Source organism: Streptomyces sp. NPDC090106 (assembly GCF_044747265.1).
In the GTDB taxonomy this organism is placed as follows: domain Bacteria; phylum Actinomycetota; class Actinomycetes; order Streptomycetales; family Streptomycetaceae; genus Streptomyces.
In genome coordinates, this window is the sequence record NZ_JBIVDS010000002.1 from 168,629 (window position 1) to 224,602 (window position 55,974).

Below are 55,974 nucleotides of genomic sequence, written 5' to 3' on the forward strand. Positions count from 1 at the left end.
TTCGCGTCGTTCTTCGACTGGGGGATGGTGTCGTCGCCCGAGTCGACCTCGTAGCCGGTCAGGTCGCTCTTGGTGAGCAGCAGCTTCTCCAGCTCGGCCGAGGTCAGCGCCTTGGCGTCGGAGGAGGACGCCGCGGAGGACTCCTTGGAACCGCCCTCGGAGTCCGTGGAGCCCTTGTCCGAACAGCCGGTGACGAGGGCGAGTGACAGTGCGCTCACGGAGAGCGTGGCGGCTATACGGGCCCCCGATGATCTCTTCATGAGCGGACTATGAGGTTTTGGTCAAAGAGCCGTCAAGTCAATTCAAAAATCGAGGCGTTCCCGGCGAACCGAGTACACGACGAAGCCGGCGCCCAGCGCCAGACAGGCGGTGCCGCCGATGACGTACGGCGTCGAGTCGAAGCTGCCTGTGTCCGCGAGGCGGACCCCGTCGGCGGCGTCCGAGGCGTCCGCGGCCTCCTCGGTCGTCGCCCTGGCCTGCTGCGTGACCTGCTCTCTCGCCGGTTCGTCCTGGGACGCGTTGGCGGAGGGCACGAACCAGAGGGCACCCAGCAGGGTGCCTGCCGCGGTGGCGGTCAGCAACGGACGTCGAGCGGATGACACGGAATATCGATCCCCTTGTGGCGCTGGCGAATTGGCCGTGTGAGGCGATGTTAGTGAAAGGCGCGGGTCACGGGAAAGTCACGGGAGGAAAGGGCCGTACTCTCCGGTGCATGAGCACTGAAGAGACTTCACGGTTTGTGCGGCTTCGAGTGGAATTGGTGGTGGAGGTCGACGACGAGGGCGCCGTCACCGGTGCCGCCCTGGAGCGCATCGCGGACGACGAGGAGATGCCGGCCGAGGAGCGCGCGCACGCCGAGGCCGCTGTGACGGAAGACACCGCCGAGGCGCTCGCCTACCTCGTCGACCCCTTTGACCTGGTCGGGGAGGTCCCCGGGGTGGAGCTCGTGCAGGCCTCCTGGTCCAGCGAGGAGATCGAGTACGACCCGGATTCGGCGGAGTGGGACCTCGACGGGGATGATGGGGACGAGGACGAGGAAGAAGTGGCGGCAGGCTGAGCTCTCTTGGGGAAATCGTGACCCCGGGTGGCAACCGCCGTCCGGGGTTTCGTCGTCTCAGGGTGCGCACGGACCGACAGACGTATCACCCGGCGCGACCGGAGTGGTGTGCCCCACACCTTCTCGCGAGGTGGAACGGGACGAACCGGTCGTAGCGTTTAGGTTTCATTGACGGGGAACTCTCGTGGTTTTTGGGCAATCGGCGACGATGGAGAAGCGAGTGATGACGGTCGGTAAGCGGCGCAGGGGCCTGACGGTCGCGTCCGCACTGCTCGGTGGTGTGCTGGTCCTCTCGGCGTGCTCGGGAGGTGACGACGACTCCGCCGCGGGCGGCGGTGACACCTCACAGGCCAAGGCGGACGAGGCGGCGGCGAAGAAGACGTCCGAGGCCGACATCAAGATCACACCCAAGGACGGGTCGGACAACGCCTCCATCAACAACTCCGCCGCCGTCACCGTGAGCAAGGGAACGCTCACCGAGGTGGAGATGACCACCGCCGACGGCACCGCGGTCGAGGGCGCGATATCCGCCGACAAGACCAGCTGGAAGCCCAGCGTCCAGCTGGAGCGGTCCACGACCTACAAGGTCGCCGCCGAGGCCAAGGACTCCGAGGGCCGCGTCGCCCACGAGAACGGCTCCTTCACCACGGTCTCCCCGGCCAACAGCTTCATCGGCAACTTCACGCCCGAGGACGGCTCCACCGTCGGCGTCGGCATGCCGGTCTCGATCAACTTCGACAAGGCCATCACCAACAAGGCCGACGTCCAGAAGGGCATCACCGTCTCCTCCAGCAGCGGTCAGGAGGTCGTCGGCCACTGGTTCAACGCCAACCGCATCGACTTCCGCCCGGACGACTACTGGCAGGAGAACTCGACCGTCACGCTGAAGCTCGCGCTCGACGGCGTCGAGGGCGCGGACGGCGTGTACGGCGTCCAGCAGAAGACGGTCACTTTCAAGATCGGCCGCAACCAGGTCACCTACGTCGACGCGAAGACCAAGCAGATGAAGGTCACGCAGGACGGCAAGACCGTCAAGACCATCCCGATCTCCGCGGGCTCCCCGGACAACAAGACCTACGAAGGCATCATGGTCATGTCCGAGAAGTTCAAGGAGACGCGCATGAACGGCGCGACGGTCGGCTTCACGGACGACGACGGCAAGGGCGAGTACGACATCAAGGACGTCCCCCACGCCATCCGGCTCACCAACTCCGGCACCTTCGTGCACGGCAACTACTGGGGCGCCAAGTCCATCTTCGGCAGCGTCAACACCAGCCACGGCTGCGTGGGCCTGTCCGACACCAAGGGCGCCAACGACACCGGTACGGCCGGCTACTGGTTCTACAACAACTCGATCGTCGGTGACGTGGTCGTCGTCCAGAACACCGGCGACAAGACGGTCGCCCCGGACAACGGCCTCAACGGCTGGAACCTGAACTGGGCCGACTGGAAGGCCGGTTCGGCGGTCTGAGAGCCGTAGCACCACCGCCGCGCAACGACTGAGGGCGGCCACCCCGACGGGGTGGCCGCCCTCAGCTTTCGGCTACTTGCCGTAGTAGGCGTTGTAGAGCGAGACCGTGGACTTGTTGCCCTTCTTGTCCGTGATCTTCGCGTGGAAGGAGATCCCCTTGCCCTTCTCCGGGTTCTTGACGGTGATCTTGCCGCCGGAGACGGTGACCTTCTTCCAGGTCTGGCCGTAGTCGTAGGAGACGTACACCGTCAGGGACTTGAGGTTCGAGCCCTTGGCGGCGCCCTCGACGGTGACCGGGATCTTCACCGTCTCACCGGCCTTCACCCGGCTGTCGAGACCCGTCACGGCACCGAAGTGGGCCGTGGAGACCGGCAGCTTGACCTGGTCGGCCGAGGACTTCTTGGACCGGAACGTGAAGCTCACGTCGATCCGCGTGGAGGCCGCGGCCACCTTCACACTGCGCTTGACCGACGACGTCAGCTTGTACTCGGCGTCGGCGGACGGCAGGGTGAAGACGCCCTCACCGAAGAACGGGTCCTGGTTGGAGCCGATCTTCGTGCCGTTGCGGTACAGCTCCGTCTTCACCGAGGTGAAGTCGGAGGAGCCCGCGTGGTGCTTGCCGTCGGCGAACAGCGGGATGATCCCGTAGAGCTGGTTGCCCTCGCGGAACACACCGAAGTCGGCGTTGAGATGGGGACCGAAGACCGCGGTGTTGAAGGTCTTCGTGTACTTCTGGCCCGCCTTGAAGGTCTGCGGGGCGCCCAGCGTGTAGTAGGCGTCCGCGACCGGGAAGCCGTCGGCGTCCGTCCCGCTGAACTGGAGGAAGTCGAAGGTCCACTGGACCTTGTCGGACGTCGACAGATACAGCGTCCGGGTGCCCGGCACCTTCTGCTCCACCGTCGTGCCGAAGACGAAGTCCTCGGGGAAGATGCCGTACGCGGTGAGCCCGCCGGTCTTGCCGGCCGCAGCCGCGCCCAACTCGTTCTTCACCGTGGCGAGTTCGGACGCCTTGAAGTGGCGGACCTTGTCACCCTGGATCTTCTTCACCTTCGCGGTGGTGGCGACGTCGTACTCGGCGTTCGCCCCCTTGGTCCACTGACCGCTCCAGGTCTGGCTCAGACCGCTCGCGGCCTCTCCGCCCCGGTGCGCCATCCGCAGATCGGCGAACGAACCGAGCCCGAGACCCACCCCGAGACCCGCCGGCTCGTACAGGTAGCCGATCATCGCCGACAGCGGCTCGGCCGAGGCGTCCGGCACCGTGATGTCGGCCGCCCTGGTGGTGCGGGCGTCGACGGTCAGCGAGATGTCCTTGGTGACCGACAGCTTCGGCTGGACCACCCAGTCGACGCCGCCCTCGAAGGTCGTCCAGTCCTTGGCGATCCACGCGTCCAGCAGGTAGTTCCCCTTGGGCAGCCGCATGGTGGTGGTGCCGGACTCGTCGACCGTCACCTGGTAGCCGCGGCCCTCGGCGAGACCCGAGTAGCCGAAGAAGACGGTGTTGTAGTCCGCCGTCGGCCTGCCGTCCTTGCCGAGATGCCTGATCTTGACGTCGTACGACTCCACCTCACGCTGCACGGCAGCCGCCGTACGGACCGTCTGGCCGCCGCCGGTCGCCGTCACGTACGCCGAGTACGCGCCGTCGAGCGTGCCGCCCAGCTTGGTGTTCACCGTCACCGGCACCGAGGCCGTACCGCCCGCCGGGACGGTCACCGTGGTGGCGCCCAGCTTGAAGAAGCCGGTCGGAGCCGCCGCCCCCTTGGGGTTCGTGGCCGTCGCCGACAGCTTCAGTGTGACGGCCGTCGTGCCGAGGTTGCGGTACGTCAGGTCCTTCGTCACCGGCTTGTCGTCGGTGTGCGGCCACTGCTGCGTACCGAAGCTCACCGACACCGGGTCGGCGATCACGGTCTGCTTGATGGCCTTGTCCACCTGGATGCGGCCCGAACCCTGCTCGAACGGGGAGTACGTGCCGCCCTTCGTGGACCCCGTCAGGGCGCCCTTGAGCTCGGTGTACGTCCAGTCCGGGTGCTCCTGCTTGAGGATCGCCGCGGCGCCCGCGACATGCGGGGTCGCCATCGACGTACCGGAGATGGTGAGGTAGCCGGCCGGCTTCTCGCCGACCTCCTGCTCGATGACGCTGCCCTTGGCCGAGGCGGCCGTGATGTCCACGCCCGGCGCGGTCACGTCCGGCTTGATCGCACCGTCGCCGGTGCGCGGGCCGGTGGAGGAGAACGGGGCGAGGACGTCCTGGTCGTCGACGGCGCCGACGGTCAGCGCGGCGTCCGCGCTGCCCGGCGAACCGACCGACTCCGGGCCGGAGTTGCCCGCCGCGATCGCGAACAGGATGCCCTTCTCGGCGGACAGCTTGTTGACCGCCGCCTCCAGCGGGTCGATCTCCGGGGTGTCCATGCCGCCGAGGCTGAGGTTGACGACGTCGGCGCCCTGCGCGGCGGCCCACTCCATGCCGGCGAGGATGCCGGAGTCGTCGCCCGAGCCGCTGTCGTCGAGGACCTTGCCGTTGAGGATCTTCGCCCCGGGCGCGACACCCTTGTACTTGCCGCCCGACTTGGCGCCGGTGCCCGCCGCGATGGACGCGACGTGCGTGCCGTGGCCGAAGTGGTCGGTGGCGTCGGCGGCTGTGGAGAAGTTCCTGGCCTCGATCACCTGGTCCTTGAGGTCCGGGTGGGTCGCGTCCACGCCCGTGTCGAGCACCGCGATCTTCACGCCCTTGCCGTCGTAGCCGGCGGCCCACGCCTTCGGGGCGCCGATCTGCGGCACGGACTTGTCGAGACTGGCCGTGCGGACGCCGTCGAGCCACACGTGCGCGATGCCGGAGGCCGCGCGGTCGCCGTCGGTGACCGCCTCCCACAGCGCGGGCGCCTTGGCCGTCGGGGCCTGCACCGCGTCGGCGTTGAGTGTTTTCAGGGTGCGGCGCAGGGTGCCCGCGTCGCGGACGTCCTCCTTCGCCGCCGCTGCGGCGCCCCGGTAGCCGACGATCACCTTCAGGCCCTTGGCCTGCGAGGTGCGCACCGCCGCCCGGTTGAGCTCGGTGACGTCGAACAGCCGCTGGTCCAGCTTGCCGGTGGCTATCAGCCGGGCCGCGTCGCCGGGTATGACCAGCGTGTGTCCGTCCGCCTTGCGGATCTGGACGGGGACGCTCTCCCGGCCCGGCGCCCGCTCCAGCGCCACCACCTGGCCCTTGGCGTCGACGGCCACCCGGTCACCCGTGATCAGGGTGATGTGGTGGCGGGCGGTGAGCTGCGGGGCGGCGGCCGAGGCGCCCGCCGCCCGCTGCTCGGGCTTCGCCGCTGCCGGGCTGGTCATGCCCGCGGCGAGAGCGACGGCTGCCGCCGTGGCGACGGTGGCAGCGCACGCGCGATTCAGTTGTCTGCGCAAACTTCCCCCTAGCTGAGGTACCGGGCGAATTCCCCTTCACCCGGGCGGGGGTGGTCCCGCACGCCTGCGCGTGCACCCCCCGGTACGCGCAGTATGCCGGGGGGTGATCAGCCGCCTCAAGACACAGGAGGCCCACAGCGGACGACTGTTACGAGACGTTCGTACAGTCGCCCGCCGCGGGCCCGACTCCCCTGAACAGAAAAGGAGTTGACGTTCAGGAGTTGACGTTCAGGAGTTGGCGTTCAGAAGTCGGCGTTCAGGAGGTGGCGTTCTCCTTGACGGTGATCCTGCCCTTGCGGATGGTCGCCAGACGCGGGGCCTTCTTCGCGATCGCGGAGTCGTGGGTGACCATGATGAAGGTCAGCCCCAGCTCCTTCCACATGCGCTCCAGCACCTCCATGATCTCGTCGCGCATCGACTCGTCGAGGTTGCCGGTCGGCTCGTCGGCGAGCAGCACCTTGGGGTTCTTGACGAGCGCGCGGGCGATCGCGACGCGCTGCTGCTGGCCGCCGGACATCTCCGAGGGCAGATGCCCCAGCCGCTCGCCGAGGCCGACCGACCGCAGCGCCTCCGCCGCCCGCTCGCGCCGCTCCTTGGTCTTCACGCCCAGTGGCACCAGCGCCGTCTCGACGTTCTCCTGCGCGGTGAGCGTCGGGATCAGGTTGAAGGACTGGAAGACGAAGCCGATGTTCTCGCTGCGCACCCGGGTGAGCTTGGCCTCGGACAGCTTGGCGAGGTCGGTGCCGTCGAGGACGACCTCGCCGCCGGTGGGCCGGTCCAGCCCGCCGAGCATCTGGAGCAGCGTGGACTTGCCGCCGCCGGTGGGGCCCTGGATGACCAGACGGTCCCCGTCGGCGATGGTCAGGTCGATGCCGGCGAGGGCGTCGACGGTGTCCTTGCCCCTGCTGTAGCGCTTGGTGACGCCCTTGAGTTCGTACATGGTGGTGAGGCTCCTGAGGGTTCGGTGGTGGCTCCTGGGGGTTGGTGGTGCCGGTTACTCGACGCGCCGCAGAGCGTCCGCCGGCCGCAGCCTGGACGCCCGCCAGCCGCCGAACGCGCCCGCGATGAGACCGCCGGCCACCGCGAGGCCCACCGCGATCACCACCGTCGTCACGCTCACCGGCGCGGTCAGGGCGACCTCCAGGGTGTTGGACGAGGTCTGGCCCCCGCCGGGACCGCCCATGCCGCCGGGGCCGCCCATACCGCCGCCGCCCATGCCGCCACCGCCACCGCCGCCGCCCGAGCCGCCGCCCAGGGAGGCTTCGAGGGTGGGGCTGATGGCCGTCACGATGTACGCGCCCGCGAGGCCGAGCCCGATGCCGAGGGCACCGCCGAGCAGACCGTTGACCATGGCCTCGCCGACGACCTGCCGGGTCACCCGGCCCGAACGCCAGCCCAGCGCCTTCAGGGTGCCGAACTCACGGACCCGGCGGGAGACCGCCGAGGAGGTCAGCAGACCGGCGACCAGGAACGCGGCCACGAGCACCGCGATCGACAGCCACTTGCCGACGTTGGTGGCCAGCGAGGACGCCGTGGACAGCGAACCGGAGACGGTGTCCGCGAGATCGGCGGAGGTCGTCACCGTCGTACCCGAGATGTTCTTCTGGATCGTCGACTTGACCGAGTCGATCTTCTGCGAGTCGGTCGCCTTGACGTAGATCGTGGTGACCTTGTTCTTCGAGTCGCTGAGCGTCTGGGCCTGCGTCAGCGGGATGTACAGGTTGGCCGCCGAGTCGCCGCTGCTGGCGGTGGCGATGCCGATCACCTTGAACTTGACGCTCTTGACGGTGACGGTCGAACCGACCTTGTACTTCTTCTCCTTGGCGTACGCCGAGTCGACGACGGCGACCTTCGCGTCGGTCTCCGAGGTCTTGAACGTACGGCCGCTGGTGATCTCCGACGAGGTCAGCGGGCCGAGCGCCGGCTTGGTGACGTCGGTGCCGTAGACGGAGTAGTTGTTGACGTCGAAGTTGGCGCCGCCGCCCCGGACCTCGCCCTGCGGCTGGCCGGTGCCGCCGCCGTTCTGGCCGCCGCCCTGACCGCCGCCGCCGTTCTGGCCGCCGCCCTGGTTCTGCTGGAACTCACCGCGGGTGAACTCGCCGCTCACCTTGATGACCTGGAGGCTCAGACCGCCCACGGCGTCGGAGACACCCGCCTGGTCGCCGACCTTGGTGACCGTCGAGGTCGCCAGGGTCTGGAAGCCCTGGACCATCACCCGGTCGCTGCTCTGCTCCTCGCCCGAGTCGCTGTCCTGCGCGTCGAAGTTGAACCGCGGACGCTCGGAGCTGTTGGCGGTGGGCGCCGCGGCGGCCTTGGTGACCGTCATGTCGGTGCCGAGGCCGTACAGCGACTGCAGGACCTTGTCCTGGGCCTTGCTCATGCCCGACGACACGGAGCTGACCACGATGACCAGCGCGATACCGAGCGCCAGCCCGGAGGCGACGACGAGGGCCGCCTTTCTGCGGCGGCGCAGTTCGCGCCTCAGGTAGGTGAAGAACATGCGCCGAAACGTAGGGACACCGCGTGATGGCTGGATAAGGCTGAAATAAGAGAACGATGAGAAGGCTGTCCGCAGGCCAGGAAAATACCCGGACGACGCTGTCAGGGCCGGCGCAGCGCCCCGCCGGACCGGGTCGCGTCCGTGCCCCAGCTCGCCAGCAGCCGCAGCGACTCCCACGACGGGGAGCCCGGCTCGGCGTGGTACGTGGTCAGGAACTGCTCCGTGCCGTCGGAGATCCCGAACGACTCCCAGTGCAGGGAGAGTTCACCCACCAGCGGGTGGTGCAGCCGCTTGACGCCGAAGTTCTTCTCCTTGACGTCGTGGGTGGCCCACAGCCGGCGGAACTCCTCGCACTTCACCGACAACTCGCCCACCAGCGCCGACAGCCGCGGGTCGTCCGGGTGCAGCCCCGCGTCCATCCGCAGATAGCTGACCATGTCGGTGGCCTTGCGGTCCCAGTCGACGAACAGGGTGCGGTACTCCGGCTTCAGGAACACCAGCCGGGCCCAGTTGCGCTCCTGCGGCGGCAGCTCGCCCCAGTCGCCGAAGACGGCCGCCGCCATCGGGTTCCACGCGAGGATGTCGGAGCGGCGCCCGGAGACGTACGCCGGGACCGTCTCGATCGAGTCCAGCAGATGCCGCAGCGCGCCCCGCACCTGGTCCGTCCCGGTCCGCGCGACCGGCTTCTTCTTCAGCTGCTTCGGCTTGGCCAGATGGGTCAGATGCGCGTGCTCGGCGTCCGTCAGCCGCAGCGCGCGGGCGATGGAGTCCAGGACCTCCGCCGAGACGTTGCGGCCGTTGCCCTGTTCGAGGCGGGTGTAGTAGGCCACCGACACCCCGGCGAGCTGCGCCAGCTCCTCGCGCCGCAGCCCCGGCACCCTGCGGTGCCGCCCGAAGTCCGGCAGGCCCACGTCCTCCGGCTTCAGGCGCGCCCGCCGGGTCCGCAGGAACTCGCTCAGCTCGGCCCGCCGGTCCAGCGGGCCCGACGGTGCCTCCCGCGCCTGTTCGTCCATACGTCAAGTATTCATCGTCGTACGACCAGCATCCTGTCCCCGCCAGTGGTAGGCACAGCGGTCGTACGCAAAGCCGTGACCTGGGCGGACACCCACGGCTCACGGCATGCTGGTGAGCGTGCCCGACCGGACGGCGGCCGGGCGCGCCACCACTGCTAGGAGAACCCCGGCATGACCACCGTTGCTGCGTACGCCGCCCCCGCCGCGAAGGCTCCGCTGGAGCGGACCACCATCGAGCGCCGTCCGGTCGGCGAGTCCGACGTCCTGATCGACATCAAGTTCGCCGGCATCTGCCACTCCGACATCCACCAGGCCCGCGAGGGCTGGGGCACCGCGAACTTCCCCATGGTCCCCGGCCACGAGATCGCGGGCATCGTCTCCGAGGTCGGCCCCGGTGTCACCCGGTACGCCGTCGGCGACCGCGTGGGCGTCGGCTGCATGGTCGACTCCTGCCGCGAGTGCGACAACTGCCGGGCCGGCCTGGAGCAGTACTGCTCGAACGGCGGCCCCACCTGGACGTACAACAGCGTGGGCGCCGACGGCGAGGTCACCCACGGCGGCTACTCCCAGAAGGTCGTCGTCGACGAGAACTACGTCGTCCGCATCCCCGAGGGCCTCCAGCTCGACGAGGCCGCGCCCCTGCTGTGCGCCGGCATCACCACGTACTCGCCCCTCAAGCACTGGAACGCGGGCCCCGGCAAGAAGGTCGCCGTCGTCGGCCTCGGCGGGCTCGGCCACATGGGCGTGAAGATCGCCGCCGCGCTCGGCGCCGAGGTCACCGTCCTGTCGCAGACCCTGCGCAAGAAGGACGACGGTCTGAAGCTGGGCGCCACGCACTACCACGCCACCGGTGACGAGCGGACCTTCGAGGACCTCAAGGGCACCTTCGACGTCATCCTCAACACCGTCTCCGCGCCCCTGGACTTCGGCGCCTACCTGTCGCTGCTGCGCACCGACGGCGCCATGGTCAACGTCGGGCTGCCCGAGGAGCCGGTGAACATCCAGCTCTCCTCGGTCTTCGGCAACCGCCGTGTGCTGACCAGCTCCAACATCGGCGGCATCCCCGAGACGCAGGAGATGCTCGACTTCTGCGCCACGCACGGCCTCGGCGCCGAGATCGAGCTGATCCGCGCCGACCAGATCAACGAAGCCTACGAGCGGGTCGTCGCCAGCGACGTCCGCTACCGGTTCGTGATCGACGCGGCGACGATCTGACGCCGGACGGGAGCGGCGCCCCGTGGACCCGGTCCTCAGGGCCGGGTCCACAGGGTGACGTCGCTGCTGGTCGCCACGGCGAGGGTGCGGCCGGACGGCGAGAAGCCCGCGGCACGGAACTCCGAGTAGTACGCGTGCAGGACGTGCCACCACTTCTCGCCGTGCGGCCCCCTGTGCGGCATGCCGTCGTGGTGGGAGAGCAGGACACGGTCCAGCGGCCAGTCCGGCGAGATGACCTCGACACCCCAGCCGTCGTCGGTGCCGGAGTGGAGCCCGCCGCCGTACAGCCCGGCGATGCGGACCCGGGTGCCGGTGACCGGCCCGAGGCCCGGGCAGGTCAGGTCGTCGGTCCCGTCGGGCGTGGCGCCCTCGTCGTCCGGATCGCGGTCCCGGGCGATCTTCTCGCCGGTCGTGGCGTCGAGCAGGCCGTGACCGGCGCTGGAGACGACCATCACCAGGTCGCGCCCGTCCTCGGGATGCGCCGCGAACCCGATGCCGAGCAGCCCGCCGACGGCGACACACGTCCCGGCCACCTTCCGCCAGGGCTCCGGCGCGGGCACCTCGGGCGCGTCGAGCATCCGGTCCCGGAGCGCGGACTGGTAGGCGGAGAGGCGGAGTTCACGTGTCATGGGGCGAGCTTTCCTTCCCTGCGGGTTCCCGTTCGGCGCGCGGTGGTGGACGCGATGTCCGCGCCACCGACGTAAGGATGGTGGACACGACGCGTCTCCGTGTCCATGACGAGAACTTCGGCCACGTTCTGTCAGGGGGCGGCGACGGAGCGGCCAGGGCGCCCGGGAGGCCGCCGACGGGACGCGCTCAGCCGCGCGGACGGCCGACGGCCTCGTCCCCGGCGGGGTACGGGCGCTCCTCGGGGAGCAGCCGGGAGGCGGCGTCCGGATCGCCGCCCCGCACCAGCGCGTGGATCTCGTGCGCGAGCGGGGTCACGTCCCGGATGCCGACCGTCCACTCGTCCGCGTAGCGGCGCACCGCCTCACCGCGCAGCCCGAGCTGGAGGGACCGGTGCGGCAGCCGCTCCAGTCGTAGGTCCCGCTCGGGATCCCACTGCACCCGCGCCGGAGCGCGCCTCAGCTCCCGCTGCCAGGTCGCCCGGTCGGCGTTCACCCCGGGGGTGTGGCTCGACGGACAGGCCTCACGCAGCGCCCAGTCGAAGCCGTGCCGCTCGATCTCGATCGCGAGGACGACCTCCTGTCCCTCCTTCGTGCCCCAGCCGCACCGGTACATCATCCACAGGAAGCTCGGCTTCACCCAGGTCATCCGCTCCCGCTTCCAGGCCGCGGGGAAACGGCCGTCGCGGGCGGCGGGCAGACCGAGGTGCGGGGGGTACGCCTGGTAGACGGTGATCGTGGACGCGGAGTAGGCGGCGCGGATCTCGTGCCGCGGCCGAGGCAGGGGGAGGGGGAGAGGGACCGAACTGGACATGGCCTACAGCCTGGGGGTGCGGAGGGTCCGGCGGCCACCGGATTTCGTTCGCGGCCACCGCTCGCCCCGCGCCCGGGACCCGCAGGTCAGGGCGCGGAATCCTCCGGGGGTCCGGTGTGTTGACGTCGGTGGGCCCGGAACGCCGGTGGGGTGTGCGTCCTCCGGGCCCGGTGACCCAGCCGAACGAACGACAGTGGAGGAGCCGTCATGGCCGCGCAGACTCAGAGGGCCGTACTGGCCGGCGGATGCTTCTGGGGGATGGAGGAGCTGATCCGCCACCTTCCGGGCGTGACGGCGACCCGGGTCGGCTACACCGGGGGTGACGTGCCGAACGCGACGTACCGCAACCACGGCACGCACGCGGAGGCCATCGAGATCCTCTACGACCCCGAGCGGACCGACTACCGCGCGCTGCTGGAGTTCTTCTTCCAGATCCACGACCCGAGCACCAAGAACCGCCAGGGCAACGACATCGGCCTCAGCTACCGCTCGGCGATCTACTACGTGGACGACGAGCAGAAGCGGATCGCCGAGGACACCATCGCGGACGTCGACGCCTCCGGCCTGTGGCCCGGCAAGGCCGTCACCGAGGTGGAGCCCGTCGGCCCCTTCTGGCAGGCCGAGCCCGAGCACCAGGACTACCTCCAGCGGTACCCGGACGGCTACACCTGCCACTTCCCCCGCCCGGGCTGGCGCCTGCCCGCCCGCACCGAGGGCTGACCGACCCGTACACGCACGGGGCGCCGCCCACCGGATCCCCTCCGGTGGGCGGCGCCCCGTGCCGTGTCCCGCCCCGGCGTCAGTGCGACAGCGTCGCCGGGCTGCCGCCGTTCGCCTCGTAGCCCGCGACCGCCAGGGCCCGGTACACCGCGAACTCGGCCGCCGGGTCCGGCGAGAGGGTCCACGGCAGGGCGCCGACATGACCGTCGATGTGGATGAGCTGCTGCATGGCCTCGGACCAGCGCTCACCGCGGACCAGGAAGAAGACCAGCAGATGGCGCACGTGCGCCAGCATCGGGTCGTCCGCGCGCGCCGAGTGCACCGCGTGCAGCGCCCCGTGCATCGCCTTGGTGACGACCTCGCTCTGGTAGAAGCCGCTGACCAGGTTCACCTCGGGCAGATGCTCGAAGACCCCGAACAGCGGCATCGCCGAGAGCAGCGAGCCCCGGGGCGCCCGGGCCGCGGCGGCCTCCGCGAAGGACATCGCCTGCTCACGCGTGCCGTGCCACTTCTCGCACCAGTAGTGCAGCGCCGCCAGATGCGCGCCCATGTGCGCGGGCGCACGGTCCAGGATCTTCGCCCACAGCTGGTCGAACTCGGCCTGCGAGTACGCGAGCCCACGCGCCACCGACAGCTCGACGATGTAAGGGACCGGGTCGCCCGGGGCGAGCAGCGCCGCTTCCGCGCACGCCGACCGCGCCTCCTCCATGATGATCCGGAACTCGTCCGTGCCCGGTGCCGACGTCCGCCACGCCTGCTGCACCAGGAACTCCGCGTGCACGGCCGCGCCGCCCGCGTCCTTGGGCGCCTCGGCCCGCCACACCCGCAGCCACTGGCCGCCCGGCGACTCGCTCACGCCGCCCGGCCGCTGCTTCAGCTCCAGGGAGGCCGCCCCGGCGAAGGCCTGCACCCGCTGCCAGCGTCGCTCGCCCTCCTTCTCGGTGCCCGCGAGGAGCTGCGACGCCGCCCGGTGGTCCTGGGTGCGCTGCACCAGGTCCAGCACGTCCAGCAGGTCCTGGTCGGGTCCGGGCATCCGGACGTCCAGTTCCTCCTGCCGTACGAAGCCGTAGTTCGCGGGGTCCGCGGCGTCGGGGTGCCCCGGCGCGACCTGCTCGATCATGCCCCTCCTGCGTCGCAGGACCGGAAGCAGCACGAAGCCGAACAGGACCACCGCCATCAGGACCCAGAGAATCTCCATGCCTCAAGCGTTCCAGACACCGCCGACAATTGGCCAACCAGGTCCCGGGGCTGTGGAAAACTCCGCGGCCACACCGGTCCGAAATGCGGACTACGCTCGGGACCCATGAGCGACAGGCACATCAGTCAGCACTTCGAGACGCTCGCGATCCACGCGGGCAACACGGCGGACCCCCTCACCGGCGCGGTCGTCCCGCCCATCTACCAGGTCTCGACCTACAAGCAGGACGGCGTCGGCGGTCTGCGCGGCGGCTACGAGTACAGCCGCAGCGCCAACCCGACCCGTACCGCCCTGGAGGAGAACCTCGCCGCCCTCGAGGGCGGCCGACGGGGCCTCGCGTTCGCGTCCGGACTGGCGGCCGAGGACTGCCTGCTGCGTACGCTGCTCAGCCCCGGCGACCACGTGGTCATCCCCAACGACGCGTACGGCGGCACCTTCCGCCTCTTCGCGAAGGTCGTCTCCCGGTGGGGCGTGGAATGGTCGGTCGCCGACACCAGCGACCCCGCCTCCGTTCGGGCCGCCCTCACCCCGCGGACCAAGGTCGTGTGGGTGGAGACCCCCTCCAACCCGCTGCTCGGCATCACCGACATCGCGGTGGTCGCCCAGATCGCCCGGGACGCCGGCGCCCGGCTCGTCGTCGACAACACCTTCGCGACGCCCTACCTCCAGCAGCCCCTCGCCCTCGGCGCCGACGTCGTCGTGCACTCCCTGACCAAGTACATGGGCGGCCACTCCGACGTCGTCGGCGGTGCGCTGATCACCGCCGACGAGGCGCTCGGCGAGGAACTGGCGTACCACCAGAACGCGATGGGCGCCGTCGCCGGCCCCTTCGACTCCTGGCTGGTGCTGCGCGGCACGAAGACGCTGTCGGTGCGCATGGACCGGCACAGCGAGAACGCCACGAAGATCGCCGACATGCTGACCCGGCACGCGCGCGTGACGAAGGTCCTCTACCCGGGCCTGGAGGACCACCCCGGTCACGAGATCGCCGCCAAGCAGATGCGGTCGTTCGGCGGCATGATCTCCTTCCAGGTCCAGGGCGGCGAGGAAGCGGCCGTCGAGGTCTGCAACCGCGCCAAGGTCTTCACCCTGGGCGAGTCCCTCGGCGGCGTCGAGTCGCTGATCGAGCACCCGGGCCGGATGACGCACGCGTCCGCCGCGGGCTCGGCCCTGGAGGTCCCGGCCGACCTGGTCCGCCTCTCCGTCGGCATCGAGAACGTCGACGACCTCCTGGAGGACCTCCAGCAGGCCCTCGGCTAGCCCTCGGCCGGCAGCCATGCAGGCCGGCTCACCAGCCGGTCACGGGTGGGGTCGTCTCCGACGGCGGCTCCACCCACGGCTGCACCGTCAGCGCCCACACGAGGAACGCCACACCCGCCGCCACCAGCAGGAACCACAGCACGCGGCGCGCCGCCCGCTCCCGCCGCAGCATCCTCCCGCCCCGGCGCACGGCCTCCTCGTACAGCTGCGGCGGCACGGGCGGCGGCGTCCGGTCCATGATCCGGCGCACGGCCGCCTCACGCTCGGGACGGTTCACGACGGTGCCACCTTCGCTCCCCGTACGGTCGGCGCGGGCCCGCGCGGCGGGTGCAGCAGGGTCGCGGTGGCCCGGTCGCAGATCGTCCGGACCCGCTCCACCGGCAGGCCCAGGAGCGCCGCCGTCTGCTCCTCGGCGACCCCCTCGTACAGCCGCAGGACCAGCACCAGACGCTCCTGCGGACCCAGGGCCGCGAGCGGGCCGACAGCACGGGAACGGCCGCCGAGCAGGCCGCCGCGCTGATGCCAGGCACCGCGCGCGAAGCGGGACGCCAGATACTGGCGGGCATGGTCGTAGGGGTCCTCGCCGCGCATCCGGTCCCAGCCCGCGTACGTGTGCGCGAGGGACAGCGTCAGCAGCCTGAGCGCGCGCGGGTTGTCCTCCGGGGCCTCCGCCGTCAGCAGCGTCGCGGAGTGCAGCAGCCGTCCGGCCGCGCCCGCGACGAACGCCTTGAACTCCCGGGCCCGGCGGGCTTGACGTTCCGCCTGCCGTTGTCGCACCGCGCCCGCCTCCCCGTCTACGGCGACTCGAAGTCTCGAAGGAACGGGACCCGGTCTCATATGAGGCCAGGCGGGGCCTTTCGGTCAAGGGCCGCGCATCAGCGGACCGCGCGGCAGGAGCTCGGGCGCGGGGACGTCCCGCGTGCGGTCCGTGCTCAGGAGGCCGCGGGGGGCTCCGCGCCGGTCAGACCCTGGGCCGCCATCCGGGAGGAGAGCGCGGTGTTGAAGCGCGTCAGGAGCGTGCAGAACGCGACACGCTCCTCCGGCGCCCAGTCCTGGGTCAGTTCCGCCATCAACTGGCGCCGGGAGGAACGGACTTCCTCCAGCCGGGACAGCCCGCGCGGGGACAGCTGAAGCACCACGGCCCGGCCGTCCTCCGGGTGGGAGGTGCGCTTGACGAGCCCGGTGTCCACCAGGGGAGCCACCTGCCGGGTGACCGTCGACGAGTCGATGCCCATGCTCGCGGCGAGGGCCTTGACCCCCATCGGGCCTTCCTTGTCGAGGCGGTTGAGCAGCAGATACGCGGCACGGTCCATGGAGTTGCGCACCTGCCCGACGCCGCCGAGCCGGGTCTGTTCGGCACGGCGGGCGAACACCGCCACCTCGTGCTGCAGCGTGTCGAGAAGACCGCTGTCACCGACGGTCGTCATGTCCATCGACATTTCAGGTGTTGTGGGCATGGCCGGGGGCTCACTTCAGATAATGGGTGCTGGGTTGGGGGACAGGGTACGCGGCCGGAAGGCGGGCCGTACCGGGGCTGCGCAAACCGGTCTCGCACGTTGGTCACAGCGGTCGCGCGCGCCTGTGAACTGCGATGCTTGTGTCATGAGCTACAGCACGGCTGACTCCTTTCGCTCCCTGCGGCCCGTGACTCTCGACGATGTGCGGGGCGCCCAGAAGATGCTCTCGGGCGTGGCGCGGATGACCGCGATGGAGGGCAGCCGGCACCTGTCGCAGCTGGTGGGCGCTCCGGTGCACTTCAAGTGCGAGAACCTCCAGCGCACCGGCTCGTTCAAGCTGCGCGGCGCCTACGTCAGGATCGCCGGGCTGCTGCCCGAGGAACGGGCCGCTGGGGTCGTCGCGGCGAGCGCCGGCAACCACGCGCAGGGCGTCGCGCTGGCGTCGGCCCTGCTGGGCGTGCGCTCCACGGTGTTCATGCCGAAGGGCGCCCCGCTGCCGAAGATCAGCGCGACCCGCGACTACGGCGCCGACGTGCACCTGTACGGACAGGTGGTGGACGAGACCCTGGCCGCCGCGCAGGAGTACGCGGAGCGCACGGGGGCGGTGTTCATCCACCCCTTCGACCACCCCGACATCATCGCGGGCCAGGGCACCGTCGGCCTGGAGATCCTGGAGCAGTGCCCCGAGGTGCGCACCATCGTCGTCGGGATCGGCGGCGGCGGTCTGGCGGCCGGGGTCGCCGTCGCGGTGAAGTCGCTGCGGCCCGACGTGCGGATCGTGGGCGTGCAGGCGGCGGGCGCGGCGGCGTACCCGCCCTCGCTGGCGGCCGGGCGCCCGGTGTCGATCCGGAACCCGGCGACGATGGCCGACGGCATGAAGGTCGGACGGCCCGGCGACGTACCGTTCGGGATCATCGGCGAGCTGGTCGACGAGGTGCGCACGGTCAGCGAGGACGAGCTGTCCGCGGCGCTGCTGCTGAGCCTGGAGCGGGCCAAGCTGGTCGTCGAACCGGCCGGAGCCAGCCCCGTCGCGGCGCTGCTGAGCGACCCCGGCGCCTTCGAGGGACCGGTTGTCGCGGTGCTGTCCGGCGGCAACGTCGATCCGGTGCTGCTCGAACGCGTCCTGCGGCACGGCATGGCGGCGCAGGGCCGCTACCTGGCCGTACGCCTGCGGCTGACGGACCGGCCGGGCGCCCTCGCCACGCTTCTGGGGGCGTTGTCAGTGGTGGACGTTAACGTCCTGGACGTGAGCCATGTGCGGACCGATCCACGGCTCGGGCTCACGGAGGCGGAGGTCGAACTGCACCTGGAGACGAAGGGGCCGGAGCACTGCGTCGAGGTCGGCCAGGCCCTCCGTGAGGCGGGGTACACGGTCATCGGCTGAGGTCGGCGGCTGAGGCCATCGGCCGAGGTTGGCGGGGCTTGGTTCACTCGTTCGGGCAACTCCATTGAGAGACGCGATACATCGCGTTATGGTGTGTCCGTGGTCGTCGTGCACGCCGCCGCCGGAAAAACAACGGGCGGGCCGACCCGCTCCTACCTAGGCTTCTCGAAGAATCCCCAACGACGTGGAGACTGATATGCCAGGCGCCATCTATGCCGAAGGCCTGGTCAAGACCTTCGGCGACGTAAAGGCTCTGGACGGCGTCGACCTCGATGTCCCCGAGGGCACCGTCCTGGGCCTCCTCGGCCCCAACGGCGCAGGCAAGACGACGACCGTCCGCTGCCTGACGACCCTGCTGCGGCCCGACAGCGGCAAGGCCGTCGTCGCCGGCCTCGACGTGCTCAAGCAGCCCAACGAGGTGCGGCGCTCGATCGGCCTGTCCGGCCAGTTCGCCGCCGTCGACGAGTACCTGACCGGCCGCGAGAACCTCCAGATGGTCGGCCAGCTCTACCAGATGAGGGCCAAGGCGGCGAAGGCCCGGGCGGTGGAACTGCTGGAGCAGTTCAACCTCGCGGACGCCGCCGACCGGCCCGCGAAGACGTACTCCGGAGGCATGCGCCGCCGCCTCGACCTCGCCGCGGCTCTCGTCCTCTCGCCGCCCGTGATGTTCATGGACGAACCGACGACCGGCCTCGATCCGCGCAACCGCCAGCAGTTGTGGGAGGTCATCAAGCAACTCGTCTCCGGCGGCACGACGTTGCTGCTGACGACGCAGTACCTCGAAGAGGCCGACCATCTCGCCCATGACATCGCGGTCGTCGACCACGGCCGGGTCATCGCCCGCGGCACCTCCGACCAGCTCAAGGCCCGCACCGGCGGCGAGCGCGTCGAGGTCGTCGTCCACGAGCGCGACGACATCCCGGTCGCCTCCGAGGTCCTGCGCGGCTTCGGCAAGGGCGACACCACCGTCGAGGAGCACATGCGCAAGCTCACGGTGCCCGTCACCGGCGGCGCCAAGCTCCTCGCCGAGGTCATCCGGGAACTCGACACCCGAGGCATCGAGATCGACGACATCGGCCTGCGCCGCCCGACCCTCGACGACGTCTTCCTCTCCCTGACCGGCCACCACGCCGAGAACGAGGCGGAGGAGAACGGCACGAAGGCCACCGGCGACGCCAAGGACGCCAAGGACCGCCGACAGAAGAAGGAGGCGGCCCAGTGACCACCACCACCGACGCCGTACGCATCACACCCGCCACGAACCCGGTGACCCAGTCGATCCGTGACTCACTGGTGGTCGCGAAGCGCAATTTGATTCGCATGTCCAGAATTCCCGAAATGGTAATTTTCGGGCTCATCCAGCCCATCATGTTCGTGGTGCTGTTCAGCTATGTCTTCGGCGGCTCCATGAACATCGGCGGCACCACGGACTCCTCCGTGTACCGCGAGTTCCTGATGGCCGGCATCTTCGCCCAGACCGTCACCTTCGCCACGGCCGGCGCGGGCGCGGGCATCGCGGACGACATGCACAAGGGGCTCATCGACCGGTTCCGTTCGCTGCCCATGGCGCGGGGCGCGGTGCTGACCGGGCGCACCCTCGCCGACTCCGTGCAGACGGCGCTCACGCTGTTCGTGCTGGCGATGGTCGCGCTGCTGGTCGGCTGGCGCACCCACACCAGCTTCGGCGAGGTGCTCGGCGCGTTCGGTCTGCTGCTCCTGCTCGGCTACGCCTTCACCTGGATCGGCGCGCTGATCGGCCTGTCCGTGCGCACCCCGGAGGCGGCCACCTCGGGCGGGCTGATCTGGCTGTTCCCGGTGACGTTCATCTCGAACGCGTTCGTCGACACCGGCCAGATGACGCCCTGGCTGCGCCATGTCGCCGACTGGAACCCGTTCAGTGCCACGGTGCAGGCCTGCCGCGTGCTGTTCGGCAACCCCGGGGTCTCGCAGTCCGACGCCTGGCCCATGCAGCACCCGGTGTGGGCGTCGCTGATCTACTCCGTGCTGATCGTCGTCGTCTTCCGGACGCTCGCGGTGCGCAAGTACCGCTCGGCGACCGCCTGACCATCCGACCGCGCCCGGCCGTCGGCGTTCTCGACGGCGGCGGTACGAAGAAACCCCCGGTGCCGTCGGGCGCCGGGGGTTTCGTGGGGAGCTGGGGTCAGGCGCTGTAGGGCTCGGCCTTGAGGATCTTCACGGACGCCTTCCTGCCGTTGGGCAGCTCGTACTCCGCGTCCTCGCCGACCTTGTGACCGATCACGCCGGAGCCCAGCGGGGACTGCGGCGAGTAGGTCTCGATGTCGGTGCTCGCGTACTCGCGGGAGGCGAGGAGGAAGGTCGTGGTGTCGTCCTCGTCGCCGTCGAAGGCGATCGTCACCACCATGCCGGGCGCCACCGCGCCGTCGGCGGAGGCCGGGGCCTCACCGACCTTGGCCCTCTCCAGGAGCTGGGTGAGCTGGCGGATGCGGAGCTCCTGCTTGCCCTGCTCTTCCTTCGCCGCGTGGTACCCGCCGTTCTCGCGCAGGTCGCCCTCCTCGCGCGCGGCCGCGATCTTCGCGGTGACTTCCTCGCGCGCGGGACCAGACAGGTACGCCAGCTCTTCCTTGAGCTTGGAGTACGCCTCCTGCGTAAGCCAGGTGACGTCTTCGCTGGTCTGGGTCACAGGTGCTCCTCGTAGGTACTGGGAATACAAAGCATCGCCCTACCCAGAAGAATGTTCCTTCACGGAAGGGCGAAACCACGAGCCTAACAATTCGAGGCGCAAAGGGGGAGGACATAACGCACGAGAATCACGTCAACGCAGGTCAGTCCGTACGTCAAGGGGATGAACTCAGTCGGCGTGGCAGCCCATCAGCTCCGCGGTGGTGCCCGGTGACGTCGTCCGCAGGGTGACCGCCCGGTCGATCCGGGTCGCGTCCCCGGAGAAGCGGAAGTCGGCCCGGCCGACCTCGGCGCCGTCCTCCGCCTGGGAGCGCACGGTGCAGTAGCCGCTCACCCCGGCGTCCTTGCGGACCTCCAGATGGACCCGCACCGAGTCCTTCTGCTGCTCGAAGGTGATCACCTCGGCGCTGATCTTGTTCTGGCCGACGTAGTGGTAGGCGAAGTACCCGATGAGGGCGATGAGCAGAGCGCCGAGGATCCCGCCGACGATCTTGAGCTTGTGGTCGGCCCGCTCGTCCGAGGAACGGCCGTAGCGCCCTTCGGGCAGTCGCGTACTCGCCGTGCTCATGATCGTCCTCTCGGCCGGTGTCCGGTCCGCGAAACCTGCCTGTCACGGCCCCCGGAATTATTCGCCTCCCGATTCGGTCACTATAGAAGCCGCCGATCGCTCCCTCAGACCCGGGGGCGCCGACATACCGAGGATTGAGTCTTGACTGACCAGCTGCGACTGATGGCCGTCCACGCCCACCCCGACGACGAGTCGAGCAAGGGCGCGGCCACCATGGCGAAGTACGTGTCCGAGGGGGTGGACGTGCTGGTCGTGACCTGCACGGGCGGGGAGCGCGGCTCCATCCTCAACCCGAAGCTCCAGGGCGACACGTACATCGAGGAGCACATCCACGAGGTACGCAAGAAGGAGATGGACGAGGCCCGCGAGATCCTCGGCGTGAAGCAGGAGTGGCTCGGCTTCGTCGACTCCGGCCTGCCCGAGGGCGACCCGCTGCCGCCGCTGCCCGAGGGCTGCTTCGCCCTGGAGGACGTCGACAAGGCGGCCGGGGAGCTGGTCCGCAAGATCCGCGCGTTCCGCCCGCAGGTGATCACCACCTACGACGAGAACGGCGGCTACCCGCACCCCGACCACATCATGACCCACAAGATCTCGATGGTGGCGTTCGAGGGCGCGGCGGACACCGAGAAGTTCCCCGAGGCCGAGTTCGGCCCCGCCTTCCAGTCGCAGAAGCTCTACTACAACCAGGGCTTCAACCGTCCGCGCACCGAGGCGCTGCACAACGCGCTGCTGGACCGGGGCCTGGAGTCGCCCTACGGGGACTGGCTCAAGCGCTGGAGCGAGTTCGAGCGCACCGAGCGGACGCTGACCACGCACATCCCGTGCGCCGAGTTCTTCGAGATCCGTGACAAGGCGCTGATCGCGCACGCCACGCAGATCGACCCCGACGGCGGCTGGTTCAAGGTCCCGATGGAGATCCAGAAGGAGGTCTGGCCGACGGAGGAGTACGAGCTCGCGAAGTCCCTCGTCGACACCTCCCTCCCCGAGGACGACCTCTTCGCGGGCATCCGGGACAATGCCTGACATGAGCGCAAGCGTGAGCCTGGCAATGACGCACCTCGTCCCCCTCGCCAAGGAGGTGGACGAGAACAAGGTCACCCCCGGCGTCCTCGGTTTCATCGTCTTCGCCGTCATGGCGCTGGCGGTGTGGGGCCTGATGAAGTCGATGAGCCGGCAGCTGGGCCGGGTCGACTTCAAGGAGGCCCCGGACCCGAAGGCGACGGCGGAGTCCGAGGCCTCCCCGGGGACGCCGAAGACCGGCCAGAGCTGACACCCCGGTCGTGGGGATGCCCGACGGTGCTCAGTCCGCGGCCGTCACCGGCACCCCCATGACCTCGCGGGCATGCCGGTTCGGCACCATGCCGAGCCGCCAGGCCTGCCAGCCGTCCTCCAGGCTGACGCCCCGTTCCAGCACGAGGAGATACGCCTCGACGTAGTCGTCGAGCTTCTCGTCGCGCAGGGGATGGCCGGTGCGGCGCAGCGCCGCGAGTTCCTCCTGGGCGACGGCGACGCCGATCTCCATGCCGCCGGGGGCCGCGTAGGGCAGCAGGGTGCAGCGCAGGAAGCGCGCCCAGTCCTCGCCGCGGCGGTCGCCGTAGGACGTGAACAGGCCGAGCGCCTCGTCGCACAGGGCGAGCGCCTGCTGGGTGCGGGCGTTCCCGGCGTCCACGACGGCCAGTTCCAGGCAGGTCCACGCCTCGCCGTGGGCGACCCCGATGCGCTGGAAGTCGGCGCGGGAGTCGACCAGCAGCTGCCGGGCGAAGCCGGAGTTGCGCAGGGAACCCGTCTGCGCGGCGCGCTGGTCCCGGGTGGCGCGAGCCGAATGGTGCCGGGCGCAGGCCAGGCCGTAGACGTCCCGCATCCGGGAGAACATCGTCCGCGAGCGTTCCAGCTCCCGGACCGCGAGATCCAGGTTGCCGGTCTCCTCCAGGGCCTGGCCCAGGTAGTACACCGACCAGGCCTCGCCGCGGGCGTCCTCGTTGTCGCGGTGGCGGGAGGCCGCCTGGCGCAGCCCGTCGACGGCGGGGGAGGGGTCGCCCGCGACCAGGCGGGCACGGGCCAGCTGGGTCAGCGCCCAGGCCTCGCCGCGGGAGTCACGGGTACGGCCGTACAGGTCCAGGGCGGTGCGCAGCTCGCGTTCCGCTCGCGGCACGTCGCCCATGCGCAGGCCGAGCTGGCCGAGCTGGAAGTGCGCCCAGGCCTCCCCGTGCACGGACTCGCCCGCCCGGTGCAGGACCAGGGAGTCGGTGAGCAGCTCCAGCGCCGCCGACAGATGGGCCCGGTCGCGTTCCACCGCGGCGAGCGCGTGCATCGTCCAGGCCCGGTCCGTCGCCAGTTCCGGGGCCGCCTGGAGGTCGAGGGCCTCGTGGAGCTTGGCCGCCGCCTCCGTCAGATTGCCCTGGTGGTGCAGGGTGATGCCGAGCGAGCACAGGGCGCGTGCGGCACCCGCGTCGTGGTGGGCCTCCATGTACAGGTCGACCACGGACGTCAGCGTCGTACGTGCCTTGTCGAGCTCGCCGAGCTGGCGGGCCGCGATGCCCGTGCGCCACTGGACCGAGCGCACGAGCAGGCCCTGGTCGACGGCCTGGGCGAGTTCGCTGATCTCCCCGAGGCGGTACAGGTCGCCGCGGAGCAGGCAGTAGTCGCACAGCGCGCCCAGCAGGTTGAGGACCGCGCCCTGGTCGACGCCCTCCGCCTGCCGCAGGGTGGAGGTGATGAAGCTCGACTCGTCGTCCAGCCAGCGCAGCGCCTCGTCCAGGGACGTGAAGCCGTGCGGGCTGAAGCGGTCGGAGCGGGTCGACATGTTGCCGTCGACCAGGCGCAGCACCGAGTCGGCGAGCTCCGCGTAGTTCACGATGAGACGTTCCTGCGCGGCGGTGCGCTCGGCCGGTTCCTCCTCGTCCAGGAGCCGTGCGTGGGCGAAGGCGCGGACCAGGTCGTGCAGGCGGTAGCGGTCGCCGCGGACGTGGTCGAGCAGACCGGCCCGGGACAGCGCGACCAGTTGCCGGGTCGCCTCCGCCCGGTTCCCGCCGATCAGCGCCGCCGCCGCAGCCGCGCCCAGGGACGCCCGGCCGGCCAGGGCGAGCCGGCGCAGCAGCCGGCGGGCCGTGTCCGACTGGTCGGTGTAGCGCAGCCACAGGGCCCGCTCGACGGGCTCGACAGGGCCGTACGCGCCGAGGTCCGCGGCCAGGGCGCGCGGGGAACGAGGGCCGAGCGAGGAGCCCGCGATGCGCAGCGCCAGCGGCAGGCCGCCGCACAACTCCCGGATGCGCTCCGCGGATTCGGCGTCGTAGGGACCGGAGCGGTCCTGGGCGGCCGTGCCCAGCAGGTCCTCCGCGCCCGCCGCGTCCAGGACGTCGACGGGGAGGTGGTGCACCCAGGCCGGCAGGTCCGGCGGAAGGGCGAGCGGGGTGCGCGCGGTGACCAGGACCAGGCTGTCGGAGCGTTCGGGGACCAGGACGCGCACCTGCTCGGGGTCCGCGGCGTCGTCCAGGACGATCGTCACCGGCAGGCCCGTCAGATGCTGGTGGTACAGCTCGCTCAGCCGTTTGACCTGCTGGTCCGGTGAGGAGCGCTCGCGGAAAAGGAGTTGCTCGCGGGGGGCGCCGAGCCGGTTGAGCAGATGCAGCAGCGCGTCCCGCGTCGACAGCGCGGCCTCCTCCGCGCCGCCGCCGCGCAGGTCGACCACGCACGCGCCGCGGAAGTGGTCGCGCAGATCGTGCGCGGCGTGCAGGGCGAGCGTGGAGCGCCCGCTGCCGGGCTCGCCGTGCAGGACGACGACCGTGGGCCGGGTCTCGGTGCTCGCGCGGGCCGACTGCACCCACTGCCGGATACGGGCCGACTCCGTCCGCCGCCCCGCGAAGTCCCCGACCGGCTCCGGGAGTTGGCCGAAGGACTGTTCCAGTACGTTCCGGCCGCGGGCCGCCGCGCTCTTGTCGGCGCCCTTGAGCCGCGGTCCCGTCCGTTTCGGCCCGGTCGAGGCGCTGCGCACCCGCTGCTGGTCGAGGAAGGGCCGGATACCCCGCACCTCCAGGGCCGTCAGCCAGGTCAGCCGCAGCGCCTCCGGCCCGCCCGGCTGGCCGAGCGCGCCCGCCTGGTGGTGCGCGGCGGGCAGATGCGAGCCGGCGACCTTCACCACCGTCGCCGCCGCGCCGATCACTCCCACCGCGACGCCCGCGCCGAGCGCCGTCCCGGTGCCCGTGCCGAGCACGAGGTCGGCGACCGCGGTCGCCACGGCGGCCACCGCGGCGACCATCAGCGGGGTCCCGCCGCCCTCCTTCGCGTAGCGCTGCCCGAACGACAACTGGCCCGCGGAGGCCTCGTCCAGCGCTCTCGTGTACGCCTCGTACTCCTCGGTGGCCGTCGCGGCCATGGAGTCCAGCGCCCCACGCGCCCGCGTCAGCAGCACGGTCCCGTCGGTGCGCCCGCCGGAGCGCCGCACCTCCTCCTCGACGGCCCGGGCCACCAGCCGCTCGGCCTCCACCCGATGGCTGTCCCGCATGTCTCGTCCCCCTCCGACGACAACGGCTTTCTTGGTCAAGTGTGCTGCGGACGGGACGCTGTGGGGAGAGGGCCGGAGGATCACCTTCTACGGGGGGCGGTCCCGGAGGGCTGCGAGGGGGCGGTTCGGGACGTGGGCGCGGCCGTGCCCCGGGCGCCGTCCGGGGCCTGCCTGCCGGGTACGGGGCCGGGTACCACGCCAGGACGGACCCGGACAAACCCCTGCCGCTGAGCGTGGGTTGCTCCAGCTGTCACTGGTGCCAGTCGACCCGAGACTTCGGCCGCCCTTTGGACGGTTGCCCGGTTGGTGCGACAGCTCGCCAAGGTGCCCTACAAGACCCCGAGATCGACCGTGATGGAGAAAGGCGCGGTGGCCTTCACCGTGCCGGTGAACATCTCGCCGTCCCTGTAAGCCGTGGTGGCGGGGTCGAGGACGTAGGTGTACACGATCGGGACACCGGTGGCGGCCTGTTCGACGCGCCAGTAGAAGGGGATGCCCGCCCTGGCGTACTGGTCCGCCTTCACGATCCGGTCCGTGGTTTCCGAGCCGGGCGACACCACCTCGACGACCAGCAGCACGTGCTCGGGGCGGGTGGGCGTGAGGTCGATGGCCTCCGCCCGGTAGACGATGACGTCAGGACGGCGGTTGGTGAGCGGAACGTCCTGCAGGCGGACGTCGAAGTCCGTGTCTGCGTTCCAGTCCGGGCCCGCTGCGGCGTCCAAGGCGTTGGCCAGGATCCGGGCCAGCCGGTTGTGGCGCTTGGAGGCGCTCGGGCTCACGACGACCATCCCGTCCACGATCTCGATGCCGGCGCACTGCTCTTCGGACCAGGAGTCGTACTGCTCCGCGCTGATCTGCGAATGCATCCACGCGGGCGCCACCATCTCGGCGGTCATCGTGTACCTCCTTCGAGAAGCCTCGGCAGGTCCGGCGCTGCTGCGCCCAGCCTACTGTTCCGAGGCGCCGGGCTGCCCGGCTCGGAAGGGAAGGGGCCGCCCGTCACGTGGTGGCGCATGGGTGCGGTTCGGCCGGGTGCGGCGGGCTCGTCGGTGTTTCGCCGGTCGTGGCGGACGCTGTGAGAGGCTGAGCCGTATGAACCGGTTGGCTGGTGTGACCTCGCCTTATCTCCTTCAGCATGCCGACAACCCGGTCGACTGGTGGCCATGGGGGCCTGAGGCGTTCGAAGAAGCGGAACGGCGTGATGTGCCCGTCCTGCTGTCGGTCGGCTACTCCGCGTGCCACTGGTGCCATGTCATGGCGCACGAGTCCTTCGAGGACCAGGAGACCGCCGACTACCTCAACGAGCACTTCGTCAGCGTCAAGGTGGACCGTGAGGAACGCCCCGACGTGGACGCCGTGTACATGGAGGCCGTGCAGGCGGCCACCGGGCAGGGCGGCTGGCCGATGACCGTCTTCCTCACCCCGGACGCCGAACCCTTCTACTTCGGCACGTACTTCCCGCCCGAGCCGCGCCAGGGCATGCCCTCCTTCCGGCAGGTCCTCCAGGGCGTCCGGCAGGCCTGGACCGAACGGCGCGAGGAGGTCGCCGAGGTCGCCGGGAAGATCGTCCGCGATCTCGCCGGACGGGAGATCTCCTACGGCGACAGCGAGCCACCCGGCGAGGAGCAGCTGGCCGCAGCCCTCCTCGGCCTGACCCGCGAGTACGACCCGCAGCGCGGCGGATTCGGCGGGGCGCCCAAGTTCCCGCCGTCCATGGTCATCGAGTTCCTGCTCCGCCACCACGCCCGCACCGGCGCCGAGGGCGCCCTGCAGATGGCCCGCGACACCTGCGAGCGCATGGCCCGCGGCGGTATCTACGACCAGCTCGGCGGCGGCTTCGCCCGCTACTCCGTGGACCGCGACTGGGTGGTGCCCCACTTCGAGAAGATGCTCTACGACAACGCCCTGCTGTGCCGTGTCTACGCGCACCTGTGGCGGGCCACCGGGTCCGAACCGGCGCGCCGGGTCGCGCTGGAGACCGCGGACTTCATGGTTCGTGAACTGCGCACGAACGAGGGCGGGTTCGCCTCCGCGCTGGACGCCGACAGCGACGACGGCAGTGGCCGGCACGTCGAGGGCGCGTACTACGTGTGGACGCCGGAGCAGCTCGCCGAGGTGCTCGGGGAGGACGCCGGACTCGCCGCCCAGTACTTCGGGGTGACCCAGGAGGGCACCTTCGAGGAGGGCGCGTCCGTGCTGCAACTCCCGCAACAGGAGGGCGTGTTCGACGCGGAGCGGATCGCGTCGGTCAGGGCGCGGCTGCTCGCGGCGCGCGGTGAGCGGTCCGCGCCGGGCCGGGACGACAAGGTCGTCGCCGCCTGGAACGGGCTCGCGATCGCCGCGCTCGCCGAGACCGGCGCCTACTTCGACCGGCCCGACCTGGTCGAGGCCGCCGTCGGCGCCGCCGACCTCCTCGTACGGCTGCACATGGACGAGCAGGCGCGGCTCGCGCGGACCAGCAAGGACGGGAGGGCCGGGGCCCATTCCGGGGTGCTGGAGGACTACGCCGATGTCGCCGAGGGGTTCCTCGCGCTGGCGTCCGTGACCGGGGAGGGGGTCTGGCTGGAGTTCGCCGGGTTCCTGCTCGACCATGTGCTCGCCCGGTTCGTGGACGCGGAGTCCGGGGCGCTCTTCGACACGGCGGCCGACGCCGAGCGGCTCATCCGGCGTCCCCAGGACCCCACCGACAACGCCGTCCCGTCCGGCTGGACCGCGGCGGCCGGCGCGCTGCTCGGCTACGCCGCCCAGACCGGCGCCGCACCCCATCGGGCCGCCGCCGAGCGGGCGTTGGGCGTCGTCAAGTCGCTCGGGCCGCGCGTGCCCCGGTTCATCGGCTGGGGTCTCGCCGTCGCGGAGGCGTTCCAGGACGGGCCGCGTGAGGTCGCGGTCGTCGGCCCCGCGCTCGACGACCCGGACACGCGGAGCCTGCACCGTACGGCGCTGCTGGGCACCGCGCCGGGCACGGTCGTCGCCGTGGGCGTGCCCGGCGGTGACGAACTCCCCCTGCTCGCCGACCGCCCGCTCGTCGACGGCAGCCCCACGGCCTACGTCTGCCGCAACTTCACCTGCGACGCCCCCACCACGGACCCGGACCGGCTGCGCGCCGCGCTGGGGGTCGAGGTGGTCTAGGGCCCCGCTCTCGGCTCGGCTCGGGTCGGGTCGGGTCGGGTCGGCTCGGGTCGCGTTGGGTCGAACGGATCGGATCGGATCGGGCCGGGGTGCGGGTCCGGTCCGTGCATCTGTGGTGCTGTCGTCGGTGGCCGACACCCCCGGGCAGCCGCGCGCACCGGACCTTGCCCGACCGGGACGGGCAGGCGTCGCCCCCGGCCCGTGCGTCCGGCGCGTCGCCGTTCCGGACGCTGCCGTCGGGTCTTCTGCCGCGAGGCGCCCTGACGCGTCGCCCGGTGCCGCAGCGGCTGGTCGGTCACGGTCTCTCCGGCGTCGTGCACCCGGCACGGCACGGCACGGATCGGACCCGCCCGCCCGGCACGGACCCGCCCGCCCGGATCGGGGCGCACCGTGTCCCGATCCAGGCGGGCGGTCCGGTGGGGCAGGCCGTGACCGTCGCGTTCAGAGGGTCTTCGCCGGGAGGCCCTCGTCCATGACCGTGAGGGCCCGGTCCAGGAGGCCGGCGAGGTCCTCGCACATGCCGTTCTCCGCCCAGTACTGGTAGATCTCCGCGAGGCCGCCGATCAGGGACATCGTGTAGACCCGGACCTCCAGGCCCTCCGGGTCCAGGCCGGTGCGCTCGGCGACGGCCTGGGAGAGGAGCCTGCCGGTGACGGACATGCTCTCCAGCATGCGGGCGCGCACCGCCGGGACCTGGACCATGAGGTGCGCGCGCAGGCGGGTGACCTCCTCCATCTCGTCGGAGACGGAGATGGCCTTGCGCATGATGTACCGCACGGAGTCCATCCACGGTTCGTCCGCGGGCCGCTCGCGCAGTTCCTCCAGCATGACCGGGTCGTACTCGTCGGTGAGGACGATGTCCTCCTTGGTGGGGAAGTAGCGGAAGACCGTGGACGGCGACACCTCGGCGCGTTCGGCGATCTGCTCGATCGTGGTGGCGTCGTAGCCCTGTTCCTCGATCAGCGCGTACGTCGCGTCGCGGATCGCCGTCCTGGTCTTGATCTTCTTCCGTTCACGAAGGCCCAGCCGGGAAACGTCCGTGGAGTCAGCGGTGCGTGCGGGCGTCATGGACGTCATTGTCAGGCATCCACCTGGGCCTCAGCCACGTCAGGGGTGCCGGCGTCCGTCCGTCCGCGTGCGGTGCCGGGGAGCAGGGCCGCCGCGAGGAGGGCGGCGACGAGGGCCGCGGCGCCGCACACCAGCATCACCAGGCTCATGCCGTGGACGTAGGCGTCGTTCGCCGAGGCCAGGAGGTCGGCGGAGCCCGTCCGCGCCGCCACCAGGTGGGCCGCGACCACGGATTCGCCCGCCGTGTCGGCGGCTTGCGCGGACAGCCCGGTGACATCGAGCCGGTCCCGGAAGGCTCCGGACAGGAGGCTGCCGAGCAGGGCGATGCCGATCGCGGCGCCGACCTGGCGCAGTGTCATCAGCAGGCCCGAGCCGCTGCCCGCGCGGTCCCGGGGCAGGGTGTCCAGGGCGCCGGTCATCGCGGGGATGAGGGAGAACCCGAAGCCCAGGCCGGTGACCGACAGCCACAGCGCGGTGAAGCCGTACCCGGAGTCGACGGTCGTACGGCTGGCCAGCAGCGCGGCGAAGGCCAGGACGACCAGGCCGCCGCTGACCGTGGCGCGGGCGCCGAAGCGGGTGACGATCCGCGGGGCGAGCCGGGAGGCGACCAGCAGGCCGCCCATCATCGGCAGCAGACGGACGCCGGTGCCGAGGGCGTCGTGGCCGAGGACGGCCTGGAGGTAGACGGGCAGCACGAACAGCAGGCCCGACAGGACGAACATCACCAGGGTCGCGGCGAGGGTGTTGAAGAGGAAGCCGCGGTGGCCGAGGAGGGACATGTCGAGCATGGGGCGGGTCTGCCGGCGTTCCCGCAGGACCAGCGCGGCCAGCAGGACGAGCGCCGCGCCGAACATCCCCAGCACCAGGGCATCGCCCCAGCCGCGCGTCGGGGCTTCGATGATCGCGTAGATCAGGGCGCCGAGGCCGGTCGCGGTGAGCGCGGTGGAGACCGTGTCGACCTCGGGGGAGGAGGGGTCGCGGGTCTCCGGGAGCAGGAAGACGCAGGCGGCCACGCCGATCGCCGCCATCGGGACGTTGATCAGGAAGACCGAGCCCCACCAGAAGTGGTTCAGCAGCCAGCCGCCCATGATCGGGCCGAGCGGCAGACCGAGCGCGGAGGCCGCCGAGACGATGCCGACGGCCTTGGTGCGCTCCTCGGGTGCGAACAGCGACGGCAGGACGGCGAGGGCGAGCGGGGTGACCAGGGCGGCGCCGACGCCCATGACGGCACGGGCCGCGATGACCCAGTTCACGTCGGAGGCGAGGGCGCCGACCAGGGAGCCGGCGAGGAAGACCGCGAGCCCGGTGATCAGCATCCGGCGCCGCCCGAAGCGGTCGCCGAGGAGGCCCGCGGGCAGCATCAGCGCGGCGAAGACGACGACGTAGGAGTCGGCCATCCACTGCTGCTCGCTGGTGGTGGCGCCGAGGTCGGCGGCCATCGTGGGCAGGGCCACGTTGAGGATCGTCATGTCGAAGCCGAGCGTCAGCATGCTCGCGACGAGAGCGCCGAGGGCCCACCAGCGGCGGGGGTCGGGCGTGTGCGTGACAGCAACCATGAAATGAAAGTAACTCTCAAAAACCACTGACTGTCAATCGGCATGCGCTTTCGGGGGGTGGGTTCCGGGCATGCGAAAGGGCCACGGCTCGCAAGCCGTGGCCCTCGGGAGTGGGTGTGCGGGAGTGCTCGTGCGGGGTTATCCGTGCTGGTACGCGACCAGCGAGATCCCCACGTAGTGGACGACGAACGCCGCCAGCGTGAAGGAGTGGAACACCTCGTGGAAGCCGAACCAGCGCGGTGACGGGTCCGGGCGCTTGAGGCCGTAGATCACGCCGCCCGCGCTGTAGAGGAGGCCGCCGACGATGACCAGCACCAGGACGGCGATCCCGCCGGTGCGCATGAAGTCGGGCAGGAAGAAGACGGCCGCCCAGCCCATCGCGATGTAGCAGGGGGTGTAGAGCCAGCGCGGGGCGCCGACCCAGAACACCCGGAAGACGATCCCGGCCAGGGCCGCGCCCCAGATGCCCCACATCAGCCACTGCCCCTTGGTCTCCGGCAGGAGCAGCAGGGTCAGCGGGGTGTAGGTGCCCGCGATGATCAGGAAGATATTGGCGTGATCCAGCCGTCGCAGGATGCCGTCCATGCGGGGGCTCCAGTTGCCCCGGTGGTACAGGGCGCTGACGCCGAACAGCAGGCAGGCCGTCAGGACGTAGATCCCGCAGGCGACTCGGCCCCGGGTGGAGTCCGCGAGCGCGGTCAGCACCAGGCCGGAGACGAGTACGGCCGGGAACATGCCGAGATGCAGCCAGCCTCGGAGCCTGGGCTTGATCTCGTGCGGCAGGGAGAGCGCGACGGGACCGCGGCCGGCGGCCGGCGAGTCCGTGGGCGCGTCGGAGGCGGACGCAGTCATGACCGGCATCGTACCTACGGAACCGTAAGTTGCGGATGAGCGCGTGCTGAGAACAGGCCGAGAGTGGCCATCATCTCACGGCAGTTGAGGTCGGCGGACTCCTGGCTTCCGGGGCCCGGCGTCCGGCCCGCCGGTCAAGGGACCGTCAAGTGCGCCCAAAGGTGAACCCAAAGTGCACGACTGGCAACACTCCGGCACGTGGCGATCCTCACGCCGCTCAGGTGTGAGGCCTTCTGGACAGATGGGCACTCGCGTCGGATGATCAGATGAGTGCGGTCGGCACCGGATGAGCGCCAGGGTCACCACCGAAGAAGCATCCGGGCCGCAGCCCCCACGGGGCCTCCAACAAAAAATCCCTCATCAAGGAGCAATCGTGGCGCGCGACATCGCGGCTCCCCCCGTCATCCCCACCAAGCACCAGGAACTGATCTCGTGGGTGAACGAGATCGCAGAGCTGACCCAGCCGGACAACGTGGTCTGGTGTGACGGATCCGAGGCCGAGTACGAGCGGCTGAGCGAGGAGCTGGTGGCCAAGGGCACCTTCCGCAGGCTCGACCCGATCAAGCGCCCCAACTCCTACTACGCGGCCTCCGACCCGACGGACGTCGCCCGCGTGGAGGACCGCACCTTCATCTGTTCCGAGCGCGAGCAGGACGCCGGCCCCACCAACCACTGGAAGGACCCCGCCGAGATGCGGGAGATCTTCCAGGGCGCGCGGGGCGAGGGCGGTCTGTTCCGCGGCTCCATGCGCGGTCGCACGATGTACGTGGTGCCCTTCTGCATGGGCCCCCTCGGCTCGCCGCTGTCCGCCATCGGTGTCGAGATCACCGACTCGGCCTACGTCGCCGTCTCCATGCGCACGATGACCCGCATGGGCCAGCCGGTCCTCGACGAACTCGGCGAGGAGGGCTTCTTCGTCAAGGCCGTCCACACGCTCGGCGCCCCGCTCGCCGAGGGCGAGACCGACGTGCCCTGGCCCTGCAACCGGACCAAGTACATCTCGCACTTCCCCGAGAGCCGCGAGATCTGGTCCTACGGCTCCGGCTACGGCGGCAACGCCCTGCTGGGCAAGAAGTGCTACGCCCTGCGCATCGCCTCGGTCATGGCCCGCGACGAGGGCTGGCTCGCCGAGCACATGCTCATCCTCAAGCTCACCCCGCCGCAGGGCGAGTCCAAGTACGTCGCCGCCGCCTTCCCGAGCGCCTGCGGGAAGACCAACCTCGCCATGCTGGAGCCCACCGTCTCCGGCTGGACCGTCGAGACCATCGGCGACGACATCGCGTGGATGCGCTTCGGCGAGGACGGCCGCCTCTACGCCATCAACCCCGAGGCCGGCTTCTTCGGCGTCGCGCCCGGCACCGGTGAGCACACCAACGCCAACGCGATGAAGACGCTGTGGGGCAACTCCGTCTTCACCAACGTCGCCCTCACCGACGACAACGACATCTGGTGGGAGGGCATGACGGAGGAGACCCCGGCCCATCTGACGGACTGGAAGGGCCAGGACTGGACGCCGGGCTCCGACGCCCCGGCCGCCCACCCCAACGCCCGCTTCACCGTGCCCGCCTCGCAGTGCCCGATCATCGCGCCCGAGTGGGAGGACCCCAAGGGCGTGCCGATCTCCGCGATCCTGTTCGGCGGGCGCCGCGCCACGGCCGTACCGCTGGTCACCGAGTCCTTCGACTGGAACCACGGGGTCTTCCTCGGCGCGAACGTCGCCTCCGAGAAGACCGCCGCCGCCGAGGGCAAGGTCGGCGAGCTGCGCCGCGACCCGTTCGCCATGCTGCCGTTCTGCGGCTACAACATGGGCGACTACATGGGCCACTGGGTCGACGTCGCCAAGGACAAGGACCAGGCGAAACTCCCGAAGATCTACTACGTCAACTGGTTCCGCAAGAACGACGCGGGTCAGTTCGTGTGGCCCGGCTTCGGCGAGAACAGCCGCGTCCTGAAGTGGATCGTGGAGCGCCTCGACGGCCGGGCCGAGGGCGTCGAGACCCCGATCGGCGTCCTGCCGACCCGCGCGTCCCTGGACACCGACGGCCTCGAACTGGCCGATGCCGACCTCGACTTCCTCCTCACCGTCGACAAGGAGGTCTGGCGCGAGGAGGCGGCGCTGGTGCCCGAGCACCTGAACACGTTCGGCGACCACACGCCGAAGGAACTGTGGGCCGAGTACCGGGCGCTGGTCGAGCGCCTGGGCTGACCCCTCCCGGACCGCCGCGGTCGGCTCCGATCGTGCCCTGACCAGCTGTATCGTCACGGCCGGCCGCGGCGCTTGACCGGCGAGGCTCCGTACAACGGCGTGCGGGGCCATGGGCCCGCCGCGCGTCCCCGTCCGCCCCGACGGGGACGCGCGGCAGGCCTTCGCCGTGTCCTCAGGGACGCCGGCGGTCCTGGAGATACCGGGTATGGGTCTCCTGGCGCCGGGCCTCCGCCTCGCGCAACGCCGTCGCCACCCGTTCCGCCTCCTCGCGCAACAGGCCCAGCTGCCGCTCCAGATGACGTTCCGGCGGCTCCTGCCCCGGCGTCATCCGCGCCCACCACCGCGTCCGTACGAAGGTGTCGACCGCCTCCGGCACGTCCTGCCGCACCGCCCGGGAGAGCAGGTGGACGTCCTCCGGGTCGGTCACCCAGCCCGGTTCCAGCAACGCGCCCAGCAGCTCGGTGAGTTCGGTGAGGGCGCCCGCGGCGGCCGGCGGCAGGTCGACCTCCGCGAGATAGCCGCACAGCTTCTCGAAGTCGGCGCGGACGGCGTCCAGCTGGGCCGAGGCGTCCGGGAAGTCCGGCGGCGCGGGACGCTCCGGCGGGGCGACGAGCGCGCCCGCGCCGTACAGGCCCGCCACGACGACCGGCCAGTACGGGCCCGCCACCCCGGCGAAGGTCAGGCCCAGGCCGGCGAGGCCGCAGACGCTGCCCGCGATGTTCTTGCGGGACTCCAGATACCTACTGATAGCCACGGATCTCCTCGAAGGCTCCGTCCAGCGAGCCCTGCCGGGCGTCGAAGAGACGGCCACCGGTCAGGTCGGCGATGTGCTCCAGTTCGCCCCGGTCGGAGTCGCCGAAGAGGATGGGGAAGACCGGGATCTGCCGGGCGCCGGCACCGAGGCCCGCGTAGAAGTCGTCGAACTCCGCCGCGTCGTCGCCCGCCGTGTTCTCGCCGTCCGTCATCAGCACGATCGAGGTGAACGTGTCCCGGTCGGCGCGCAGATGGCCGTACGCCTTCTCCAGGGAGGTGAAGATCGCCGTGTCGCCGTCGGCCTTGAGGGCCCTGGTGTCGGCGCGGATGCCGTCGAGGCCGGAGTCCGGGTCGGCGGGGTCGACGACATGGGTGCGCACGCTCTTCACGTCGGAGCCGAACGGCATCAGCGTGACCTCCTCGCGTTCCCGGAAGTCCGAAGTGAGCCCGGTGAGCGCCTTCTTGAGGCCGTCCAGCCGGTCGCCCTCCATGGAGCCGGAGGTGTCCAGGACGTACACGGTCCGGGAGGGGCGGCGCAGTTCGTTCTCGTAGGAGTCCAGGAGCCCGTCGGCGACGGAACGGCTGCCCGGGAAGGGCAGTTCACGGCGCCGGGAGGTGTCCAGACCGGCGGCGGGGGCCACCGAGGCGACCACCGGACGGCGGTGGGTGCGGTCGGTGATCAGCCGCTGTGTCCCGGGCGAGCGCAGGGACTCCGTCAGCCGGGCCACCTCCCCGCGGGTCTCCGTGTCCGTGGACCTGAGGGAGGACAGCGGGTAGTCGGCGGTGACGACACCGTCGGTGGGGCGGATCACGGTCAGACCGTCGATGCCCTCGAGGACGGACTCGTAGTTGAGGAGCGCGTCGACGGTGCCGCGCCGCTCGTACGCCGCAGCCAGCCAGCCCGACGAACCGGACGTCAGCTGCTGCCCCTTGAAGAACTCCTTCAGCCTCGGTGCCGCCTTGCGCACCTCCGCGTCCGTCAGCGCGGACTGGGCGCCGGAGAGCGCGGAGGCGACCGCGACGAGCGTGGAGAAGCCGGAGTTGGAGCGCGACGGGTCGGTCATGCCGTACGTCAGCTTCCCGGCCCGCACCGCCTCCTCGATCTGCGTCCAGGTGACGTGCTCCGGCTCCCAGCCCAGGGACGCCAGTCGGGAGGTCCTGACGCCGAGGGCGACCGGGCTGGCCATGACCGGGGTCTCCGAGACCACCTTGGCCGCCGCGTCGGGGCGCAGCCGCAGATAGTCGTTGGAGGACAGCCACAGGGCGTCGTAGGCGCCGTCCGCCTTGCCGCTCGCGAGCAGGTCGACGGCGTCCAGGGTGCCCATGTAGGTGGGGCGGACCGTGACGCCGGTCTGCTGCGCGACGCGCTCCAGGACCGGGGTCATGTCGGCGAGTTCGCTGGAGGCGAGGACGCGCAGGGTGCCCGGCTCCCTGGTCCCGGGGCCGGTGCCGGCCGGGTCGTCCTGGGGCGCGGAGCAGGCGGCCAGCAGGAGCGTGCAGAGCAGAGCCGTCAGGCGGAGTCTCACGCGAGTCCCCCTTCCAGCGCGCCCTGCGTGCGGCTGCGCTCCAAGTACGCCGTGGCGGACTGGAGTTCGGAGGTCAGGGACTCCACGGTCGACGCCATGACCTCGGTCGCCTGCACCTTGTAGGTGTCGATGGCGTCGAGGGTGCGGTAGATCTGCTGGAACGCCGAGCGCAGGGTCTCCGCGCCCACCGCCGGGTCGGCGGCGATCCGCTGGATCTCGCCGCTCTGCGTGGAGAGCATCTCGGCGTTGCCCCGGATCAGGTCCTCGGTGGTCCCGCGCAGGGCGTTGACCTGGTCGATGACCTTCTTCTGGCTGTCCAGCGCGGACGCCAGCATCACCGAGATGCGCAGCGCCGAGACCGTCGTCGTGGCGGCGCGGTCGACGCCCTTGATCAGCTCCTCGTTGTTGCGGCGCACGACGTCCATGGCGAGATAGCCCTGTGCGCACACCGCGAGCTGGGTCAGCAGGTCCTGGTGCTTCTGCCGGACCGGGAAGAGGATGTCGGCGCGCAGATGGTCCGCCTGCTGCGGGTCGCCGACGCCGCCGATGTGCTCCTCGACGGCCGTGTCGAGGGCCTCGGTGAGCACGACGTACTCCTGGAGCCTGCCCATCGTCTCCCACAGACGGACCCGCTCGGTCTGCAACGCGGCGTTGTCGCGGCGCAGTTCGTCCTGGCCGCCGCGCAGCGAGCCGACGATCCGGTTCAACGTGCCCTGCGACGAGGCGTACTTGGCGACGTGGTCGCGCAGCTTGTTGCCGCCGGGCAGCCGGGACAGGAACCTGCGCCCCTTGGCGGCGGGCAGGTCGCGCGGGTCCAGGTCCTCGACCACGCGCCGCAGTTCCACGAGGGAGCCCGCGACCTTCGACTGGGCGTCCCCGCCCTTGCCGGGCAGGCTGCGCACGGTCCGCTCCAGCATCCGGTTGGACTGCGCGGCGGCGCCCCGCATCTCGCCCGCGCCCAGCGCGGTGATCTCGCCGACCTTGCCCGCGAACTCCGGCGAGCGCGCGTCGAGCACGGCGAGCGAGGCCACGTACTCGGTCGCCTTCTGCGCCATGCCGGTGCGCACGGAGTCGTCCACGGGCACCAGGCCGCCGGCCCGTTCCCGGGGCACGGCCTCGACGGCCTCGGGCGGGGTCAGGGTGAAGTCGTCGTCGGTCATGCGGTGTCGCCCCCCGTCGCGCGGCGCGCCAGCTCGTGCAGCACCTCGGAGGTGGGCACGGGAGCCTGGCGTACGCCGGTCAGTTCCTGCTTGAGATAGCCGGCCGCGCCGGTGAACGCGGCGGATTCGCCCTGCGGCCGGAATCCGTGCCGCAGTTCCAGCTTCCGCAGCTCCTCGTCCGTGGAGAGGAGTCCGGCGAGCGTCTTGCCGTCCTCGGTCAGCGGGACGACGGTGTGGTCGCTGGTGACCGTGGTGTCCGGGTACAGCACGACGAGGTCGTCGGGGTGCTGTCCGTCCGCGAGGAGCGAGGCGACCTGCGACTCGTAGACCAGCACGAGCGGATTGCCGGCCCCGCTGACGAAGTCCCGGAACGCCGCGTCCGTGCTGGACTGCTGGGCGCCCTGCACGCTCACCAGCTTGCGCAGCAGCGGCGCGGTCCTCGCGACCTCGGCGTCACCGGCGACGACCTTCCCGCCGTCCGCCACGTACGAGGTGGCGGCCAGGTACAGGGCGCCCGAGTTGGAGCTCTCGGGGTCGGTGCTCGACACGTAGAGCGTGCCTGTCAGCTCCCCGTACTTCCCGGCGCCCTTGAGCTGCTGCCAGGTGCGGTCCGCGCGGGCGGCGTCGAGATAGGCGCCCATCCGGAACACGCCCCGGTGCTCGGTGTCCAGCGCGGCCAGGCCGTTGCCCGCGAGCACCTCGGCGGCGTTCTTGTGCGCCACGACGACCAGCGGCGAGTAGAAGGGGCGGGGCAGGGTGCCCCCGACCTTGTACTTCGCGGCGAGTTCGGCGGCCGGCGCCTGGCTGGAGGGAAGGGCGAAGTCGTAGCCCTCGAGGTCCAGCCCTTCCATGGCCCAGGACCCGGAGGTCTCGGCCCGCACGGTGTAGCCCTTGGCGGCCAGGGCCTTCACCACCTTCGGGTCGGCGAAGAACTCCGCCTTCTCGGACCCGATGACACCTCGCACGGTCTTCGTTGCCGTGCCCTTGTCCTCACTGTCGCGACCCGCCACGACGGCGGCCACCACGCCACCGATCAGCAGAACCGCGAGGACGATTCCTGCGATACGTCTCACACCGAGCAGAGTGCTCGCGGAACTCAACATTCCTTACGGAAAAGGGTGAACGCCAGGTGTAGTGCCAGTCCCTATATGCAACGGCACGTGCCCCGAGGGGTGCGGGGCACGACGGCGAAGGTCTGCGCGGAGCCAGTGGCTCCCGGTCCGTGCGTCGCTGCGGGTGCACACGGACCGGGGCCGTTCGAGGGGGAGGGGCCCCGCGGGGGACCCTCAGCGGGTCGCGAGCTCCCGGGAGTCCAGGGCCGCCGCGTGGGCGTCCATGCGCTCGGCGGTCAGGATCGCCACCGCCGTGTCCGCGCGGGACGCCGCGACGACCAGGGCCCGCCCGGCGAGCATGTGCGCCCGCTCGTGCAGGGCGCGACCGTCACCCTCACCACCGCCGGAGGCCGTCGCCCGGACCGGCGCGCCTCCTCCCCGCAGCCGGGTCACCTGCTCGGCGAGCCGGTCGGCGGCCGTGTCCAGGTCGGCGGACGGAGCCAGGGCGCGCAACTCGTCCGTGACCGTGAGGAGCGCGGCCAGATGCCCGGCGAGCTGGATGTCCAGCTCCTCCTCACGGGACCGGTGGGGGAAGTCGGAGGGGGTGCCGGCCATCGTGCTGTGGACCGACTTCGTGCGGATCGGTTCGTACATGGGAGGGGGCCTCCTGAGCTGTCAGGAAGCCATCCTAGCTTAGATTCTGTCTAAAGTTGAGCGAACCAAAGATCTGGTCAGGGCTGGCTGTAGCCGTCCAGGAAGTTCCCGATCCGGGTCACCGCGTCCCGCAGGTCACGGGCGGTCGGCAGGGTCACGACCCGGAAGTGGTCCGGCTCGCTCCAGTTGAAGCCGGTCCCCTGGACGACCATGATCTTCTCCTGCCGCAGCAGGTCCAGGACCATCTGCCGGTCGTCCTTGATCTTGAAGACCTTGGGGTCCAGCCGCGGGAACAGATACAGCGCGCCCTTGGGCTTCACGCAGCTCACCCCGGGGATCTGGGTGAGCAGCTCGTAGGCGGTGTCGCGCTGCTCGCGCAGCCGTCCGCCCGGCAGCACCAGGTCGGTGATGGTCTGCCGGCCGCTGAGCGCGGCGACGACCCCGTGCTGGCCCGGCATGTTCGCGCACAGCCGCATGTTGGCGAGGATCGTCAGACCCTCGATGTAGGAGTCGGCGTGCGCGCGCGGGCCCGAGATCGACATCCAGCCCACCCGGTACCCCGCCACCCGGTACGCCTTCGACATGCCGTTGAAGGTGAGGGTGAGCAGATCGGGGGCGACCTTCGCGGTCGGGGTGTGCGTGGCGCCGTCGTAGAGGATCTTGTCGTAGATCTCGTCGGAGCAGACGAGGAGGTTGTGGCGGCGGGCGATGTCCGTCAGCCCGCGCAGCAGGGCCTCGTCGTAGACGGCGCCGGTCGGGTTGTTGGGGTTGATGATGACCAGGGCCTTGGTCCGGTCGGTGATCTTCCGCTCGACGTCGGCCAGGTCGGGCATCCAGTCCGCCTGCTCGTCGCAGCGGTAGTGCACGGCGGTGCCGCCGGACAGGGAGACGGCCGCCGTCCACAGCGGGTAGTCGGGGGAGGGGACGAGGACCTCGTCGCCGTCGTCCAGGAGGCCCTGCATCGCCATGACGATCAGCTCGGAGACGCCGTTGCCGATGTAGACGTGCTCGACGTCGGTCTCGATGCCGAGGGTCTGGTTGTGCATCACCACCGCGCGGCGGGCGGCGAGCAGGCCCTTGGCGTCGCCGTACCCGTGGGCCGAGGACACGTTGCGGAGGATGTCCTCCAGGATCTCCGGCGGGCACTCGAAGCCGAAGGCGGCCGGGTTGCCGGTGTTCAGCTTGAGGATGCGGTGTCCCGCCGCCTCCAGCCGCATGGCCTCCTCGAGAACCGGGCCCCGGATCTCGTAGCAGACGTTGGAGAGCTTGGTCGACTGGATCACCTGCATGTCTGGGAGCTTACGGCCCGGTAACGGCGCGTGGGCGGTGTTTCCCATCACGTGAGACGCGGAGGTTTGTGCGGATATCGCCGGTGGCTGTCCCCTGGGCCCCGCCGTGCCTACAATCCGCGCCCATGTCCAGACCGTCCCCGTACGAGAGCGGCGCCGCGCCCCAGGAACCGCCGAACGTGTACCTCCCGCCCGCCGACCCGTCGCCGTCCTACGACGCGTACGCCGACCCGGCCGCCGCGCACGGCTGGGAGTACGCCTACGACGAGACGGCCCGGCTGCCCCGCCTCCCGGCCGCCGACCCGCGGCGCCCCTCGCGCCGCAGGCCGGGGCCGGCCGGGTGGCGCTCCGGCCGGCCCGCCGCCGCGGTGGGGGCGGTCGGGGCGGTCGCCGTGGCGGCGCTGGTCGCGGGCTTCTCCTTCGGCGGCTCCGCGCCGGCCGGCACGGAGGACGGGCCCGGCCGTACGGCGTCGACGGCGGACGGGGTCCCCGCGGACCCCGCCGGGACGGCCGCCGCCCGCACCGCCACCTCGCCGCCCGCGTCCCCCTCGCCGTCGACGCGCCCGTCGTCCACGGCGCCGTCCCCCTCCGCCACCCCCTCGGCCGCCGCGCCCGTCACCACGTCCGCCGCTCCGGCGACGACGTCCGCCCCCGCCGGTTCCGACGGCAAACCGGGCAAGGGCAAGGGCACCTCCAGGCATCCGCGCTGACCTCGCGTAACCTCCGGTAATCCGAGGGGTTCCAGAGGTGTGCGACGGGCAACTGCGGGCAGAGATGCGGCAGATGGCGCCGGTCTCGACCCCGTGCGCCCTCGGCCGCGCAGGGAAAACCCCATGGCTGGGAAGAACTCCTTGCCCGCACCCTCCTCCACGATGAGAATGCACATGACAATTCGGCGGGTGACCGGAGATTCTCCGGTCACCCTCGTCGTGATGAGGGGACCCCCCACATGAAGAAGCCTCTCGGTGCCACGCTGATCGCGCTGGCCCTCACCGGGGTCGGCGCGGCACCCGCGTTCGCCGCGCCCGACACCACCGGCCTGCCGGCCACGGACACGGTGACCGGCACCGCCTGGGACGCCGTCACGTCCGCCACGGCGAACCTGAGCCAGGCGCTCCAGCCCACCCTCCAGGCGGTCACCTTCGCCGGCACCGTCTCGCTCAGCAACTGTTCCGGATCCGTCGTCCGCTTCCCGGACTCCGCGGACGACGACCCCGCGCTCGTCATGTCCAACGGCCACTGCCTGGAGACCGGCTTCCCCGCGGCCGGCGAGGTCATCGTCGACCAGGCCTCCAGCCGTACCTTCGGCCTGCTCAACGCCTCGGGCACGCGCGTCGGGACGCTCCGCGCCAGCAAGATCGCGTACGCGACGATGACCGACACGGACGTGTCGATCTACCAGCTCACCACCACCTACGCGGCGATCAAGAGCACCTACAACATCAGCCCGCTCACGCTCAACGACACGCACCCCGTGGCCGGGACCGCGATCACCGTCGTCTCCGGCTACTGGAAGCGGACCTACGCCTGCAACATCGACGGCTTCGCGTACCGCCTCAAGGAAGGCGAGTGGACCTGGAAGGACTCGGTCCGCTACACCTCCGCCTGCCAGACCATCGGCGGCACCTCGGGCTCGCCGGTCGTCGACAACGCCACCGGCAACGTCGTCGCCGTCAACAACACCGGCAACGAGGACGGCGGGACCTGCACGGACAACAACCCGTGCGAGGTCGACGCGAACGGCAACGTCACCGTGCGCGAGGGCATCAACTACGCCCAGGAGACCTACCAGATACCCGCCTGCTTCGGCCTGGACAACAAGCTGGACCTGAGCGCTTCGGACTGCGTGCTGCCCAAGCCGTAGCCGTCACCGGGGAGTTCGCCGGACGGAGCGTCCCGCGAGGACGTCCGTCCGGCGTCCGTCCTCGATCACGAACCGGCCGTCCACCAGCACGTGCGGGATGCCGGACGGCAGCACGCGCGGCTCCTCGAAGGTGGAACCCGCCGCGACCGTCGCCGGATCGAACAGGACCAGGTCGGCCCGGTGGCCCTCGCGCACCAGGCCCCGGTCCGGCAGCCGCAGCCGGGCCGCCGGGCGCCCGGTCAGCCGCGCCACGCACTCCTCCAGCGACAGCACCCCCAACTCCCGCACGTACCGGCCCAGATAGTGCGGGAAGGTGCCGTACGCGCGCGGATGCGGCTTGGCGCCCTGGAGGATGCCGTCCGAACCACCGGTGTGCACGCGGTGCCGCATGATCTGCCGGACGTTCTCCTCGTGCCCCACGTGCTGGAGGATCGCCGTGGCCAGGCGGTCGGCCAGCAGGAGTTCACGGGCGGTCCGCCAGCCGTCCAGGCGGCGGCCCACGTGCCGCGCCAGCGCCGGGTCCGTGACGCCCGAGATCTCGATCGTGGCCCAGTCCATCGGCACGCCGTGGCAGCCGTCCGAGCCGGTCACCTCCAGATCGTGCCGGATCCGCTCGGCCGTCGCGTCGTCCGCGAGCCGCTCCAGGAGCCGCTCCGGGCCGCCCTCGCCCGCCCAGCTCGGGAGCACCGCCGCGAGGGTGGTGCTGCCGGGCGTGTAGGGGTAGGTGTCCAGGCTGATGTCCGCGCCGTCCGCCAGCGCCCGGTCCAGCAGCGCGAGCAGCTCCGGCGCCCGGCCCTCGTTCACCCCGAAGTTCATGGTGGCGTGCGCGAGATGGAGCGCGCAGCCCGCCTCCCGCGTCAGCGCCACCATCTCCGCGTACGCCTCCAGCGCGCCCGCCCCGTAGGAGCGGTGGTGCGGGCAGTAGTAGCCGCCGTAGGAGGCCACCACCCGGCACAGCTCGGTCAGTTCGGCGTCCTTCGCGTACATGCCGGGCGTGTACGTCAGCCCGGACGACAGGCCGACCGCGCCCTGTTCGAGACCTTCGGCGACCGACTGCCGCATCCGCTCCAGCTCCCGGGGCGTCGCCTCGCGGTCCTCCCAGCCGACGACGAGCGCGCGGACCGTGCCCTGGGGGATCAGATAGGCGGCGTTGACGGCGACGCCCCGGTCGAGCCGGTCGAGGTACTCGCCGACCGTCCGCCAGTCGAAGTCGATGTCGTCGCCGTACCCGTTCCATCCGGTGATCGCGCGGCGCACCTCGGCGAGCGTGCGATCGTCGACGGGGGCGTACGACAGCCCGTCCTGGCCCAGGACTTCGAGCGTGACGCCCTGCGCGGCCTTCGCGCTGTGGTCCGGGTCGCGCAGCAAGGCCAGGTCGCTGTGGGCGTGCATGTCGATGAAGCCGGGGGAGAGGACGAGCCCTTCCGCGTCCAACTCCCGCCGCGCCTTCGGTCGTTGGCACCCGGCGTCCGCCGCCTCCTTCACGATCGACACGATCCTGCCGCCGTCGACCACCACGTCCGCGCGGTACGACGGCTGCCCGCTGCCGTCGACGACGTCCGCGTCCCGGATGACCAGTTCCTCCACGACCCCGCCTCCTAGAAGAACGTACGGATGTGGTCGACGACCGTGCCGTCCGCCCGCACGACCGGGATCAGCTGCCACTTGTCGAAGGACGTGCAGGGGTGCGAGAGGCCGAGGCCGACCCAGTCGCCGACCTCCAGGTCCGCCTCGCCGGTCGTGCGCAGCCAGGCGTGCTGGTCGGACAGCCCGGTGACCGAGACACCGGCCGCCGGACGTTCGACGCCGTCCCGGCGGACCACCTGCGCGAACGGCAGATCCAGGTCGTGGGCCGCGTCCCGCTTGCCCGCGTTGACGAAGGCCTGCTCGGCCGAGGGGCGGGAGACGACCTGCGTCCAGAGCCGGAACGCCGGCTCCAGGGCGCCCTCCTCGGGGACCCGGTTGAAGGGGGTCAGCTTGCGGTAGTGGCCGTCGTCGTGCGAGACGTAGGCGCCCGAGCGCAGCAGCTTCAGCACGGGGGCGGACAGGGCGGGGATCTCGGCGAAGACGTCGGCGACGGCGTCGAACCAGGCCGAGCCGCCCGCGCTGACGACGATCTCGTCCAGGCCGGCGAACCGTCCCGCCTCGTCGAAGCCGACGGCGAGCGCGACCAGCCGGCGCAGCCAGGCGTGCACCCGCTCCGGGTCGGCCCGCGGGACCTCGCCCTCGTACCCGGCGACCCCGACGAGGCGCAGGGTGTCCGTCCGGGCCACGGCGTCCGCGATCGCCGCGCACTCCGCCTCCGTCCGGGTGCCGGTGCGGGCGCCCTCGCCGGCGGCGAGCTCCACGACCACGTCCACGGGGCGGGCCGAGCCGCTCAGGGCCGCGTCCATGAGCTCGACGCCGCGTACGGAGTCGACGTAGCAGACGAACGCGAACGCGGGGTCGGCGGCGAGCTCCGCGGCGATCCAGCGCAGCGCCGCGGCGTCGACCAGCTCGTTCGCGAGGAAGACACGGTCGACGCCGAAGGCGCGGGCCACCCGGACCTGGTGCGGGACGGCGAGCGTGATGCCCCAGGCGCCGTGGTCGATCTGCCGCCGGAAGAGCTCGGGGGCCATCGTCGTCTTGCCGTGCGGGGCGAAGGCGAGGCCGTGCCGGGCCGCGTACGTCTCCATCAGCCGCAGGTTGTGCTCCAGGCGCTCGGCGGAGAGCGTCAGCACCGGGGTGGTGTAGCCGCCGGTGAAGAGGTCGCGGCGCTGGGAGGTCAGCTCGCCGACGGTCAGCCCGTCCGCGTCCGGCGGGAGGCCCTTGAAACGGTGGTCGACGGTGTCCGCCGCCAGTCGGGCGAGCGCCTCGGAGCCCATGGAACCTCCCTGATCAGGAGCGTTGCACTCACTGCAACGACCATTGCGTATATCGCTTACCGGTGTCTAACATCCTGGCCAGCGCCGGGTCAATGGAGCCGCCGCGACCCGGGACGACAAGGAGCCGAGACCATCGTGAATGCCCCCGACGTCGTGGACGTCGTCGCGCTCGGCGAGTCCATGGTCACGTTCCTGCCCACGACGCCGGGCCGCCTCGCCGATGTCCCCTCCTTCGACCGGGGCATCGGGGGCGCCGAGTCGAACGTCGCCTGCGCGCTGGCCGCCGCCGGGCACCCGGTGCGCTGGGTGAGCCGGGTCGGGGCCGACGGGTTCGGCGACCACCTGGTCGAGGCGATCGGCGCGTACGGCGTCGACGTGACGGCCGTACGCCGCGACCCCGCGCGTCCCACGGGGGTGTACTTCCGTACCGCGGGGGAGCGGGGCACCGACGCGCACGAGGTCGCCTACTACCGGGCCGGGTCGGCGGCGTCGGCGATGAGCGCCGAGGACGTCCGGGTGGGGGCCTGCCGGGTGCTGCACCTGTCGGGGATCACGGCCGCGCTGTCCGCGAGCTGCCTGGGCCTGACGCGCGCGCTGACCGCGCCGCGGCCGGGGCGCCCGCTCGTCTCCTTCGACGTCAACCACCGGGCGGGGCTGTGGAGCGGCGGCGACGGGCCGCGCGTGCTGGCGGAACTGGCGCGCGGCGCCGATCTCGTGTTCGTCGGCGAGGACGAGGCGGAGGAGGTCTGGGGCGTTGCCGGTGGCCCGGCGGCCATCCGCGAACTGCTGCCGGAACCGGCGGTGCTGGTGGTGAAACAGGGGGCTCGGGGGGCTACGGCTTTCGTGTCGGCCGCGGACCGGTGGGGGCTGGTCGCGCAGTTCCCCGCGCCCCTGAGGCCGATTGCCGGAACCGGCGTGGAAGCATCCGCCGAGCCCGCCGAGCCCGCCGACTCGGCTCAGCCCGGGGGCAGTCGTGCCGCTGGGGCGATGGGGGTCCCCCCGGTCGAGCGGAGCCGAGAGCGGCGGAGGGTGGGCGCGGACGGCACCTTCGAGCCCGCCCCCCGCGTCGACGTCGTCGCGACCACCGGCGCCGGGGACGCCTTCGCCGCCGGCTTCCTCTCCGCGACCCTGCGCGGCCTGCCCCTGCGGGACCGCCTGCGGCACGCGCACCTGTGGGCCGCCGCCGCCCTCACCGCCCCCGGCGACCTCGCCGCACCCCCGCCGCACGACACCGCCGCCCGCCTGGCCGCCCTCCCGGGACACGCGTGGGAGAGACTTCACCTCGGCCCCGGCTGGACCCGAGCCGAGCAGGCCCCGGAGGAGGTACGCACCCCATGAGCCAGACCGTCGACCGCGCGCTCGGCATCCTGCCGCTGCTCGCGCAGGGCCCCGCCGACCTCGGGCAGGTCGCCGACCGCCTCGGCGTCCACAAGTCCACGGCCCTGCGTCTGCTGCGCACCCTGCACGAACACGGCATGGTCTACCGCCAGTCCGACCAGCGCTACCGCCTCGGCGCCCGCCTCATCGCGCTCGCCCAGGAGGCGATGGAGAACCTCGACATCCGCGAGATCGCCCACCCCCACCTCGTACGCCTCAACGAACAGGTCGGGCACACCGTCCACCTCGCCGTGCACGAGGAGGACGAGGTCCTCTACATCGACAAGGTCGAGAGCCGCTACCCGGTGCGGATGTACTCGCGGATCGGCAAACCCGTCGCCCTCACCGTCGCCGCCGTCGCCAAGCTGCTGCTCGCCGACCTCACCGAGACCGAGCGGCACGTCCTCGCCGACGAGCTCGACTACCCCCTGTACACGGCCCGTTCGACCCCCAACGCCGCCGCCTTCCTCAAGGAGCTGGCGACCGTGCGCGAACAGGGCTGGGCCACCGACCTCGGTGGCCACGAGGAGTCCATCAACTGCGTCGCCGCACCGATCCGCGGCGCCGACGGCCGGGTCGTCGCCGCGATGTCGGTGTCCGCGCCCAACGTGGTCGTCACCGCCGACCAACTCCTCACCCTGCTGCCGCTGGTGCGCCGTACGGCGGACGAGATCAGCGGCGAGTACTCCGGCAGAACCCCTGCGAAAGGCCCCGCATGACCGAGAACACGACCCAGGAGACGACCGCGAAGGTCGCTCTCACGCCCTCGACCCACACCACCCCGCCCGCCAAGTTCTCCCACGGCGTCCGCAAGGGCAACATCCTCCAGGTCGCCGGGCAGGTCGGGTTCCTGCCCGCCGAGGAGGGCAAGGCGCCCACCCCCGCCGGCCCCACCCTGCGCGAGCAGACCCTCCAGACCCTCGCCAACGTCAAGGCGATCCTGGAGGAGGGCGGGGCGAGCTGGGACGACGTGATGATGATCCGCGTCTATCTGACGGACGTCGACCACTTCGCCGAGATGAACGGCATCTACAACACCTACTTCGAGGAGCAGGGCCTCACCCAGCCCCCGGCCGCCCGGACCACGGTCTACGTCGGTCTGCCGGCCGGCCTCCTCATCGAGATCGACGCGCTCGCCGTCCTCGGCTGACCTGCCCCGCGCCGCTCGGAAACCCGAACTCCCGCACGTCCGGCACGGCATGACCCCTCGTCACACGGGGTCGTGCCGCGCTCCCCCCTGCCCGAAAGCTCCATGCACCCACGCAGAGGACCCCCATGTCCCTACCGCTCGCCGCCACCGCTCCCGCCGAGACCCCACCCCACACCGGCGGTCTCCTCCTGCTCGTCGACGGCACGGCCGGTCTGCTGACCGTCGCCGCCCTCGGCATCGCCCTGCTGCTGTTCCTCATCATCAAGGCCCGGCTCCAGCCGTTCGTCGCGCTGCTCGCCGTGTCCATAGCCGTCGGCCTGCTCGCCGGCCTCTCGGTCACCGAACTCTTCGGCACGGTCCAGCGCTCGGACGCCGTCTCCACCATCGAGTCCGGCATGGGCGGCATCCTCGGCCATGTCGCGATCATCATCGGCCTGGGCACCATGCTCGGCGCGATCCTCGAGGTCAGCGGCGGCGCCGAGGTGCTGGCGTCCCGGCTGCTCGGCGTGTTCGGCGAGCGGCGCGCCCCGCTCGCGATGGGCCTGACCGGCCTGATCTTCGGCATCCCGGTCTTCTTCGACGTCGGCATCTTCGTCCTCGCCCCGATCGTCTACGCGGCGGCCAAGCGCAGCGGCAGGTCGATCCTGCTGTACTGCCTGCCCCTGCTCGCCGGCCTGTCGATGACCCACGCGTTCCTGCCCCCGCACCCCGGACCGGTGGCCGCCGCGGGACTCCTCCACGTCGACCTCGGCTGGGTCATCCTCATGGGCGTCGTCTGCGGCATCCCGGCCGTGCTGGCCGCGTGGGCGTACTCGGCGTGGATCGGGCGGCGGATCTTCGTCGCGGTGCCGCAGGACATGGTCGAGGCGGCGGAGGACGCCCGGCGGGCCGTGGAACAGGAACAGGGCGACCGCCCGCGCGAGGCGCCCATCGCCCTCGGCACGGTCCTCGCGATCATCGGTACGCCGCTGGTGCTGATCCTCGCGGCCACGTTCTCCTCGATCGCCCTCGACCCCTCCACCCTCCGCTCCGTCATCGAGTTCTTCGGCCACCCCTTCGTCGCCCTGACGATCGCGCTGCTGCTCGCCTACTACGTCCTCGGCATCCGCCGGGGCTGGTCCCGCAAGTCCCTGGAGACGGTGTCGACGGCCTCGCTCAAGCCGGTCGGCAACATCCTCCTCGTGGTCGGCGCGGGCGGGGTCTTCGGCGCGGTCCTCAAGGCCAGCGGCGTCGCCCAGGCCCTCTCGGACACCTTCAACGACGTGGGCCTGCCCGTCATCGCCCTCGCCTACCTCATCTCCGTCGTCCTGCGCGTCGCCCAGGGCTCGGCCACCGTCGCCATCGTCACCACCGCCGGCATCGTCGCCCCGCTGCTCACCGCGGGCGACCACTCCCAGGCCTTCGTCGCGCTCGTCATCATGGCCATCTCGGCGGGCTCCATCTTCGCCTCGCACGTCAACGACGGCGGCTTCTGGATGGTCGCCAAGTACTTCGGCATCAGCGAACGCGACACCCTCAGGACCTGGACGGTCCTGGAGACGGTCCTGTCCGTGGCCGGCTTCGCCGTCGCCGCGGTCCTGAGCCTCTTCGTCTGAGCCGTCCCTCCGTCCGGCGGCGCACACGGGCCCGCGCCGCGCCGCGCACGCCCCGAACCCGCCCCGGGCGCGACCAGTTCGCGCCCGGGGCATGGGTGTGCAATGGATGCGCGGAGCGGGCTTGTGGGGCCTGAGGCGCCGGTGCGATGCTGATCGTCATGCCGTCGTCACCCCACGTGCCCGAACACGGAGCGGTTCTCGCGGAGGTGCGCAAGGTGCGGCGGGCAGGGGTCGTCAGACTGCGCGCGCTCGACGTGCCGGCACTCACCGGGATCGCCCGTGAACTCCCGCGGGGAGACGGCGAGTCACCTGGGGGGCCGGTGGAGAAGGTGTTACGGCTCGCCGTCTCCCGGATGGGCGGCGGCACCCTCCAGACCGCCGCCGAGTACAGTCTCGGCCTCGCCCAGGGCACCCGTGACTGGCCCGCCGCCGACCGGCGCCGACGGGCCGCCCAGGTGTACGGGGTGAGCGTCGAGCGGTTCCGCAAGCACCACGAACTGATGGTCCTGGGCCAGGTCGCCGAACAGGTCGTCCAGTTGGGCGCCCCGGCCGGCGCGACCCGGACGGCGCCGCCGCCCGCCGCGGCCGACCGGATGCCCGCCGCCCACCGGGAAAGAGCCGTCCGCGTCCACCACCGCACCGTGCCGGTCACCGTCCACGTCCACTCCGTCGACCTGCTGCGCGACATCGACGTCGTGGTCTCCCCGTCGAACACCTACTTCGCGCTGCCCGCGCCGTACAAGTCGTCCGTCTCCGCCACGCTGCGCCGCGCGGGCGCGCACCGCGATCCCGTCGGGGGACTCGTCGACGACACGATCGACGACGAGTTACAGGGCTGGACCGCCCGGCACGGGGCTCCCGGCCGGGCGGCACAGCCCGGTACGGTCGCGGCCACCTCCGCCGGGGCGCTCACCGGACAGGGCATCCGGCGCATCTACCACGTGGCCGTCGCCGTACCCCGCCCCGAGACCAACGACTACGACGTCCAGCCCGCCGACATCACCCGGGGCGTCGCCCGCGTCTTCGCCCTCCTCGCCGAGGAGTCCGCCCGCTACGACCCGCCGCTGCGCTCGGTGTGCCTGCCGCTGCTGGGCGCCGGACGCGGCGGGCTGCCCCCGCTGGAGAGCTTCGCCGCGCTGTGGGCGGCCGTCGAGGCGGAACTCGCCCGCGGCGCCGACTGGGACATCCACTTCGTCGTACGCCGGCACGCCCGCGCCGATCTGCTGGAACGGCTGCTGGGCCGCGAGGAGGACCGATGAGCGGCGCGCAGACCGGGCCGGGCGAACCGTCCGACCCGTACGTCGTGCTCGCCGCCGCCGCGGCCCGCTGGGACCGCATCGCCGGCCGCCTGGAGCCGGACGCCCGCGCCGACCTCGCCGGGCTGCTCGCCGTCGTCCGGGACGTCGACCGCCACGACCGCAGGCTGCGCCGGGCCGCCGCCGCGCGGGCCGCGCAGCTGCTGGGGGAGCTGCTGCCCGACGAGTTCGGGGACCGGACCGGCGGACGCCTCGTCGCCGCCTCCGGGGCCCGGCCGACCGTGGAGGGCTTCGCCCCCGAGGACCTGGCGGTGCTCCTCATCGACGGGCACCGCATGGTCGGCCCCGTGCTCGGCCCCGTCCGCGAACGGCTCCTCGCCGAACCCGCCCTGGACGCCGAGGACCTGCTCCAGCGCGGCGGCTCGCCCTTCGCGCCCGAGCTGATCCGGCTGCCGGGCGTCGGCGGGCGGCTCAGGCTGCCCCGGTTCCAGTTCTCCGAGGACACCCTGCCCTGGCTCGTCGTCCTGGAGGTCAACGCCCTGCTGGCGGCCGACCGCGACCCGTGGGGCGCCGCCGACTGGTGGCTGTCCGCGAACGCCTGGCTCGGCGCCAGCCCGGTGAGCCTGCTCGGCACCGGCCGTGACCGCCAGCTCGCCGACACGGCACGGTTCCTGATGGAGAGTGAGTGACGCGGTGCCCAACTACCGGCCGCCCGACGCCCTGACCGGCACCCCCGGCAAGGTCACGCTGGCCCGCGGCGCCGCGCTGTACCGCGTGCACGGCTCCCACCGCCCCGCCGCGGGCTTCAACCCCAGACCCTCGCACTGCCTGTACGGCGGCGGCCGGTTCGACTCCACCTCCTGCGACCGGTACGGCTACCTCTACGCGGGGCTCACCCCCGCCGCCGCCGTCTGCGAGACCCTGCTGCGCTCCCTGCCCTTCGACCCGGCGGGCGGCCCCCGGCTGCTGCCGCGCCGCGCGGTCGAGGGCCGCCGCCTGAGCACCCTGCGCCTGGCCTCGGAGCTGTCCGTGCTGCCCCTGACGAGCGCCCAGGACCTGGCCGCCGTCCACCAGGACACCTGGCTCGTGCACACCGAGGCCCACGAGTACCCGTACACCCGCGACTGGGCCCACTGGATCCGCCGGCACACCGAGACCTGGGCCCAGGGGCTGCTGTGGGCGTCCAAACGCGAACCCGCCGACCGTACGGTCGTCCTCTTCGGCGACCGCAGCCCCGCCGAGGCGCTGCACGTCACCGAGGAGGACGCCGTCGACTTCAGCACGGCCGAGGGCAGGGAGTGGCTCAACGCCGTGCTCCAGCCGTACTACGTCCAGTTGGCGCCGTAGGACCGAGGTCCGCCGGGGGCTAGGGCACGACCGTCCGCAGGGCGATCGTCCGGGTGGTCCAGCGGCCGGGGGACGACGGGCCGGGCGTGCCGATGTCCCGTCCGGCGGGGGGCTCCAGACGCAGGGCGTCCCCGTCGGTCTCCCAGCCGGTCAGCCGGAACGGCACCGTGTTCACCTCGCCCTCCGCCACGATCAGTTTCAGCCAGTCCCGCACCTCGGCGCCGGACTCCACGGGTCTGCTCTCCGGCAGGACGAGCGGCACCGGGTCGCCGTCCAGCGCGTACCCCGTCATGCCCGGTCCGATGAAGTGGCCGGGGAAGAGGGAGGGATCGGCGGTGTGGCTGTCGGTCAGGTCGATGAGCGCGCACCAAAGGCGCCGCGCCGAACGGTTGGTGATCCGGACGGAGACCAACGGCGGCTCCCCGTCCGGGCCGTAGGCGCACACGATCTCGCCGCGCCCGTCCGGCAGCAGCGCCGCCTCGCCGCCCCAGGGCACGATCTCCACCCGCACCTGGTTGTCCAGCACGGACGGCCGGGCGGTCAGATCCCGCAGCCGGTACCAGCGCGCCAGGTGCGCCAGCCGGTCGACGACCCCCCTCCCGTCGTACGCGGCGGGCGAGCCGTCGCGCGCGGCGGACCCCCCGGGCCGCAGCGGCTCCACCAGCTCCGTCCCGTCCAGCCCCAGCACCCGTACCGTCCCGCCCGCCGGGACGAGCCGGAAGTGCGGCTCCCCGGCCTCCTCGGGCGCCTCGACGACCCGCAGGAGCGGGGAGGCGTGCGCGGCGAGGGCCTCCCGGAGGCGGGGGTCCGTGCCCTCGACGCTCACCGTCGCGGGCGGCGAGGCCAGCGCCGTCAGGGCCACCGGGTGGGCGCGCTCGGGGTCGGGTGCCCAGCCGACGGGCTCGACCAGCGACCGGTCGGCGCGGACCGCGCGCACCCGGACCACGGCGCCCTCGTCGAGGCTCGTGAACTCGGTGCCCTCGGCGCCCGCACCGGAACGCAGGCCGTGCGCGGCGCCGCAGTCCACCTCCCAGCCCTCGGGGCCGAGCCGCAGCAGATGGTCGCCGGCCGGGCCCGCGACCGCGTCGGCCAGGAACGGCAGATCGGCCGGGCCCGGCGCGTCCGGGAACAGCACCGGCTGCTGCCGGCCCCCGGTGCGCCGTACCCGCGCGTCCGCCGCCGCGAGGACCTGCCGGTAGGTCGCCCCGGGGCCGGACGCGCGGACCGCGGCGAGCAGGGCGTGGGTGAACGCGCCGTGCCGCCGGCCCGCGAAGTACCCCTCGTAGGAGAGCTGGTCCAGACGGCTCGCGGCGAGCAGCAGATGGCGGGCGGGGCCGTCGGCCGGGGTCGCGCCGCGGGCGGCCGGCCAGTCGGCGCGGGGCGGCGCGTAGCGCGCGGTCAGCGTGGCCGAGGGCAGGGTCTCGTCCCGGGTGGCGCCGCCCGAGAAGCAGCAGTCCAGGACCGCGACGACGTGCGCGCCGCGCGCCGCGGCCCCGTCCAGGAGCACGCCGAGCCGTTTGTCGGTCAGCAGCCCGTCCGCGCAGACCAGGGCCTGGTTCCAGCCCGTCGCCTCGACGAGCAGGTCGGCGCCGGTGGCCGGCTGCCGGGTGCCGTGCCCGGAGAACCAGAACACGGCGGTGTCCCCGGACCCGGCCCGGGCGAGGAGGGAACGGATGCCGTCCTCCACCGCCCCGACCGTCGCCGCCCGGTCCGTCAGCCGCTCCACGACCGCCGTCTTTCCGGCCCGCTCCGCCAGCAACTCCCGTGCCGCGTCGATGTCGTTGAGGCAGCCGGTGAGCGGTGCCGCGAGGTGCGGCGGATAGTCGTTGATGCCTGCCATGAGCGCGTAGATCGACCCCATGGCCGGAAGTCTGGCACCCGCGCCGGGCGCCGAACCGGGGAAACCGGTCGTCAACGGGGCGGAACCCGACCGGATTTCGGTCAGTCGGCCGACTTCACGGTGTCCGACTCGGCCACCTGGGAGAGGAGTTCCTCCTCGGCCACGCGGGCGAGGAGCGCGTCCCGGCCGATCGCGTCCGCCCGGGTCGAGGGCACCGTGCAGGCGTACGCGCCCGCCACCGCCCCGTAGCGGGCGCACCGCAGCGGGGCCTCGCCGTTCAGCAGGCCGAGCAGGAACCCGGCGGCGAAGGCGTCGCCCGCGCCGTTGGAGTCGACGACGGGGGAGGGCGGCCGGGCGGCCGGGACGTGCGTCAGCTCACCGTCGGCCAGCAGATACGCGCCGCGCGCCCCGGCGGTGCCGACCACGACCCTGGCCCGGCCGCGCGCGGCGATGTCCCGCACGGTGCGCTCCGGGTCGGCCAGCGCGGTGGTGGACAGGAAGACCACGTCCGCCGTGCGGGCGAACGCCTCGTGGTACGGGTTGACGCCGTCCCAGTCGTGCAGGTCCGTGGAGATCGTGACCCCGCTCTCGCGCAGCGCGGGCAGGGCCTGGGCGCACGGATGGGTGATCACCACGTGGGCGTGCCGGGCCGTGGCGGCCAGCTCGCGCACGGTGGCGTCGGGGAACCGGTCCGCGTCCCGGCCGCGCGTGATGTCGTACAGGGAGAGGCGGCGGCCGTCGGGGCCGACCAGGTTGACCGCCCGCTTGGTGCCCGAGGCCGAGGGGATCTCGGTGAGCGGGACGCCCCGGTCGCGGTGCAGCGCGCGCACCAGGTCGCCCTCGTGGTCGGCGCCGAGCAGGTCGAGGTGGTGGGCCCGCAGGCCGAGGGCGCTCACCCCGAGGGCGACGAAGTCCCCGCTCTGGCCCGCGCGGGTCACGATGCCCGGATCGATCATGTAGCTGTCGGCGTAGGGCAGCGGCAGCTCGGGGACGTGGACGACGGTGTCCACGCCGGCGCCGCCCAGGACGAGGACGTCGGTCTGCGGGGTCATGGCAGGGGAGTCAAGCAGCCGCCCCACCCGGCCGGCAAGAACTTGCTGCAATTTTCAGCAAGTTGATTGCGATCTTCGGGTTCCCCGTCCGTCTCTCGGGACGCTTGTGCCCCCGGGGCCCCACGGCACAGTTTCGTCCGCCATACTTCCGACCGTGGAGCAGCGCATAGGTTCGAGCAGCAAGCCCCTGGAGGGCGCCGGATTCGACCCGGCCTTCATCCCCGGGCTGACCTCGCCCGTGTCCGGGAAGCCCGAGGACACGAAGCCCGAGGCGGCCGATGAGCCCGTCGAAGCGGACACCGACGCACCGACCGAGCAGGCCGAGGCGGAAGCCGGCGCCGAGGCGGCGGCCGGCACCGAGGACGAGGACGCGGCGGCCGACGGCCCCGTCTTCGAGGCCTCCGACCGCCGCGCCAGGATCGTCGCCGACGCCAAGGGTGTACGCCTGAGCCTCGACGAGGAGCGGTGCGAGTTCCGCTGGGACGAGATCGGCGCGGTCGAGACCGAGTCGCCCCGCTTCGGGAAGCGGTTCACCATCACGGTGCA

At 71.7% G+C, this 55,974-nt stretch carries 51 protein-coding genes (2 of these 51 only partly in view); 22 read left to right on the forward strand and 29 right to left on the reverse strand.

Annotation, left to right across the window (positions count from 1 at the left end):
* Together ACIPSE_RS06215 and ACIPSE_RS06220 are read right to left on the reverse strand one after the other, a co-directional pair.
* Positions 1-260 carry the start of a hypothetical protein gene (locus tag ACIPSE_RS06215; protein WP_401657981.1) on the reverse strand. It extends 523 nt beyond the left edge of the window, so only the first 260 of its 783 coding nucleotides appear in the window; it begins with the start codon at positions 258-260; its stop codon lies beyond the left edge, outside the window.
* Between the two features lie 42 nt (positions 261-302).
* The gene (locus ACIPSE_RS06220) at positions 303-602 is read right to left on the reverse strand and encodes an LPXTG cell wall anchor domain-containing protein (protein ID WP_401657983.1); all 300 of its coding nucleotides are present in this window, start codon (positions 600-602) and stop codon (positions 303-305) included.
* A gap of 110 nt (positions 603-712) precedes the next feature.
* Between ACIPSE_RS06220 and ACIPSE_RS06225 the strand changes: the two genes are divergently transcribed.
* The gene (locus ACIPSE_RS06225; RefSeq protein ID WP_401657985.1) at positions 713-1,057 is read left to right on the forward strand and encodes a hypothetical protein; all 345 of its coding nucleotides are present in this window, start codon (positions 713-715) and stop codon (positions 1,055-1,057) included.
* Positions 1,058-1,265: 208 nt separating this feature from the next.
* On the forward strand, positions 1,266-2,528 hold the full coding sequence (locus tag ACIPSE_RS06230; RefSeq protein ID WP_401657987.1) for an Ig-like domain-containing protein: 1,263 nt from the start codon (positions 1,266-1,268) through the stop codon (positions 2,526-2,528).
* Positions 2,529-2,600: 72 nt separating this feature from the next.
* Here the strand turns inward: ACIPSE_RS06230 and ACIPSE_RS06235 are convergent, their stop codons facing one another.
* The 4 genes from ACIPSE_RS06235 to ACIPSE_RS06250 all read right to left on the reverse strand — a co-directional run bounded on the left by ACIPSE_RS06235 (position 2,601) and on the right by ACIPSE_RS06250 (position 9,434).
* On the reverse strand, positions 2,601-5,849 hold the full coding sequence (locus ACIPSE_RS06235; protein WP_401657989.1) for a S8 family serine peptidase: 3,249 nt from the start codon (positions 5,847-5,849) through the stop codon (positions 2,601-2,603).
* A 328-nt stretch (positions 5,850-6,177) separates the two neighbouring features.
* Positions 6,178-6,861, reverse strand: a complete 684-nt coding sequence (locus ACIPSE_RS06240) for an ABC transporter ATP-binding protein (RefSeq protein WP_401657991.1) — start codon at positions 6,859-6,861, stop codon at positions 6,178-6,180.
* 54 nt (positions 6,862-6,915) lie between these two features.
* Positions 6,916-8,421 (reverse strand): ABC transporter permease, encoded by a 1,506-nt coding sequence (locus ACIPSE_RS06245; protein ID WP_401657993.1) that lies wholly within the window; start codon positions 8,419-8,421, stop codon positions 6,916-6,918.
* A 101-nt stretch (positions 8,422-8,522) separates the two neighbouring features.
* On the reverse strand, positions 8,523-9,434 hold the full coding sequence (locus tag ACIPSE_RS06250; protein WP_401657995.1) for a helix-turn-helix domain-containing protein: 912 nt from the start codon (positions 9,432-9,434) through the stop codon (positions 8,523-8,525).
* Positions 9,435-9,605: 171 nt separating this feature from the next.
* Here ACIPSE_RS06250 and ACIPSE_RS06255 point away from each other — a divergent pair, with 171 nt between their 5' ends.
* Positions 9,606-10,649 carry an NAD(P)-dependent alcohol dehydrogenase gene (locus tag ACIPSE_RS06255; RefSeq protein ID WP_401657997.1) on the forward strand — a complete coding sequence of 348 codons (1,044 nt, stop codon included), beginning with the start codon at positions 9,606-9,608 and terminating at the stop codon, positions 10,647-10,649.
* A gap of 35 nt (positions 10,650-10,684) precedes the next feature.
* Here the strand turns inward: ACIPSE_RS06255 and ACIPSE_RS06260 are convergent, their stop codons facing one another.
* Both ACIPSE_RS06260 and ACIPSE_RS06265 read right to left on the reverse strand, forming a co-directional pair.
* The gene (locus tag ACIPSE_RS06260; RefSeq protein ID WP_401657999.1) at positions 10,685-11,278 is read right to left on the reverse strand and encodes a hypothetical protein; all 594 of its coding nucleotides are present in this window, start codon (positions 11,276-11,278) and stop codon (positions 10,685-10,687) included.
* Positions 11,279-11,465: 187 nt separating this feature from the next.
* Entirely contained in the window at positions 11,466-12,089 is a 624-nt protein-coding gene (locus ACIPSE_RS06265) for a DUF4291 domain-containing protein (RefSeq protein WP_401658001.1), read from the reverse strand.
* Positions 12,090-12,296: 207 nt separating this feature from the next.
* On the opposite strand from ACIPSE_RS06265, the gene msrA reads away from it, so the two are divergent.
* Positions 12,297-12,809 (forward strand): peptide-methionine (S)-S-oxide reductase MsrA, encoded by a 513-nt coding sequence (gene msrA, locus ACIPSE_RS06270; protein WP_401658003.1) that lies wholly within the window; start codon positions 12,297-12,299, stop codon positions 12,807-12,809.
* A 79-nt stretch (positions 12,810-12,888) separates the two neighbouring features.
* Here msrA and ACIPSE_RS06275 read toward each other — a convergent pair whose 3' ends face one another.
* Positions 12,889-14,007, reverse strand: coding sequence for a hypothetical protein (locus ACIPSE_RS06275; RefSeq protein WP_401658005.1), 1,119 nt, complete (start codon positions 14,005-14,007; stop codon positions 12,889-12,891).
* Positions 14,008-14,112: 105 nt separating this feature from the next.
* On the opposite strand from ACIPSE_RS06275, the gene ACIPSE_RS06280 reads away from it, so the two are divergent.
* A complete protein-coding gene (locus tag ACIPSE_RS06280; protein WP_401658007.1) occupies positions 14,113-15,267 on the forward strand; it encodes a cystathionine gamma-synthase in 1,155 nt (384 codons plus the stop codon).
* A gap of 28 nt (positions 15,268-15,295) precedes the next feature.
* Here the strand turns inward: ACIPSE_RS06280 and ACIPSE_RS06285 are convergent, their stop codons facing one another.
* The 3 genes from ACIPSE_RS06285 to ACIPSE_RS06295 form a co-directional block, all read right to left on the reverse strand.
* Positions 15,296-15,544, reverse strand: coding sequence for a hypothetical protein (locus ACIPSE_RS06285; RefSeq protein WP_401658009.1), 249 nt, complete (start codon positions 15,542-15,544; stop codon positions 15,296-15,298).
* A complete protein-coding gene (locus ACIPSE_RS06290) occupies positions 15,541-16,044 on the reverse strand; it encodes a sigma factor-like helix-turn-helix DNA-binding protein (protein ID WP_401658011.1) in 504 nt (167 codons plus the stop codon). The genes ACIPSE_RS06285 and ACIPSE_RS06290 overlap by 4 nt, the downstream gene beginning before the upstream one ends.
* A gap of 155 nt (positions 16,045-16,199) precedes the next feature.
* Positions 16,200-16,706, reverse strand: coding sequence for a MarR family winged helix-turn-helix transcriptional regulator (locus ACIPSE_RS06295; protein WP_401658013.1), 507 nt, complete (start codon positions 16,704-16,706; stop codon positions 16,200-16,202).
* A 163-nt stretch (positions 16,707-16,869) separates the two neighbouring features.
* Here ACIPSE_RS06295 and ilvA point away from each other — a divergent pair, with 163 nt between their 5' ends.
* From ilvA to ACIPSE_RS06310, 3 genes are all read left to right on the forward strand, one after another.
* Positions 16,870-18,108, forward strand: a complete 1,239-nt coding sequence (ilvA, locus tag ACIPSE_RS06300; protein WP_401658015.1) for a threonine ammonia-lyase — start codon at positions 16,870-16,872, stop codon at positions 18,106-18,108.
* Positions 18,109-18,304: 196 nt separating this feature from the next.
* Entirely contained in the window at positions 18,305-19,330 is a 1,026-nt protein-coding gene (locus ACIPSE_RS06305; protein WP_401658017.1) for an ATP-binding cassette domain-containing protein, read from the forward strand.
* Positions 19,327-20,172, forward strand: a complete 846-nt coding sequence (locus ACIPSE_RS06310) for an ABC transporter permease (RefSeq protein WP_401658019.1) — start codon at positions 19,327-19,329, stop codon at positions 20,170-20,172. Before ACIPSE_RS06305 ends, ACIPSE_RS06310 begins: the two co-directional genes overlap by 4 nt.
* Before the next feature lie 97 nt (positions 20,173-20,269).
* Here ACIPSE_RS06310 and greA read toward each other — a convergent pair whose 3' ends face one another.
* Positions 20,270-20,770: a transcription elongation factor GreA gene (greA, locus tag ACIPSE_RS06315; protein WP_401658021.1), complete on the reverse strand. Its 501-nt coding sequence runs from the start codon at positions 20,768-20,770 to the stop codon at positions 20,270-20,272.
* A 168-nt stretch (positions 20,771-20,938) separates the two neighbouring features.
* On the reverse strand, positions 20,939-21,337 hold the full coding sequence (locus tag ACIPSE_RS06320) for a DUF4307 domain-containing protein (RefSeq protein ID WP_401658023.1): 399 nt from the start codon (positions 21,335-21,337) through the stop codon (positions 20,939-20,941).
* A 141-nt stretch (positions 21,338-21,478) separates the two neighbouring features.
* Between ACIPSE_RS06320 and mca the strand changes: the two genes are divergently transcribed.
* Together mca and ACIPSE_RS06330 are read left to right on the forward strand one after the other, a co-directional pair.
* Positions 21,479-22,360, forward strand: coding sequence for a mycothiol conjugate amidase Mca (gene mca, locus ACIPSE_RS06325; RefSeq protein WP_401658025.1), 882 nt, complete (start codon positions 21,479-21,481; stop codon positions 22,358-22,360).
* The gene (locus ACIPSE_RS06330; protein WP_401658027.1) at positions 22,353-22,607 is read left to right on the forward strand and encodes a hypothetical protein; all 255 of its coding nucleotides are present in this window, start codon (positions 22,353-22,355) and stop codon (positions 22,605-22,607) included. Before mca ends, ACIPSE_RS06330 begins: the two co-directional genes overlap by 8 nt.
* 30 nt (positions 22,608-22,637) lie before the next feature.
* On the opposite strand, the gene ACIPSE_RS06335 is transcribed toward ACIPSE_RS06330, so the two are convergent.
* Positions 22,638-25,838 carry a tetratricopeptide repeat protein gene (locus ACIPSE_RS06335; RefSeq protein WP_401658029.1) on the reverse strand — a complete coding sequence of 1,067 codons (3,201 nt, stop codon included), beginning with the start codon at positions 25,836-25,838 and terminating at the stop codon, positions 22,638-22,640.
* A 329-nt stretch (positions 25,839-26,167) separates the two neighbouring features.
* Positions 26,168-26,734 (reverse strand): Uma2 family endonuclease, encoded by a 567-nt coding sequence (locus tag ACIPSE_RS06340; protein WP_401658031.1) that lies wholly within the window; start codon positions 26,732-26,734, stop codon positions 26,168-26,170.
* Positions 26,735-26,930: 196 nt separating this feature from the next.
* Here ACIPSE_RS06340 and ACIPSE_RS06345 point away from each other — a divergent pair, with 196 nt between their 5' ends.
* Entirely contained in the window at positions 26,931-28,967 is a 2,037-nt protein-coding gene (locus tag ACIPSE_RS06345) for a thioredoxin domain-containing protein (protein WP_401658033.1), read from the forward strand.
* A 441-nt stretch (positions 28,968-29,408) separates the two neighbouring features.
* Here ACIPSE_RS06345 and ACIPSE_RS06350 read toward each other — a convergent pair whose 3' ends face one another.
* The 3 genes from ACIPSE_RS06350 to ACIPSE_RS06360 all read right to left on the reverse strand — a co-directional run bounded on the left by ACIPSE_RS06350 (position 29,409) and on the right by ACIPSE_RS06360 (position 32,443).
* The gene (locus tag ACIPSE_RS06350; protein ID WP_401658035.1) at positions 29,409-30,035 is read right to left on the reverse strand and encodes a TetR/AcrR family transcriptional regulator; all 627 of its coding nucleotides are present in this window, start codon (positions 30,033-30,035) and stop codon (positions 29,409-29,411) included.
* A gap of 11 nt (positions 30,036-30,046) precedes the next feature.
* A complete protein-coding gene (locus ACIPSE_RS06355) occupies positions 30,047-31,591 on the reverse strand; it encodes an MFS transporter (protein WP_401658037.1) in 1,545 nt (514 codons plus the stop codon).
* 138 nt (positions 31,592-31,729) lie between these two features.
* A complete protein-coding gene (locus ACIPSE_RS06360) occupies positions 31,730-32,443 on the reverse strand; it encodes a hemolysin III family protein (protein WP_401658039.1) in 714 nt (237 codons plus the stop codon).
* Between the two features lie 373 nt (positions 32,444-32,816).
* Here ACIPSE_RS06360 and ACIPSE_RS06365 point away from each other — a divergent pair, with 373 nt between their 5' ends.
* Positions 32,817-34,649: a phosphoenolpyruvate carboxykinase (GTP) gene (locus tag ACIPSE_RS06365; protein ID WP_401658041.1), complete on the forward strand. Its 1,833-nt coding sequence runs from the start codon at positions 32,817-32,819 to the stop codon at positions 34,647-34,649.
* Positions 34,650-34,821: 172 nt separating this feature from the next.
* Here ACIPSE_RS06365 and ACIPSE_RS06370 read toward each other — a convergent pair whose 3' ends face one another.
* From ACIPSE_RS06370 to ACIPSE_RS06395, 6 genes are all read right to left on the reverse strand, one after another.
* A complete protein-coding gene (locus ACIPSE_RS06370; protein ID WP_401658043.1) occupies positions 34,822-35,403 on the reverse strand; it encodes a hypothetical protein in 582 nt (193 codons plus the stop codon).
* Entirely contained in the window at positions 35,390-36,928 is a 1,539-nt protein-coding gene (locus ACIPSE_RS06375) for a substrate-binding domain-containing protein (RefSeq protein ID WP_401658045.1), read from the reverse strand. The genes ACIPSE_RS06370 and ACIPSE_RS06375 overlap by 14 nt, the downstream gene beginning before the upstream one ends.
* On the reverse strand, positions 36,925-38,088 hold the full coding sequence (locus ACIPSE_RS06380; protein ID WP_401658047.1) for a toxic anion resistance protein: 1,164 nt from the start codon (positions 38,086-38,088) through the stop codon (positions 36,925-36,927). Before ACIPSE_RS06380 ends, ACIPSE_RS06375 begins: the two co-directional genes overlap by 4 nt.
* Positions 38,085-39,161, reverse strand: coding sequence for a hypothetical protein (locus ACIPSE_RS06385; protein WP_401658049.1), 1,077 nt, complete (start codon positions 39,159-39,161; stop codon positions 38,085-38,087). Before ACIPSE_RS06385 ends, ACIPSE_RS06380 begins: the two co-directional genes overlap by 4 nt.
* A 213-nt stretch (positions 39,162-39,374) precedes the next feature.
* Positions 39,375-39,794, reverse strand: coding sequence for a hypothetical protein (locus ACIPSE_RS06390; RefSeq protein ID WP_401658051.1), 420 nt, complete (start codon positions 39,792-39,794; stop codon positions 39,375-39,377).
* 77 nt (positions 39,795-39,871) lie between these two features.
* On the reverse strand, positions 39,872-41,083 hold the full coding sequence (locus ACIPSE_RS06395) for a pyridoxal phosphate-dependent aminotransferase (RefSeq protein ID WP_401658053.1): 1,212 nt from the start codon (positions 41,081-41,083) through the stop codon (positions 39,872-39,874).
* Between the two features lie 125 nt (positions 41,084-41,208).
* Between ACIPSE_RS06395 and ACIPSE_RS06400 the strand changes: the two genes are divergently transcribed.
* Positions 41,209-41,793: a hypothetical protein gene (locus ACIPSE_RS06400; protein ID WP_401658055.1), complete on the forward strand. Its 585-nt coding sequence runs from the start codon at positions 41,209-41,211 to the stop codon at positions 41,791-41,793.
* 239 nt (positions 41,794-42,032) lie between these two features.
* Complete coding sequence (locus tag ACIPSE_RS06405; RefSeq protein WP_401658057.1) at positions 42,033-42,947, forward strand: serine protease; 915 nt, start codon at positions 42,033-42,035, stop codon at positions 42,945-42,947.
* Between the two features lie 3 nt (positions 42,948-42,950).
* Here ACIPSE_RS06405 and ACIPSE_RS06410 read toward each other — a convergent pair whose 3' ends face one another.
* Positions 42,951-44,534 carry an amidohydrolase family protein gene (locus ACIPSE_RS06410; RefSeq protein WP_401658059.1) on the reverse strand — a complete coding sequence of 528 codons (1,584 nt, stop codon included), beginning with the start codon at positions 44,532-44,534 and terminating at the stop codon, positions 42,951-42,953.
* An 11-nt stretch (positions 44,535-44,545) separates the two neighbouring features.
* Complete coding sequence (locus tag ACIPSE_RS06415; protein WP_401658061.1) at positions 44,546-45,811, reverse strand: amino acid deaminase; 1,266 nt, start codon at positions 45,809-45,811, stop codon at positions 44,546-44,548.
* A gap of 180 nt (positions 45,812-45,991) precedes the next feature.
* On the opposite strand from ACIPSE_RS06415, the gene ACIPSE_RS06420 reads away from it, so the two are divergent.
* The 7 genes from ACIPSE_RS06420 to ACIPSE_RS06450 all read left to right on the forward strand — a co-directional run bounded on the left by ACIPSE_RS06420 (position 45,992) and on the right by ACIPSE_RS06450 (position 52,536).
* On the forward strand, positions 45,992-47,149 hold the full coding sequence (locus ACIPSE_RS06420) for a sugar kinase (protein ID WP_401659715.1): 1,158 nt from the start codon (positions 45,992-45,994) through the stop codon (positions 47,147-47,149).
* Positions 47,146-47,907, forward strand: a complete 762-nt coding sequence (locus tag ACIPSE_RS06425; protein WP_401658063.1) for an IclR family transcriptional regulator — start codon at positions 47,146-47,148, stop codon at positions 47,905-47,907. The genes ACIPSE_RS06420 and ACIPSE_RS06425 overlap by 4 nt, the downstream gene beginning before the upstream one ends.
* Positions 47,904-48,338: a RidA family protein gene (locus ACIPSE_RS06430; protein WP_401658065.1), complete on the forward strand. Its 435-nt coding sequence runs from the start codon at positions 47,904-47,906 to the stop codon at positions 48,336-48,338. The genes ACIPSE_RS06425 and ACIPSE_RS06430 overlap by 4 nt, the downstream gene beginning before the upstream one ends.
* Before the next feature lie 125 nt (positions 48,339-48,463).
* Positions 48,464-49,933: a GntP family permease gene (locus tag ACIPSE_RS06435; protein ID WP_401658067.1), complete on the forward strand. Its 1,470-nt coding sequence runs from the start codon at positions 48,464-48,466 to the stop codon at positions 49,931-49,933.
* 158 nt (positions 49,934-50,091) lie between these two features.
* On the forward strand, positions 50,092-51,192 hold the full coding sequence (locus tag ACIPSE_RS06440; RefSeq protein ID WP_401658069.1) for a hypothetical protein: 1,101 nt from the start codon (positions 50,092-50,094) through the stop codon (positions 51,190-51,192).
* Positions 51,189-51,878 (forward strand): hypothetical protein, encoded by a 690-nt coding sequence (locus tag ACIPSE_RS06445; RefSeq protein WP_401658071.1) that lies wholly within the window; start codon positions 51,189-51,191, stop codon positions 51,876-51,878. Before ACIPSE_RS06440 ends, ACIPSE_RS06445 begins: the two co-directional genes overlap by 4 nt.
* On the forward strand, positions 51,871-52,536 hold the full coding sequence (locus ACIPSE_RS06450) for an RES family NAD+ phosphorylase (RefSeq protein ID WP_401658073.1): 666 nt from the start codon (positions 51,871-51,873) through the stop codon (positions 52,534-52,536). The genes ACIPSE_RS06445 and ACIPSE_RS06450 overlap by 8 nt, the downstream gene beginning before the upstream one ends.
* 19 nt (positions 52,537-52,555) lie before the next feature.
* Here ACIPSE_RS06450 and ACIPSE_RS06455 read toward each other — a convergent pair whose 3' ends face one another.
* Together ACIPSE_RS06455 and ACIPSE_RS06460 are read right to left on the reverse strand one after the other, a co-directional pair.
* Complete coding sequence (locus ACIPSE_RS06455) at positions 52,556-54,397, reverse strand: caspase domain-containing protein (RefSeq protein WP_401658075.1); 1,842 nt, start codon at positions 54,395-54,397, stop codon at positions 52,556-52,558.
* An 80-nt stretch (positions 54,398-54,477) separates the two neighbouring features.
* Positions 54,478-55,428, reverse strand: a complete 951-nt coding sequence (locus ACIPSE_RS06460) for an adenosine kinase (RefSeq protein WP_401658077.1) — start codon at positions 55,426-55,428, stop codon at positions 54,478-54,480.
* 154 nt (positions 55,429-55,582) lie between these two features.
* On the opposite strand from ACIPSE_RS06460, the gene ACIPSE_RS06465 reads away from it, so the two are divergent.
* A protein-coding gene (locus tag ACIPSE_RS06465) for a hypothetical protein (protein WP_401658079.1) crosses the window boundary here: on the forward strand, positions 55,583-55,974 show its 5' portion. 307 nt of this gene lie beyond the right edge of the window; 392 of the gene's 699 nt are visible here — the first part of the coding sequence; the start codon lies at positions 55,583-55,585; its stop codon lies beyond the right edge, outside the window.

Bases quoted from the DNA above. Each gene is read 5' to 3' on its own strand.
- ACIPSE_RS06235 (WP_401657989.1), bottom strand. From the start codon at position 5,849: ATGACCAGCCCGGCAGCGGCGAAGCCCGAGCAGCGGGCGGCGGGCGCC.
- ilvA (WP_401658015.1), top strand. From the start codon at position 16,870: ATGAGCTACAGCACGGCTGACTCCTTTCGCTCCCTGCGGCCCGTGACT.
- ACIPSE_RS06455 (WP_401658075.1), bottom strand. From the start codon at position 54,397: ATGGGGTCGATCTACGCGCTCATGGCAGGCATCAACGACTATCCGCCG.
- ACIPSE_RS06330 (WP_401658027.1), top strand. From the start codon at position 22,353: ATGCCTGACATGAGCGCAAGCGTGAGCCTGGCAATGACGCACCTCGTC.
- ACIPSE_RS06345 (WP_401658033.1), top strand. From the start codon at position 26,931: ATGAACCGGTTGGCTGGTGTGACCTCGCCTTATCTCCTTCAGCATGCC.
- ACIPSE_RS06305 (WP_401658017.1), top strand. From the start codon at position 18,305: ATGCCAGGCGCCATCTATGCCGAAGGCCTGGTCAAGACCTTCGGCGAC.
- ACIPSE_RS06400 (WP_401658055.1), top strand. From the start codon at position 41,209: ATGTCCAGACCGTCCCCGTACGAGAGCGGCGCCGCGCCCCAGGAACCG.
- ACIPSE_RS06390 (WP_401658051.1), bottom strand. From the start codon at position 39,794: ATGTACGAACCGATCCGCACGAAGTCGGTCCACAGCACGATGGCCGGC.
- ACIPSE_RS06425 (WP_401658063.1), top strand. From the start codon at position 47,146: ATGAGCCAGACCGTCGACCGCGCGCTCGGCATCCTGCCGCTGCTCGCG.
- ACIPSE_RS06405 (WP_401658057.1), top strand. From the start codon at position 42,033: ATGAAGAAGCCTCTCGGTGCCACGCTGATCGCGCTGGCCCTCACCGGG.
- ACIPSE_RS06415 (WP_401658061.1), bottom strand. From the start codon at position 45,811: ATGGGCTCCGAGGCGCTCGCCCGACTGGCGGCGGACACCGTCGACCAC.
- ACIPSE_RS06350 (WP_401658035.1), bottom strand. From the start codon at position 30,035: ATGACGCCCGCACGCACCGCTGACTCCACGGACGTTTCCCGGCTGGGC.
- ACIPSE_RS06320 (WP_401658023.1), bottom strand. From the start codon at position 21,337: ATGAGCACGGCGAGTACGCGACTGCCCGAAGGGCGCTACGGCCGTTCC.
- ACIPSE_RS06430 (WP_401658065.1), top strand. From the start codon at position 47,904: ATGACCGAGAACACGACCCAGGAGACGACCGCGAAGGTCGCTCTCACG.
- ACIPSE_RS06280 (WP_401658007.1), top strand. From the start codon at position 14,113: ATGAGCGACAGGCACATCAGTCAGCACTTCGAGACGCTCGCGATCCAC.
- ACIPSE_RS06275 (WP_401658005.1), bottom strand. From the start codon at position 14,007: ATGGAGATTCTCTGGGTCCTGATGGCGGTGGTCCTGTTCGGCTTCGTG.
- ACIPSE_RS06435 (WP_401658067.1), top strand. From the start codon at position 48,464: ATGTCCCTACCGCTCGCCGCCACCGCTCCCGCCGAGACCCCACCCCAC.
- msrA (WP_401658003.1), top strand. From the start codon at position 12,297: ATGGCCGCGCAGACTCAGAGGGCCGTACTGGCCGGCGGATGCTTCTGG.
- ACIPSE_RS06240 (WP_401657991.1), bottom strand. From the start codon at position 6,861: ATGTACGAACTCAAGGGCGTCACCAAGCGCTACAGCAGGGGCAAGGAC.
- ACIPSE_RS06460 (WP_401658077.1), bottom strand. From the start codon at position 55,428: ATGACCCCGCAGACCGACGTCCTCGTCCTGGGCGGCGCCGGCGTGGAC.
- ACIPSE_RS06380 (WP_401658047.1), bottom strand. From the start codon at position 38,088: ATGACCGACGACGACTTCACCCTGACCCCGCCCGAGGCCGTCGAGGCC.
- ACIPSE_RS06250 (WP_401657995.1), bottom strand. From the start codon at position 9,434: ATGGACGAACAGGCGCGGGAGGCACCGTCGGGCCCGCTGGACCGGCGG.
- ACIPSE_RS06335 (WP_401658029.1), bottom strand. From the start codon at position 25,838: ATGCGGGACAGCCATCGGGTGGAGGCCGAGCGGCTGGTGGCCCGGGCC.
- ACIPSE_RS06340 (WP_401658031.1), bottom strand. From the start codon at position 26,734: ATGACCGCCGAGATGGTGGCGCCCGCGTGGATGCATTCGCAGATCAGC.
- ACIPSE_RS06355 (WP_401658037.1), bottom strand. From the start codon at position 31,591: ATGGTTGCTGTCACGCACACGCCCGACCCCCGCCGCTGGTGGGCCCTC.
- ACIPSE_RS06445 (WP_401658071.1), top strand. From the start codon at position 51,189: ATGAGCGGCGCGCAGACCGGGCCGGGCGAACCGTCCGACCCGTACGTC.
- ACIPSE_RS06245 (WP_401657993.1), bottom strand. From the start codon at position 8,421: ATGTTCTTCACCTACCTGAGGCGCGAACTGCGCCGCCGCAGAAAGGCG.
- ACIPSE_RS06255 (WP_401657997.1), top strand. From the start codon at position 9,606: ATGACCACCGTTGCTGCGTACGCCGCCCCCGCCGCGAAGGCTCCGCTG.
- ACIPSE_RS06420 (WP_401659715.1), top strand. From the start codon at position 45,992: ATGGTCACGTTCCTGCCCACGACGCCGGGCCGCCTCGCCGATGTCCCC.
- ACIPSE_RS06260 (WP_401657999.1), bottom strand. From the start codon at position 11,278: ATGACACGTGAACTCCGCCTCTCCGCCTACCAGTCCGCGCTCCGGGAC.
- ACIPSE_RS06225 (WP_401657985.1), top strand. From the start codon at position 713: ATGAGCACTGAAGAGACTTCACGGTTTGTGCGGCTTCGAGTGGAATTG.
- ACIPSE_RS06360 (WP_401658039.1), bottom strand. From the start codon at position 32,443: ATGACTGCGTCCGCCTCCGACGCGCCCACGGACTCGCCGGCCGCCGGC.
- ACIPSE_RS06295 (WP_401658013.1), bottom strand. From the start codon at position 16,706: ATGTCGATGGACATGACGACCGTCGGTGACAGCGGTCTTCTCGACACG.
- ACIPSE_RS06265 (WP_401658001.1), bottom strand. From the start codon at position 12,089: ATGTCCAGTTCGGTCCCTCTCCCCCTCCCCCTGCCTCGGCCGCGGCAC.
- ACIPSE_RS06230 (WP_401657987.1), top strand. From the start codon at position 1,266: ATGGAGAAGCGAGTGATGACGGTCGGTAAGCGGCGCAGGGGCCTGACG.
- ACIPSE_RS06395 (WP_401658053.1), bottom strand. From the start codon at position 41,083: ATGCAGGTGATCCAGTCGACCAAGCTCTCCAACGTCTGCTACGAGATC.
- ACIPSE_RS06440 (WP_401658069.1), top strand. From the start codon at position 50,092: ATGCCGTCGTCACCCCACGTGCCCGAACACGGAGCGGTTCTCGCGGAG.